Origin of the sequence: Bacillus infantis, from assembly GCF_008180445.1 — a bacterium.
Taxonomy (GTDB): Bacteria; Bacillota; Bacilli; order Bacillales; family Cytobacillaceae; genus Bacillus_AB; species Bacillus_AB infantis_B.
Map to the genome: position 1 here is coordinate 227,956 of NZ_VTER01000006.1, position 55,141 is coordinate 283,096.

The following is a 55,141-nucleotide window of genomic DNA, read 5'->3' on the forward strand; positions in this document are numbered from 1 at the left end:
TGCTGCCATTGCAAATGAATGTGCAGGCCGCTGCTTTTCTGCGATGGGATATAGCAGGATGGCAAGCTCCTTTTTCTCAGAAGCTTTTAAAGGATATCGTCTTTGGGGTGCAGAAGCCAAGGCAGATGATCTTCGGAAAAAGGCTAAAATTTCTTTACTGAAGGAACCGGAAACCAGTCATTCCTTTCAGTTCGATGAGTATGCCCTTGTTTCCGCCGCCCAGAGCATATCCAGGGAAGTAGTGCTTGAAAATCTGCTGGCCCGGCTTATGGAGGTTATCATGCATTACAGCGGAGCAGACAGGGGGATTCTGCTCTTTAAGCGGGATGGAATTTGGACGATCGGGGAGTATGCCGGTGCGGGTGAACGGCCAAAGCGCTTCGAGCCGGTCCAAGGAAGAGAAATGCTGTCCGAACAGGCAATAGAACTTGCAGAGCTTAGCAGAGAAGGAATCATTCTTGATCATGCCTGTGAAAACAGTCTGATTTCAGGGGATCCTTATGTCAAAAGGATGCTGCTGAAGTCGCTCATATGCCTGCCGATCCTGAATAAGGGTGAAGTAAAGGGTATGATGTACCTGGAAAACAATCAGATTTCGCATGCATTTACAAAAGAAAATCTCCGGGTCCTTGAATTGATTGCATCGCAGGCAGCCATATCATTGGAAAATGCAGATTTGTATGAGAGGATGGAAGCAAGGGTTGCCCGGCGGACCGAAGAGCTGAATGAAGCAAATATCCGCCTGGAGAGGGCCAATAAAGAACTCGACCGCTCACGGCAGGCAAAGAACACTATATTATCAGACATTTCTCATGATTTAAGGTCTCCGCTTGCTGCCGTCAAGGGCTATATAGAAGCTGTGCAGGAGGGTATTGCCGAATCAGAAGAGCAAAAAAGAGAATTTCTTCAGCGAAGTGTCAGCCGCCTGAATGAACTGAATGTCCTGATCCAAGACTTGTTTGATCTTTCCCGTATGGAGGCTGGACAAATGCGGTTTGAGATGGATTATCTGCCCCTTGGCCAGATGCTGGCCAATATTCAGAAGCAATTCAAATTTGAAGCTGAAAAGAAAGGACTTTCTTTTGTCCTGGATCTGGAAAACACGAATGTTGAAGATGTTCCGCTGGTGGAGGCAGATCCCGCCCGTCTGCTGCAGGCCTTCTCCAATCTGGTCTCAAACAGCATCAAGCATACAGAGACTGGCGGTTTGATCCTGAGTGCCAGGCTGGTATGCCAGGACCTTGTCAGAATATGCCTGTCAGATACTGGCAGCGGCATCCCGGCTGCAAGGCTTCCATTTATTTTTGACAGAAATTATACCAGGACAAGCAGTAACAGCAGGACAGGCGGAAATGGCATCGGCCTTTCGATTACAAGGGAAATCATTGCAAGGCATAACGGGAAAATTTGGGCCGAGAGCAATGAAGGAGAAGGGACTTCCGTTTTCATTGAACTGCCAGTCTACCATTTTTCCGCAGAAATGGTCTAGTAAATGATTATCGCTTTACGCCAGGCTCAAAAAAAGATACTATGTAATTGTCAATCTAATAAGCAACTACTGGGGGTGCCTGCGGAAAGCAGGCTGAGAGAAAAACTGGCCCGTTTTTTAACCCTTTGGACCTGATCTGGATGATGCCAGCGTAGGAAAGTAGCGAAGTGGAACTATTTGCTATATTTTTATGCACAATTGCCAGGTCCTTTTCAGGGCCTGGCTTTTTTGTTGCTGAAAGGAGAAAAGGGAATGAATTCATTAGAAATAGCCGGGATGCTGGAAAAGCTTAGGGCTGAAAAGCCGCTTGTACATAATATCACCAATATGGTTGTCACCAATTTTACCGCTAACGGCCTGCTGGCGCTGGGGGCCTCGCCTGTCATGGCTCATGCTGCAGAAGAAGCTGCCGATATGGCCGGCATTGCAGGAGCGCTGGTCCTGAACATCGGCACTCTTACTGCCCCTGTGGTGGAATCTATGAAACTTGCGGGAAAATCAGCGGGCAGAAACTCATTGCCGATCATCCTTGATCCGGTCGGGGCAGGTGCAACAGCTTACAGGACCGAAACAGGCAGAAACCTTCTCGAAGAGCTGCCGATCTCCATTTTACGCGGCAATGCTGCTGAAATATCCCACCTTGCCGGAAAAGGAGGAGAAATTAAAGGTGTTGACGGCGGGGAAGCCGGCAACCCGGAAGAGACATCCCTTCTTGCTGCAAAACTTTTCAACACCGTAACTGTTATTACAGGGAAGGAGGACATCATTTCTGATGGAATAACAGTTGTCCGCATCACTGGCGGAAGCAGTCTCCTTACGAAAGTTACAGGAACAGGCTGCCTGCTGTCATCTGTCATAGGCGCTTTCCATGCAATTGAATCAGACTCACTGAAAGCCGCGGCGGCTGCACTGGCTGTATACTCTGCAGCGGCAGAAATGGCTGCAGAAGCAGCGGGAAGCAAAGGCCCCGCAACATTTCAAATCGAGCTGCTTAACAGCCTTGCCCTGCTTAAGGGTGAGGATCTTGAAGCCAGGACGGACATTACTGTCCTGAAAGGAGAAATATAAAATGCATATTAAGAAAGCATTGACGATAGCGGGTTCGGACAGTGGAGGCGGAGCCGGAATCCAGGCTGACCTTAAGACCTTCCAGGAACTTGGTGTCTATGGCATGTCAGCACTGACAGCAATCACCGCTCAGAATACAACTGGCGTGCAGGCGGTCTTCCCAGTGACGGCAGAAGCTGTCGGTAAACAGATAGAGAGCATTGGAAGCGATATGGGGACGGACGCCTTGAAAACGGGCATGCTTTTTGATGCAGACATCATTAAAACTGTTTCTGCTGTAATCAGGCATTATCGATGGACAAAGGTGGTCGTCGACCCAGTGATGATTGCCAAGGGAGGGGCTAGCCTCCTGCAGGAAAGCGCCATGGCAGCCCTGAAGGAACATCTGCTCCCGCTCGCACTTATCATCACGCCTAATATTCCTGAAGCAGAAGCATTAACCGGCATGAAAATCTCTTCTTTAGCCGAACGGAAAGAAGCAGCCAGGAGATTATGTGCACTCGGCGCTGACAATGTGATTATTAAAGGGGGACATGATACAGAAAATCAAGAAGCTGCTGCTGATTTGCTTTTTGATGGAAACAGCTTTGATGTGTTTGAAGGCAGGAGGGTGGATACAGTCAATACCCATGGGACCGGCTGCACCTTTTCAGCAGCAATCACGGCAGGACTGGCGAAGGGGCTTTCTGTAAAGGACAGTGTCCGGCTTGGAAAAGACTTCATCCAGGCAGCCATCGAAGATGATCTTCTCCTTGGAAGCGGCCATGGCCCGACAAACCACTGGGCATATAACAATAGACAGAAAGCAGAGGGCTTGGCATATGGCGCGAATTGACAGTGAAAGAATGAAAGAGCTGTTAAAGGTCTATTTTATCATGGGAAGCACGAACTGCGTTAAGAATCCGGAAATGGTTATGAAAGAGGCGATTAAAGGCGGGATCTCCCTGTTTCAGTACAGGGAGAAAGGGGCAGGATGTCTTGACAGACAAGAAAAATACGTGCTTGCAGAGCAGCTTCAGCGGATATGCAGGACCGGCGGCATCCCTTTTATCATCAACGATGACATAGAACTGGCATGTGAAATCGGCGCAGACGGCGTCCATATTGGGCAGGAGGATGAGCCGGCCGAAGCAGTACGGGAGAAAATCGGTGATAAGATTTTAGGGGTATCTGTCCATACACTTGTGGAAGCTAAAGAAGCCGTCAGGGCTGGCGCAGATTATCTGGGTCTTGGCCCCATCTATCCGACGTCAACAAAAGCAGATGCCAAGGCGGTTCAGGGTATGGCCCTCATACAGGAATTGAGAGGGTCTGCCATCACAATGCCAGTTGTAGGAATAGGCGGAATCACTCCGCGCAATGCAAGTGATGTGATTAAGGCCGGGGCAGACGGAGTTTCTGTCATAACAAGCATCAGCCAGGCTGCAGATATAAAGGAAGCTGCTGCAAGACTTAAAAGAAGTGTGACGATATAGAAGATTCATAGCCTGCAAATGTGTGCAGGCTATGAATCTTTAGTCTATAATCAGGACAGTTTTCCCCATGCTCTGCCTGCTCTCTATCCGGGCATGGGCCTCCGCTGCCTCAGACAAGCTGAAAATTTCTCCAATCTTCATGCTGAGCCGGCCGGTTTCCAGCAAACCGATGATTTTTTCAGCTGAAGCTCTGACAAGAAGCGGCCTTTTTTTGCGCACCGTACCAAAGCTGAAGCCAAGGAGGGAGCGGCAGCTGCTGTGAAGATCATTTGTCTGTACAGTTCCGGCATTTCCGGATGCATTGCCGAAATTGACTAGCCTTCCAAAAGGTGCAAGGCAATCCACACTTTTTTCTGTCACTGTACCGGCAACAGAATCAAGGATCACATCAGCCCCTTTACCTTCTGTCCATTCCATTACTTTTGCAGGGAAATCTTCCAGTGTATAACACACTCCGTAATCGGCTCCTGCTTCCAAGGCATATGCTGTTTTTTCAGGGGAACCTGCCGATGTGATTACTTTTCCAGCGCCAAGTATCCTGGCAAGCTGAATGGCTGCAGTCCCTACTCCGCCAGCGCCGGCATGCACTAGGACGGTTTCTCCTTGCTGGATTCGTGCAATATCTTCAAGCAGCTTAAGCGATGTTATTCCGGCTATCGGGCATGCTGCAGCCTGTATATCTGAAATGCTTTCCGGTATGGGAAAGGTCAGCATGGCTGGGGCAAGGGCATATTCGGCATAAGATCCTTTAGAGGGAAACGCAATTACCCGCTGACCCGGAATAAGACCTTCCACACCGTTTCCTAAAGCTTCTATCGTGCCGGTACAGTCTATACCAGGAATATAAGGGAGTGGACCGCCTCCTTTTTTTCCGTATCTTGCCTTGATATCGGCAAAATTCACACTGGCCGCCTTCACTTTTATTAAAACTTCCCCTGCAGCAGGCACCGGCCTTTCAGCTTCTGTCAGAATCATATTCTCTGGGCCGCCATACGCTGTAACATGTATCGCCTTCATAATAAACCTCCTTATGAATGTATCAGCTAATCTCTATTTTAACTTTTTATAAAAATATTAAAATTATCAATAAATTATGAGCTGCTATAAGAAATCATTATAGAGTCATTAATCAAACAAGTAGAAAAAGGGTTCAGTCTATATAGGAGGCTGTTGATTTCCGTTCCAGGCACTTCGCTTTCCGCGGGGCGAAGTTGAGCCTCCTCACGCTGCGCGCTGTGGGGTCTCAACATTTCCGCTGCAATCCCGCAGGAGTCTGCGTGCTCTCCACTCAATCAACAGGGTTTATAAATATTAATGGCAACACTTCAGGGAAAGGCCCTAGAACATCCTAATTATTGATGAAAGCTATTTTACTAGTTTTTCTGTATAATTTTCTCTAAGAATACAGGAAAAGAGGATTAAGGATGAATTTCATACGCAGTAAATTCAGCTGGCGGTTTTTTATTTTTACAATAGTGGCTGTCCTTATCACAAGAATGCCTGTCATTGGCGACTATGCAAGCATCATCAATACGCTCATCCACGAGTCCGGCCATGCGCTTGTAGCCCTGTTCGGGGGAGAAGTCCATCATATCTCCCTTTTTGCCAATACTGAAGGTGTCACATACACAAGACATTCTAATTGGTTCGGGGGAGTGTTTACTGGAGCTGCCGGATATGTTTTTTCATCTTTTATGGCTTTTATCGCCTTTTGGCTGCTGGGGAAGAAAAAGGACAAAGTGCTGATTCTGATTCTGCTCGGTTTTATCATTCTTAACCTGGTTTTCTGGGTGCGGAATGCTTACGGGATCTTCTGGCTGATTTCTTTTGGTGCCGGCTTTGCTTTTCTATTAAAGAAAGGGAGCCCTTCGCTCATACAAAATGTCCTGCTCCTGATCGCATCGGTCATGCTCGTTGAATCAGTCACAAGTGCCTTTGAGATCATGCTGCTGAGCTTTATGTCTCCACTGGCAGCAGGAGATGCAGCCAATTTAGCAGCTTCAACACTTCTTCCTGCACAGCTGTTTGGCATCATTTTCGTTGTACAGGCCCTTTTATTCTGTTATTTATCGATTAAAAAAGGCGTATTTAAGTTAAATAGCCATTAAGGGTGAAATCTTATATGGACAGGAGGGTCACCCCTGTATTAACATATTCAGTAAAAGCCATGTTCCAAAATAAACCAGAACACCTTGTTATGCCAATGTTGATTAAGTGGAGGACCTATGAAACTCACTACTGTTATTAATCCAGCCATACTTGTAATATCAGGGCTGTCTGCTGATTATGCTTATGAAAAAATCCAGCCGCATTCACTCCGGACCTTCTCCATCTTCGTAACCATGGGGCTCATCCTGCTAGTAACAGACTTCGCTATGAAAAAGCTGTCTCTGGACAAAAAAGAAATACGCATGGAAACTGGTGTCTGGCTGATTATCGGCATTTTCCTCGGCCCGCTGGCACTCTCTTTAATTATGGATGTATTCGGAGCAGGAAGTTGACTAGATAAAAATTAAAGGGGGTCCTTATGAAACAAATCGTGCAATATTACGTGATCAATTCGGACTTGAAGATGTCAGCCGGGAAAGCTGCTGCCCAGGCCGCCCATGCTGCAGCAATCAGTGTGCTTACTTATATGGAAGAACCACTTTTCAAAGAATGGCTGATGAGCGGACAAACAAAAATTATGCTCTCCGGCCGTGAAGCAGAGCTCAAGAAACTTGAAGAGAAAGGCTATGTAACAATCAAAGATGCCGGAAGGACAGAGGTTGCTCCCGGAAGCCTCACTGCATCAGCCCTGCCGCCGATGGATAAAGAAGAAGCCAAAATGATCCTCGGGCATCTTCGGCTTTATAAATAAGCTTATATATAGGGAGGTTCTTATGAAAACCATCTTCAGGGCCTTAACTGTTCTTCTTGCCCTATTCATCTTAAAGGAAGGAGAAGAGGTTCTCTCTGCACCCGATCCAGCTGAAGTGGAAGAAATGAAGCTCCAGGCTCCATTGCATATCGTTGGCAAGGTGGAAAAAGATGAGTTCTTTCAGGATTTGCCAAACGAAAAATTTCTCCAGATCAGGAAAATGACCCTTTTACCCTCAGAAGTCATAAAAGCGCCCGGCAGCTTTGACCAGGAAGAAGCCTTAGAGGTTTATTATCATTATATTCCATCCTGGATGGCTGACCAGTTCACCGGTCCTGCACCTATGGATATCGCAAATGGGGACATAATAGAAATTTGGCTCGAAGAAGGCAAGGTTGGATGGGAGCCTGTCATGTCCGGCTCGACTGTCAAGCATGTCCAATATAGTGCTGAACGGGAGGAAGCCGTAAAAGAGCCTCTCATTCACAAAATAAAAAGGCTTGCTGAAAATATTTTCAGAAATAGCAGTATTTTAACGGCACTGGTGTTTGTTGGTCTGCTGCTCGCCATCACTTTTTTATCCAGAAAGGTCCCAGCAGGTAAATTAAAATAATGCTGAGGAACAAGCTGGTCAAAATGTGATTTTAGAGAAAACATCTTTCCTATATGAGGAAAGCGGTCATGGCGTTTTTCACGATTGAGCAGGAAAATTATAATATACAGTGGTTTGTTGGAAAATTCATTAATCTAAGAGCAAAGGAAAGCAGCGTCCGGAATCTTCCCGGGCGTTTTTTTTTATGCAGACTTAAGCAAATTTTAAGGGTAAAGATTTCTGCTGACTCCATTAAAATATATAGATTCCCAATTTAATTCCATTTTACTGTTATTTCTTTAAACGATTCGCGCATACTACTATTATCAAAGGAGGATCGGAAGATGGAATTACATCATGACCCAAGGCTGACCAGTGCTGAAATAGCTTACTTGTGGAACACTTATATGGACGACAGCGCAACCATCTGTTTGATATATCATTTTTTCCAGCGAGTGGACGACCAGGATATCAAGGCTTGCCTGGAGCATACCATCCAATTGGCGGAAAGCCATATGGAAAGAGTGGCACAGCTGTTTGCCAAGGAAAGTATTCCTGTGCCCCGTGCCTTTCCGGCTGACCAGCATGTTAACCTTAATGCTGCCCGCCTATATACCGATATGTTTTATTGTGATGTTATGCTTAATGCAGCAAGGTTTGCAGTCCTTTCCCATACCATGGGCCTGAACATTTCTTCAAGAGAAGATGTTTTCGTACTCTATTCTGAATTCTATGAGGAAGCTAACATAGTGCTGAAAGAGATACTTGATACAATGAAAGGGAAGGGTATATTTGTCCGCCCTCCTTATATCCCGTATCCTGACAAGCGTGATATCGTTGAAAAACAAAGCTTTGTCAGGGGATGGATGGGAAAAAGACGGCCGCTTCTTGCCATCGAAGCCGCCCAGCTGTTTGACAATGGCATCACCAACCAGATGGGCAAGGAGCTGCTGACAGGTTTTATCCAAACCGTAAGCGACCAGCAAATAAAGGATTATTTCATAAGGGGCAGAGGACTTGCTGCAGACTTTGTTTCAAAGGTGCAAAGCCTGCTTGAAGAGGACCTGGTTCCAAATGGGATGACTTGGGATTCCAAAGTGACAAAATCAACTGATTCTCCATATTCAGATCAATTGATGCTTTTCCTGGTTTCAACTCTCAATGCCTTGGGGGTGGCGCGCTATGGAAAGGCACTGTCCATGACACTGAGGAGAGATGTTGCGGCTTATTATATGAGATGCTTTGCAGACACAACCGCCTATTCAGAAGACGGCCTTGACCTTCTTATCCAAAACAAATGGTTTGAACAGCCGCCGCAATGTCCAGAAAGAGATGAACGTGCCGGGATATGATCTGCTGGTCCTAATTACATCTTTTAATTTTTTTGCGGTGACCTGCATAAAGTTTGCCTGCTGATAAAAGAGCACTCAAATATCGTGCTTCTTTATTGGCTGGCCAGGCAATCAGGAAACCCTAATATAATCATATTAAAACACCATACTTCTTATTAATTCTTCGCCATCAGCCGGCTGCTGCACTTGCAGATTATGCTGTGCTTCAATTGTTTCTCAGCTGTCTGGCATTTAGGGCAAATCTTCTTAATCATTAATTTCACCTTCTCATTCAGCATTGATTATTCTGTGGCAATTGCATCTGCACTTTCCTGGCCTATTCCGAAGAAGGGACGGTTCCATAGGGAGGTTCGTCCAAATCTGCAGCTTCACACACATTTCAAGATCATGATAGATTGTCGCCAGGCTCATTTCGCGGGTTTACTCTCGTGTGGATATTGTATTGCTTCAGCAGCTTGTACAAAGGGCCATTCATTGAGAAATAATTCTCATTCCGGTCTTTTATTGGAAAAAACTGCAAGCCTTAAAGTAAGGGGAGATTTCCATGGTAGGCTGCTGACTATGAAAAACATTTTTTAGTGTTTTTTGAGATTGGGGGGGAATTCTCCACTTATTTTTCAACCTGCTTCAATTTTCTTAATCAGGAATGAATGGCAAAGCAACAACAATTCATGCGTTGAGCCTTTTCATAAAACAATTACAGGCACCGGCCGGCGGCAGGTGCCTGTAATTGAGAATTTTGTCGATTATTGAGAATATAGAAGGGCAGATCCAGACAAGGGACTATGCTTTAACCGGCACCTGCAGGCCAAGTCCTTCTGCTACTTTTGTTCCATATTCAGGATCTGCTTTATAGAAATGCTCAATCTGGCGAAGCTTGATTTCTTCGCTCTCAACAGGCTTCATGGCACCGACGATATTTTCCACGAGGCGGGCACGCTCTTCTGCGCTCATAAGCCGGTAAAGATCACCTGCTTGTGTGTAATGGTCATCATGATCGTAAGAAACGCTGTCTGCAGCACCTGTTACGGCAAAAGGAGCAGGCTTATTTTCCGGTGTTTCTTTAGGCCCTCCGAAGCTGTTTGGCTCATAGTAGACTGATCCGCCGCCATTTGAGTCAAAACGCATCTGGCCGTCGCGCTGGTAATTATTCACTTCATTGCGGGCACGGTTGATCGGCAGTGCCTGATGATTCGCACCGACACGGTAGCGGTGTGCATCATGGTAAGCGAACAGGCGCCCCTGCAGCATTTTATCAGGAGAAACATCAATGCCCGGGACAAGTGTGCCAGGAGAGAAGGTTGCCTGCTCTACTTCCGCAAAATAGTTTTCTGGATTTTTGTTCAATACCATCCGGCCAACCTCTATAAGAGGGTAATCCTTCTGGGACCACACTTTCGTTACGTCAAACGGATCAAAACGGTATGTTTCAGCGTCTTTTTCCGGCATGATCTGCACGCAAAGCTTCCATGAAGGATAATCACCATTTTCAATCGCATTGAAGAGATCCTCAGTATGGTAGTCGGGGTTTTCCCCGGCTATTTTGCTGGCAGCTTCTGGCGCCAGGTTTTTTACACCCTGCTCAGTCTTGAAGTGGTATTTGATCCAGACACCTTCGCCTTCCTGGTTGACCCATTTGAAGGTATGGCTTCCAAAACCGTGCATATGCCGCAATGTGGCAGGGATGCCGCGGTCAGACATCAGGATGCTTACCTGATGAAGGGATTCTGGTGAAAGGGACCAGAAATCCCAGACAGCATTCGGATTCTTCAGATGTGTCTGCGGATGGCGCTTCTGTGTATGGATGAAATCAGGGAATTTAATCGCATCCCGAATGAAGAATACAGGTGTGTTGTTGCCTACGATGTCATAATTGCCTTCCTCTGTATAAAATTTCACAGCGAAGCCGCGCGGGTCGCGGACTGTATCAGCAGAGCCCAGCTCTCCGGCTACAGTGGAGAAGCGGATGAACAGCGGAGTGCGCTTGCCGACTTCAGAAAGGAATGCAGCCTTCGTATATGTAGTCAGGTCATTTGTGACTTCAAAATAGCCATGTGCACCTGCACCTTTAGCATGGACCACCCGCTCAGGGACGCGTTCACGGTTAAAATGGGCCAGCTTCTCAAGTAGATGGACGTCCTGGATAAGGGTTGGCCCTCGGGATCCAGCAGTCATGGAATTTTGATTGTCGCCAACTGGGGCGCCCCAGCTAGTAGTCAGTTTATTATTTGTCATCAAAAAATCACCTCTTAGTTTAATAGATTGCTTGTTCCATGTAATAAATGATATCACTTCTCAATAAAAAATCAATACTTTTTTATAATAATTATTAATAAATAAGAGATTTAAAGAGATAGACATTAAAATGTTTAACAAAATATCTTTTTCGCTTAAAATATCTTATGCCAAAATGGAAGAGCTCATTACTTTATGTGCTCTATACACCCGTTTCCTTCAATAGCACATGTGGATTACTATTGTGCATAAAGGGGTATTAGCCAGGAATATATGATAAATTTCCTGCCTTTCAGCCAATATTTTGATTGGGAAGTATTATTACATAACAAAACGATGATTTTATGGTAGGATTTAAGATAGATATTTCTATTATGAAGGGAACATTGGATATGAATGACACTGCCAAGCTACATGAAGAAGCCTATGAAATGCTGAAAGAGACAAGCCGGACCTTTTTGATCCCGATCAGTTATCTGTCCCCGGGCCTGAAGGAAACCGTTTCATCCGCTTATTTATGCATGAGGGCGATAGATGAGATTGAAGACCATCCCGAACTTGAAGCGGAGTCAAAGGACCACCTTTTGCGTTCAATCAGTGAATTGCTGAAGAAGCCTGTAAATGCCGAGGATATGAAATCCCTTTTCAAGCCTTATAAATCCACGCTGCCTGAAGTGACATTGCGCCTGTATGACTGGATAAGGCTTTGTCCGGCAAGCATCAAAGAAAAGGTGCTTGATTCTACCAGCACAATGGCAAAGGGCATGGCTGACTGGACGATGAAAGGCTGGAATATCAGGGACGAAAAAGATCTCGATGACTATACCTTTTATGTGGCGGGCCTTGTCGGCGTCATGCTTTCCGACATCTGGAAATGGCATGACAATACAGAAACGAAAAAGGACCTGGCGATCGCATTTGGCCGCGGTCTACAATCTGTCAATATCCTCCGCAACAAAATAGAAGATAAAGAGCGGGGCGTTAGCTTTTATCCCGATGGCTGGGACAATGACCAGATGTTCAGGTACGCCCGCAGGAATCTTGCACTAGCAGATGCATATATAAAAGATATCAAGTCTGCCCCGATCCTGAATTTCTGCAGGATACCGCTGGCACTTGCACATGGTACCCTCTCTGCCTTGTCAGAAGGCAAGGAAAAGATGAATCGCGATAGTGTAAATGCAACGGTAAAACAAGTGGTCGCAGAATAGACAATAAGAAAATCCGGCCGGCTTGGCCGGATTTTTTTGCTGTACTCTAATCTAAGTGCACCCAGGGAAAGGATGGAAGAGAATGAACGGGAAAAAGAATGCCATTGTAACAGGGGCATCCAGGGGGTTCGGGCTTCTAATTTCCATTGAGCTCGCAAAAAGGGGCTATAGCGTAACAGCTGCAATGAGGGACATGTCCAGCTCTGCAGAACTGCTGAAACAGGCAGAAAAGGCAGGGGCAGAGGATAAGATAACCTTGCATGAGCTCGACGTAGCCTCAGAGGAATCTATTCTCCGGTTCCGCACCTGCCTGAAGCGTCTTGGCTCAGTTGATCTCCTGGTAAATAATGCTGGATTCGCCGGTGCGGGGTTTGCAGAGGAAGTTGAACTTGCTGAATATAGGAGTCAGTTTGAAACCAATGTATTTGGCGTTTTTGCAATTACTCAGGCTGTCCTTCCTTATATGCGTGAACAAAAGAGGGGAAGGATCATCACCATCAGCAGCATCAGCGGAAAAATGGGTTTTCCGGGATTGTCTCCTTATGTCGCCTCCAAACATGCGGTAGAAGGGTGGGCTGAAAGCCTCCGCCTTGAAATGAAGCCTTTTAATGTTGATGTTGTTCTCATTGAACCTGGTTCATACAATACAGGAATCTGGTCAACTGGTAAAAAGGTTTCAAGTCGGTCTCTTCAGCCAGATTCTCCTTATTATGCATACTATTCACAGCTGGAAAATTATTTGAACAAAAGCTCTGAAAAATACGGAGATCCCGCAGAAGTGGCTGAGCTGTGCGGAAAAATTGCCGGGAAGAAGATTACACGGCTGAGGTACCCTGTAGGAAAGGGAACAGCTTTGACGCTGAAGCTGAAAGACAGGCTAGGATGGCGGAATTGGGAAAGGCTGTTCTGGCGAATTTTGTCAAATAAGAGATAAGTTAACCGGAAAATTATTATGTAAACTAATTATCCGGCCCAGCTTTTAGTCTAAGCTGGACCTGCTGTATTCCAATCATCTTGTATAGAAAGAATCACTTGGCTTTTGTGCTTTTCATTTAAATATTCATATAACTCAGTTTTATTCATCCAGGGATCATTTAGGGTGCACCAGCGGGTTTGCATGCTTTGCTCGGTTTTGATCTGAAGATCGACAATCTCAATGCCGATTTCTTTCTTCAGGCGTTTAAGCTCAGTTTCCAGATTGTATACCCCAAACCGGAGCACGCCGTTCTTTGAATCAGTCTGTCCCTGGACCAGCCGGAAACCGCAGCCGGGAGCAACAGACCATTCTGCAAAGCTGCCATCGTGCAGCAGATCCGGTTCTCTATTGAAAAAAGGACTGTACCAAACGATTCCATCATGAAGTTCGGGAATTTTAATCTCTGCTATCATTTCATAAATCATTCCAGCTTCCTCCTAATCTCCGGGATAAGAGCTGAGTGAAAAAGAAACGCAGGCTATCAGTATTATTTCATTTTTTTAACCTAATTAGAGTGTTAATATAATTCTATTCCCTGAAGGATCTGCAGTTAAAACCAGCTCTCCTTGAATTTCAGCATTTTGGCCCAGCTTCCTGATCCTTTCTGCTGCTGCTAAGATTGATTGTGTATCGGGATAGAGCAATTTAAAATCTTTCATTCCTGGAGCATTTTCCCTGGCCGGCGGAGCACCAATCCCATTCCATGTGTTAATGCCAATATGATGATGATAGTTCCCTGTGGATAGAAAGAGAGCCTGCCCGCCATATTCAGCGGCAATATTGAAGCCCAGCCCCTTAACATAAAACTCTTCAGCTGCTTTCAGATCCGACACATGCAGATGAATATGGCCCATGATGGTATCTCCCGGAATTCCTTTCCATATCATCTTTTCTTCCAGGGCAAGAAGCTGCCCGGCATGCAGTGCAGCAGTGTCCATCCTGACCATTCCGCCTTCCCAGCTCCAGGATTCTGAAGGCCTGTCCGCGTATATCTCAATCCCATTTCCGTCAGGGTCGGCCAGATAAATCGCTTCACTGACAAGATGGTCGGAAGCACCCTGCAATGGCCAGCCGGTCTGGATCAGATGTGCCAGTGCTGACCCGAGAGATGGACGGTCCGGGAGCAGGAGGGCGAAATGGTAGAGGCCTGCAGACCTGGCTGACGTTGGTTCAATAGCTGGCGGCTGCACCAGTACAATCAGAACGGTTTTACCGTCAGCAGTAAGTTCGGCACTTCCTGTATCCTCCCGCAGCACTTTTAACCCGATTATTTCTTTATAAAAATGAATCGATTTTTCAAGGTCACTGACCTTGAGTGTTATTTGGGAAGCATAAGTGAGTGGTGCTTCATGGAATTTCATAATAGTAGCTCCTTTTGTAATCTGCTTACTTTATGTAAGTTAGTGTATGAAAATAACTTCATTCAGTCAAGGAGAATGCCATACGAAAAGCAAAAATTTTATAATTGTTTTATTTTATGTATACTGTAGCTATAGGAGTGAATTCAGATGAACGCTTCAAAGATTTGCCCCAGGTTTGAAAAGGCAATGAGCATACTCAGCCAGAGGTGGACAGGTCTGATCATATATCAGCTTTCACAAGGTCCGCAAAGATTCTGCACTCTAGAATCTTCTATTTCTATAAGCGGCAGGGTGTTGTCTGAGCGGCTGAAGGATCTGGAGAAGCAAGGTGTAGTCCATCGGCAGGTATTTCCGGAAAAACCCGTCAGGATAGAATACTCGCTGACTAAAAAAGGGGAGGCGCTCAAGCCAGTACTCTATGAAATTGAACAATGGTCTCAGAATTGGATAGAGGAAACCGGGGGCGAATAAAAGCCATGCTTAACCGCATGGCTTTTATTGAATGGAGTATAAATCATAGAGATCTCAGCAATTGGCTGTTTTCTATTCTTCAGCAGAAGAGAGGAAAAGCATGGTCCAAGCATATCGATGCCTGTCCCAATTTCAGCTAGACCGCTAAAACTGCCTGTTTTCCTCCCAGGCTGAATAAAGCCCGCTTCCGCTGCAGCCAGGGCATTCAAGTGAATTGGTATAATACACATATTCATTTGCGTGGAACGCATTGAACCCGCGGCCAAAGCAGTCAGGGCATTTGTCGACCGCCCGCAGCCCGGCAATCCGGTTTTCTTCCCTTGCAGCCAGCCAGTCCTGGAAGGATTGTAGAAGACCCATGCTGTTCACCTCCTTTTCTTTACATATTGTTATAGCAGCTGCATGTTTTTATACCTTATTTTTCTATATTATATTCAGAATATTTAGATATGTTAAGGGATTTTTGTATTTTCATAAAAAATTACTCGTCAGCACATTCATTTTTGCCTCAATCCGAAAAAGGAGGTAGTATGCTGATAGGGATTGGATACCCAATCTTGATAATCCCTAATAGGAGGAGCTATTTACCCAGCATGGCTCCTCTTTTTAGGATTTCGGTTTCCTGAATACGTTAGATGCGGCAGCCTGTTACAGGTGCCGTTTTTCTTTGCTCTTGGCTTTGCTGAAATGCATATTAAACATAGTTTTGCAATAATGAGTCCAAAACAATCTCAAGCACTGATAGACCATGATCATAATGATTTTTGATTAGAAAAAAATTGTGGTAATCTTATATAGAGATTTTAAAGAGAAGGGAAACACCAAAAATGATAGTGAAAACTGAAGAAGATATTAATGGAATTAAGGAGATCGGCAGCATTGTTGCAAAAATCCGGGATGAACTGATTGAGAAGACAGTGCCTGGCATTACTACAAAAGAGCTTGATGAGCATGCCGGCAGGCTTTTCGAACAATACGGGGCCATATCCGGTCCAAAGGGAGAATATGACTTTCCCGGCTACACATGCATCAGTGTAAATGAAGAAGTTGCTCACGGGATACCGGGCAGCCGCATCATCAAGGACGGTGATCTGGTCAATATAGATGTCTCGGGATCAAAGAACGGCTATTTTGCCGATACAGGCCTTTCTTTTGTGGCAGGAGACAAAGCTGATGACACACTGAAAAAGCTTTGCAGGACTGCCCAGCTCGCATTTGATGCCGGTATTAAAAAAATCAGGCCGGGAAAAAAGCTGAACGGAATAGGAAAAGCTGTTCATCAGACAGCTGTCAATGAAGGATTTACAGTTATCATGAACCTTACTGGCCATGGAATCGGCCGTTCACTGCATGAAAAACCTGACCATGTCCTTAATTATTTTGATTCATGGGATACAGGGCTTCTCAGGGAGGGGATGGTCATTGCGTTTGAGCCGTTCATTTCAACAGCAGCTGAGGAAGTAGTGGAGCTTGGTGATGGATGGACATACGTTACCGAAGAAAAAAGCTTTGTCGCTCAAATCGAGCATACCCTTATAGTGACCAAAGAAGGCCCGGTCATTGTTACATTATAGAAGAATAGGAAAATCCCCCGGATCATCCGGGGGATTCTTCGCGCTTAATAGGTTTCTGTGTTTACAGTAACTTCTATATTGCCTCTTGTGGCTCTGGAATAAGGGCAGACACCATGTGCCTTTTCCGTCAGCTCCTTCGCTTCCTCAAGGGATACGCCGCTGACTGCTGCATTCAGAACCACCGCAAGAGCAAGACCGCCATCGTTTTCTTTCCCGATCGTCACTTCAGCTGTTACCTTTGATTCAATTTTCTTGCGGTCCTGCCGGGCTACTAAATTTAAGGCACCATCAAAGCAGGAGGCATATCCGGCTGCGAAAAGCTGCTCAGGATTGGTTCCATTTTCTGTTCCATTTCCGCCTAAAGACTTTGGCATGGATAAGTTAAAATCAAGATTGCCGTCATCAGTACGTACCTTCCCGCTGCGTCCGCCTTCAGCTGTTGCTTTTGCTGTGTACAATTTGTCCATGTTCCTCACTCCTGTCCATTTTCTTACACTATATTGTTCCCTATTCACGAAAAGCGAAACCGGGGAAACATATTGAGGTTCAAAAGTGCAGGCTGAGCCGGATCATGTCCCGGCAGACTATTCCATTTTCACAGATTTCATCAGGATAACGTCTGGTGAAATAATCAAAATCGATTCCTGTTATCCGGAAACCATGCTTCTGATAAAATCCAAGCTGCTGTACGCTTGAATTCCCTGTTCCAATTTCCAGGGTAAGGCATCCTGATGACTCTGTATATTTAATCGCATGCTTCAGCAGCTGTGTCCCAATTCCACGGCTCTGGGCATGTTCATATACGGCCAAATTGATGATCTCTGCTGTTTTTGGCCTGGTGAGAAGAAGGATGCAGCTTCCTGCCAGATCTTCCCCCTCGTACGCTCCCCAGCAAATTCCCTTAGCTGCATAGTCCCTGACAGCTTCAGCAGAAGGATCTGCCAGCAGCAGCAAGTCCAATGGAGGCTGTTCCAGCATTTTTATAATAGCAGCCATCTTATCACCTTTCTTTTCAGTTTATAAATGATTATAAATTCTGTTTAGCTTTCACTATTATTTGCCAAGATGATATCAGGCAGAAAGCAGGTGAGAAAGCATGGAAAAAACAGAAGTTTTTAAAATACTAATGTTAATAGAAAGCAGCTATCCATTATGCCGCTTTAGAAATGAAACGGTCGAACAGTGGTTCAGGCAAGGTAATGCCCTTATATATGAAGATGTTCTCCACCATGTTTGCCGGCATATTCGAAGTCGGCCATACCCGCCAAGTTTTCGGGATGCGGCTGGATTTGCTGCAGAAGGAAAGTCTGCTGATTGGATGGAAGAGTATATACTGCATAATGAAATCTGAATACATCTTAGCCGCTGTCATATCGAAATTATGTTCAGCTGCAGGAATCGCTGGTCCTTACTGTTTCCTTGAATTTGCGGCAAGCGGGGCTAGGATGACATGAAGGACAATATCTGCACAAAAATGGGACAGCATGGCCATTTCGATCCCATACTTCCAATATAAGTAGCCAAAAAGGATGCCGGGCACCATATTGAGGAGAATAGTCCGCAGCGTCACGATGAGTGATTTCCCGTATATCTGATAGCTTGCCGGTAGATGGCCTGCACCGAACAAGAAGGCAGCCAAAATTATTCCTGTCCAGTAGATCCAGCCTCCACTGGACAGGAATGAAAGCATATAGACAACCAATGTCATCAGAAACAGCCTCATCAGCACTTCTTCCGTTATTCCGCCGTAAAAGGAAGCAAGAAAAGCTTGTTTTCTTGTCGGTGTTTTTGCTTCCGCCTGAGGCATCTTTTTGCTGAATATCCGGTCCAGCAGCAGGATTGCCAAGGCGGATGCTGCACCGCCAAGGATACTAAGCAGCAACAGGCCATATTGAAAAAGATATCCTCGTGCCATATAAATAATAGTCCAGCAGCGGCCATTGCAAATCTGTCTTTGGAGCCAGATAGGTGCCAGTAAATGAGGCTGCCCCCAGGAGGACTCCAGTCTGCACTGCACCAATCAGTGCAAGCACCGGGAGGGGGGGCAGCTTCTTTTTCGGCTGCTTTTCTGCCGCTTCCTGGATGTGGCCATGCAATATTTTAGTATGATAAGGAATAACAAGTATGGCTCCAAATACCGAAGCCAGCCAAAAGATATAGAATTCTGTCATCATGAACACCTCTTAAAATTTATAAGTACAAAGATAAGACGGTTCAAAACTGAATTCGTTCATTTATTCTTAAAATACACAAAAAAATGAGGCTGTCCTGCCCGGGACACCCTCAATGAATATCCTGCTTCTTGAATCTTCCTCCCCGAACCTCGGCAATGTCTCCGACGGCAAGGAAAGCAGAAGGATCAAGCCCCTCTACTATTTCTTTCAGCTTTGCTTCTTCCAGCCTGTTAATGACACAAAATATCACTTTTTTATCATCTCCGGAATAGGCGCCTTCTCCAGAAAGATAAGTTACTCCACGTCCAAGGCGGCTGTTGATGGCATCCCCGATCTGCCTGTAGTTGTCGCTGATGACCCATACTGATTTGGATTCTTCCAGTCCCGTAATTGTAATATCAATGGTTTTGAAAGCAACAAAATAAGCAATGAGAGAATACATAGCCCGGTCCCATGTAAAGACAAACCCTGCACTTCCAAGTATGAACAGATTAATGAACATAATAATTTCCCCAACTGAAAATGGAAGTCTCTTATTGGCCAGTATGGCGAGAACCTCACTTCCATCAAGGGAGCCTCCGTACCGGATGACAATGCCGACACCGATTCCAAGCACGATTCCCCCAAATACAGATGCCAGGAGGATATCCTGAGTGAAAGCAGGCACTGGATGAAGGAGGGCAGTTGTAATAGAAAGGATGAAAATACCATAAAGTGTGGAAATTGCGAATGTTTTTCCGATTTGCTTGTAGCCGATAAAGAAAAAGGGGATATTGAGCAGGAAGATGATCAGTCCGAGCTTAACGCCTGTAAGATGGGACATCATGATTGAAATGCCGACTATTCCTCCGTCAATGACCTGGTTGGGAACAAGGAAAATCTCCAGCCCGACTCCCATAAGGATGGCCCCGATCGTAATGAGGAGAGCTCGTTTGAGAATTTTTCCTTTTGTCATTTTCCGGTGTGATTCCCTCAATAGAACTGCCTGCTGTCCAATTTCCAATTCCGTCACCCGCATCCCTCCTTTTCTTGCCTGGCAGCTGACAGTACTGCCGGCTGCAGGATTATACACTCATATCTTAAACAGTATATTCAATTGTGTTTAACCTAAAACCTTTCAGCAGAGTAATAAATAGAATTCTAATCGCCTGCATTTATTATATCGTCATTGGCGTAATATTCACACTATTTATCTTCTAGTCCAATCACAAAAATGCCCGGCTTTTTAGCCGGAAGGGAAAATCCTTAACAGAAGGATAAGGGAGGTATTCATTTGCTTGCCCGCCTCTATATCCCGTTAGCAAAGATAAAGAGTCCGGGCCTTATTAAAAAGGGGAAAAGCAGGCGGCCTGCAGCCGCATGATCATTGCTGCGGGAAGATATGCAAAAATTATGACCCTTTTAAGACCAAGCCAGGAATATGAAAAAATATAATCTTAACTGATCCAAATTCCTTTTCTTTTCGTTATTTTTTCATAAGCGGGCAGATTGGATTTACTTCCTGCACAGCACTTTCCGATATAATAATTGAGCTAACCTGAAAAGAAGGAGGAATACGATGAGCAGAAGCAATGACAGCTTGCTTTATGAAAAGATACTTCAAAAAGATAAGCAGGCACTAGAGGATCTGTATGACAAATACGAGAAAATCCTATTCTCTTTCTTATATAAAATGACAGAAGACAGAGATTTGTCAGAGGAAGCCCTTCAAGAAGTGTTCTTAAAGATCTGGCGAGGCAAGGGACATTATACCGAAGACAAAGGAAAATTCAGTTCATGGCTGTTTACAATGGCGCGCAATACAGCTATTGATATCATCCGGAAAAAGGAGAAGGGTCCTGTTCCTATTGACGAAATTCAGCCGGCCGCCAGCCTGGAAAGCTCGGCGGAAGAGCAGACAGAGTGGAAAGAAGAAAGAATGAAGGTACATAGTGCAGTCTCAAAATTGTCTGAAGACCAAAAAGGGATTATTGATCTTATTTATTTTAAAGGTTTCACACAGCAGAAAATTTCTGAATCCTGCAATATTCCACTTGGAACTGTCAAAAGCAGGGCAAGGCTGGCACTAAAGAATCTCCGAAAATTTCTTGATGCTGCTGAAGGGAGGGAGAAGGCATGAACAAAGATTATTGCGAACTATCAATTGACTACTTTAATGGCACACTCTCACAGGAAGAAAAACAGGCATTCGAACAGCATCTGCTGACTTGCGAAGAATGCAGGGCAGAAATGGAGGATCTGAAAATGCTATCCGGCCATCTTCCCTTCCTGTCAGAGGAAGTCCAGCCTCCAAAGGGCATGAAAGACCGTATATTTAAAGAAATTTTCCAAGGTGAAGAAAAGCAGGCAGCAGTTAAGGAAGATAAAGTTGATGAGCCGGCAGGGCTGACTGCAAAACAGAAGAGAAAATGGCAAATGCCAGCATTAGCTGCGGCACTCCTTCTATCTGTCATTGGAAATGGCTATGCATTAATAAAGCTCTCCGAGAAAGAGCCTGAACATAGGGCGGAAGAAAAAATCTCCTCTATTGCCCTTCAGCCTGGGGAAAACTTTGACGGCAATGCTGAAGCCTATCTCATACAGGAAAGTAATGGCTTAAAAGTCATAGTTAATGCAGTCGGGCTAGAACAGACTGAGGGAGAACAAGTATACCAGGTGTGGCTGATCAAAGGCGGCAATCCTGTACCAGCAGGTTCATTTAAACCAGACAGCACCAGTGAAGGTACGGCCTTCTATCAAGCAGCAGACAGCATGAGTGAAAACTGGGATACCATAGCAGTGACATTGGAGCCAAGAGCAGGCAACTCCCTGCCAGAGGGGCAGATCGTCTTAAGCTCTGAATTATAGCAATAAAAGGCCGGCTTTCCGAATAGGGAGCCGGCTTTCTTTATATGCCGGTGGGCAGGTTGAAGCATCCGGCTTCTTAGATAGAAATGAAGTGTAAATGGCTCTATAAAAACTTCCTGCATGTTTTCATATTGAGAAAATATGAAAAAATGTCTCTATAATGTGATCCAAAAGAAAATCCGCTGCGTTTAGTAGATGTAATCAAAAAAATAACTTATGAAAAGGAGAGTGCATCACATGAATTTGAAACAAAACCTGAAAAAAATGATTATTCCTGTACTGGGGCTTTCACTTTTATTCCCTTCTGCAGGATCTGCCGCAGAACAGACCCCAACGGTAAAAACACCAGCAGCCGATCTAAGGGCAACGCTTGATCAGCTTTTATCAGAGCATTATATCCTTGCCGTTTCGTCCATGACCAAATCATTTGAAGGTGCCAAGGATGCGGAAGCACTTACAAAAGCGCTTGACCAGAATGCACTCGACATGACACCGGCAATTGACTCCATATACGGTGAGGAAGGAGCTGCTGAGTTTGAAAGGATTTTCCGGGGACATAACGGCTATGCAGACACCTTCGTGCAAGCAGCTAAGAATAATGATGAAGCTGCCAGACAGGAAGCAGAAAAAGAAGTGGACGAATTTGTTGTAGAGTTTTCCACCTTCCTACGCAAGGCAACAGAAGGGAAGCTGCCGGCAGAAGCCGCTGCAAAAGCAGTCAGCCTCCACGAAGACCAAGTCATTCAAACCTTTGATCATTATGTTGAGGGTGAATACGAGGAAGCATACAAAAGCTTCCGTGAAGGGTACAAGCATATGTTCTCCATCAGCAAAGCACTTTCATCAGCCATCACAGCTCAAATGCCGGAAAAGTTTGCAAATTCTTCTTCTGACACGCCAGCGGCCGATTTGAGGTCAGCCCTTAATAGCCTCGCTTCCGAACACTTTGCATTGGCAGTCATGGGAATGGAAAAAGGATACGCTCAGTCAGAGGATTATGATTTCATCACTTGGGCAGAAAATGCCAACACTGCAGACTTCAAGGCGGCCATAGGCAGCATTTACGGTGAAGCTGGTGCACAGCAGTTTGAAAAAGTTTGGCAGACTGACCACATTAATGCCCAGGGCAAAATTGCAGCAGCAGAGCTTGAAGGAGATAAAGAAGCTGCCGAAGCTGCCAGGGCACTGCTTGACAAATTTGCAAAAGATTTCGGCGGATTCCTCGGTGCGGCAACAGACGGCAATCTTCCTGCAGCTGATGCTGAAGCGGCTGTAAAAGCCCATGAAAACCAGGTCCTCTTGGCTTTTGACCAATATAAAGCCGGCAATTATGAGGAGTCTGCAGGAACTTTCCGTGAAGGATTTGCTGCTATGTTCACGATCGGGGAAGTACTGGGAAATGCAATTGTCACACAGATGCCTGAGAAATTTGCAGGAACAGCCATGCCGGAATCAATGCCTAAAACAGGCTTCGGAGGAGCAAGCAGTCCTGTGGATTCAGCTTCGGTTCTGTGGATTGCACTTGGTGCGATGCTTGCAGCCGGAGGAGTATATTCTCTCAGAAAAAAGGCAGTAAAATAATTGCAGCAAAATTGGGAAGGGCTTTGGTCTCTTCCCGGTTTTGATTTAACAGCAGGGCAGGGAGGTGAAGCCATGAAAAAACCGGCCGTATTGCTTGCCGGCAGCCTGATCTGTTTTATCATCGGAGGCTTTAGCAATAAGGACAGCAATGAATTGGAGAATCCCCCGATTATTAAACAAAAGCAGGAGCAGTCTATAAAAAAGGCTGAGATTAAAGAAGAATTCCATATTGTCGAAAAGAAAGCTGAAACCAAGGAAATTAAGGATCTGAAAGGAATAGTACCCGTATCATTAAAAATCCCTTCTCTGGGAATCGAGGCACCGGTCGGCAAGGCAGGCGTCCTGGAGAATGGCGCAATGGGGGTTCCTGATGACAACGAATCCGCCGGATGGTTCGAACCGGGAATAAAACCTGGAGAAAAAGGAAGCAGTGTCATAGCTGGGCATGTAGACAGTAAAGCAGGACCCGCAGTTTTTTTCTATTTAAAAGATCTTGTAAAAGGGGATGCAGTGATTGTAACAGCACAGGATGGACTAAGCTATACGTTTGAGGTTCAGCAATTAAAAAGCTATCCTTATGACCGCGCACCCATCAGCGAAGTGTTTGGTCCTTCAGACGAACGGAGGCTTAACCTTATAACGTGCACAGGTACTTACAATCGTAAAACAAACACGCATGAAGAAAGGCTTGTTGTTTACACAGTACTTAAGTCAGGACAGGAAGACAAAGCAGAAACCTTGGTAGTACCGCCACCGCCTGAACATGTAAAAATAAGCGGGGGCCTGCTTACCTGGCATGCAGTCAGAAGCGGTGAGATTTCCGGATACCGCATTTACAGCAGCACAGAAAATGGATACTTCTTCCATACAGCCAGTATTTCGTCCCATGAAAGAAAGAGTTTGGTTATTGATAATGAAAAAGCAACATCCTTCTATATTACAGCAGTCAGCTCATCCGGCAATGAATCTAAACCTTCCGAGATTATCACAAAATAGTATCCATTCAGTGTATATCTTGATACTTTCTTATCAGATGTTAGTTTTTCAGCGAATCAGGGAATAAATGAACGAAAGATTTTATTCCTGGGAGAGATTATAATGGCAGAAACAGCAGAGAAAAACCTGTCTGAGCGCTTTGAAGCCGCGTTCAATCGTATTCACAAAGCATTAAAGCAATCAGTTAAAAACGCGCGCACCGACAAATTCCATAAGCTGGTCGATTTGGGGAAAAGCCATTCACTTGTAAGAAGTTACGAGGTTGATCTTTTCCAATTCGCCAAGCTGAGAAACGCAATCGTACATGAAAAAATAGATCTTGGCTATTATATTGCAGAGCCTCATCTGGAAACAGTTGAAAAGATCGAAAAAATTGCCGATTATTTTGAAAAGCCTAAAACTGCAATCTCGGTAGCAGCCAAGCCGGTCTTTTATTTTTATGAAGAAGGGAAGCTTTCAGATGTGCTTTCTGTCATCAATAGTTTCTCGCATTCACAATTCCCGATTTATAACGAAAAAGAAGAATACAGCTGGCTCCTTACCTCAGCTGAAATCGTCAAGTGGATGTCTGAGCACTTCTCTGAGGATACTGTCAGCCTAAAAGAAGTGAAAATCAAGGAACTCTATAACAAGAAATTCAAGCATCAAATCGCATTTGCTCCAGCAGATTCAGATATCTTTGAAATTGAAAATATGTTCGAGGATCATCATGCAAAGAATGAAAAGCTGGAAGGGATCATTGTTACAGAGCATGGCGGATATAATGAAAAACCGCAAGGCTTCATTACTTCCTGGGATCTCCTTGAAGTGGATTCATTTGAATGAGGAAAGAACGGGCTCCTAAATAGCCCGTTCTTTATTTTTGTAAAAATTAGTACCAGATACTAATAATTGGTGTTAAAATAATGATTAATCGTGTCATTAAGGGAGGGACAGCAGGATGTATAATTTTTTTGCCCGGCTGGCTATTACGGTTTTTAAATCAAGAGGGAAGTTTATTATAGAAGGCAAGGAAAATCTGCCGGATGAAAAAGGGTATGTGATTGCCTGTACACACAGGAGCTGGGTCGATGTAGTCGCACTGGGTGCAGGAGTTTTCCCGGAGCAGATTCACTTTATGGCCAAAAAAGAATTGTTTGAGAAGAATTTGGCAGGCAGGTTTCTAACCAGCATAAATGCTTTTCCTGTTAATAGGGAAAACCCTGGCACAAGCACCTTGAAGATCCCTCTCCAGCTCCTGAGAAAAGGGAAGACAGTCGGGATTTTCCCATCAGGCACAAGGTCGAGCGAAGAGGCATCCCTGAAAAGGGGGGCTGTCACAATTGCAAGCATGGCAAAGACGGTGATCGTGCCTGCTGCCTTTTATGGACCTGAAAGCGTCAAGGCACTGCTGTCAGGCAAGCCCATCCTGCTTAAAATCGGGCAGCCCATCGATCTGAGCAGCAGCAAAAAAGATAAAGATGAACTTTCAAAAATCACGGTGCAGCTTTCTGAAACGATGCTGGCTTTGGAAGAAGAGCTCAAATCTGATAAAATAAGCAGCCGGAAATGATTTCCGGCTGCAGATTCAATTTACAATTCCAAGCTCTCTCAGCCCGTTAAATATGCCAGAATCAGTCACAGCGGTCGTCTTTTTGTCTGCATACCCAAACAGGTCTGGATGTGAATTACCCATTGCGATTCCTATTCCGGCATATTTCAGCATTTCTTTATCATTCATCCCGTCGCCAAAAGCGATAGAGGCCTCCCGGGGGATGCCAAGCTCTTTCAAAATGACCTCCAGGGCATAACCTTTATTGACTGTATCGCGGATCACGTCATAACAGTCACGCATTCCATCAACATTAACCTGGGAAAGATGAATTCCATCCTTTTCATAAAGGTGCTGTTCACCTTCTTTGAGTGAGAGTACTGTCATTCCAAGGATCTGATTGAAGTGCTCAGGCTTAATCAGCGCGTTTTTGTTAAGATGAAACTTAGCGAGGAAGTCTTTCATCTTGCCGGCATCTTTATCGGTCAATAAGTTCTGTTCACTCGAATAAAGCACAGCCTCATGCTTATGCTCTTTTGCCGTTTGCAGATATTCTTTGATCACTTGCCGGTCCATCGGCTTATCCAGGACCGTTTTGCCTTTGTGGATGGCAAATGCCCCATTATATCCGATAAAAGATGAAATGTTCAGCTCTTTTCCGATTTCTGCTATTTCATGCAGGGGCCTGCCGGTGGCAAGGAACACTTCGATGCCTTTTTCTTTTGCCTGTGCGACTGCCTGCCTGGTCGATTCCTGTATGGTATCATCAGGACGCAGGATGGTGCCGTCAATATCCAAAAAGATAATCTGATAAGCTGTCATGTCAATACTCCTTGTGGCTGGTTATTTAATGGGGATTCTAGCACAAATAAGGGGAGAAATCCATTATTCCGGCAGACATCAAAAAGCGCAGGCTCCAGCCCGCGCTTTTTGCTCCTTACCGGATAATCATATAGCGCCCATAAAACTGCGGACCCTTAGACCGGTAAGCAAAATGGGTCTTTCCCTCAATGCCAAACGATAAACGTGAAGTCGCTGTTAACCGAATCATCGATACCAGTCCTCCTGATTAGTTTTGGCCTGGCCCCCATAGAATGGAGGCAGGGGAGTAAAAGATAAAATCAGCGGAAAAATGGCCGTTAACGAGAAAAAGCGCCAATTCCTTGAATAGGCGCTTTTTCTCAATCCTCCGAAAGGATCATGGAAACCAGATAACGGGGCCTAATCGATGTTTACGTATATCGATTCAGGACAAGTGTCCCAATTGACCTGTCTGTAAAGGTTTCCTCTTGTGCAGCGCCAAATACCAATCTTGAAGTCGCTGTTATGCGATACATCGCTTCCAGTCCCTCCTATAATATTTTGGCTTGCACTATTTATATACCACCTTGTGATGGCATCAAACATCTTATTGAAAAGACTGTTAGTGTACCTTGTTGATTTTGGGCTGCATTTCAGCACAGCTGAAATGCAGCCCAAAATCAACAACAATGTTTAACAAAGCCATTAAAAATAGAGAATCAAACTTTCATAGACACATATATTTGTGGTAGAATGAAATCTGTCATTTTCGACAACTGTATAAAATCCGTTCCTGAAACGGTAGAGGTTCTAGCTACCCTCTCAAAAAAACTAAGGAAAACAGCACCGCTTTCTTAGTGGTGCTGTTTTTCTGTTAAAGGAGATAAAAACGTGAAAAACGAAAAAGCAATCGTCGTATTCAGCGGCGGCCAGGACAGCACAACCTGCCTTTTTTGGGCAAAGAATAACTTTAAAGAGGTGGAGGCAGTCACCTTCGATTATGGACAAAGGCATATCGCCGAGCTGGATAGCGCCAGAAGAATTGCAGCTGACCTAGCTATAAAGCATCATGTCCTTGACATGAGCCTTTTAAATCAGCTGGCGCCAAACGCTTTGACAAGGAAGGATATCAAGGTAGAGGAGAAAGAAGGTGAGCTTCCATCAACCTTCGTCCCAGGCCGGAACCTGCTGTTTTTATCTTTTGCAGGTGTGCTTGCCAGCCAGGTTGCAGCGAAGCATATCATTACAGGAGTATGCGAAACGGATTTCAGCGGCTATCCCGACTGCCGCGACCAGTTTGTAAAATCGCTTAATGTCACATTGAATCTTTCAATGGACAGTCAATTTGTCATTCACACACCGCTCATGTGGCTGAATAAAGCGGAAACATGGAAGCTGGCTGACGAGCTGGGGGCGCTTGATTATGTAAGAGAGCAGACTCTGACTTGCTATGAAGGCATCATTGCGGACGGCTGCGGGGAATGTCCTGCCTGCAGGCTGCGCAAGCGGGGACTGGAAGACTATCTTGCTGAAAGGCAGGGAGTCTGATATGTATGGCTTCCGGATCGTCGACAAGCTTCAGAAGATAAATGAAGATATAAAGCAAAAACAGCTGAAATATCATACAAAAAGAGTATTAGTGAGCAAGGAGTTCACTTTTGATGCTGCCCACCATCTCCATTGCTATGAAGGCAAATGTAAAAACCTTCATGGACACACCTACAAGGTAATTTTCGGAATCAGCGGGTATGTGGATGAAATTGGCCTTTTGATAGACTTTGGAGATATTAAAGAAATATGGAAAACACAAATTGAAGTCCATCTTGATCATAAATATTTGAATGAAACGCTTCCTCCGATGAATACCACAGCCGAAAATATGGTTGTCTGGATTTATGAGCAAATGTCTGCCTGCCTAAAGGAAAAGGATTACTCGCCGCAGCAGGATGCAAGGGTAGAATTTGTGAGATTGTTTGAAACTCCGACCAGCTATGCAGAGGCGAAGAGGGAGTGGATGGAGAATGAGTAAGATTCCAGTCATGGAGATTTTCGGGCCTACCATCCAGGGTGAGGGGATGGTCATCGGCCAGAAGACAATGTTCGTCAGGACCGCCGGCTGTGACTATTCATGCTCATGGTGCGATTCTTCCTTCACTTGGGATGGAACAGGCAAGGAGCTGATCAGGCAAATGGATGCAGAAGAAATCTGGAATGAGCTTAAGGCAATCGGCGGAGAAGGCTTCTCATTCGTCACGATTTCAGGCGGCAATCCTGCTCTCCTTAAAAATCTCGACAAACTGATTAGCCTGCTAAAAAAAGAAAATATCAAACTCTGCCTGGAAACACAGGGCAGCCGCTGGCAGGACTGGTTCTATTCCATAGATCAGCTGACGATTTCACCAAAGCCGCCAAGCTCAGGCATGATAACAGACTTCGAAATTCTTGATGATATTTTCAAAAGACTGGCAGACCGCTTTACACACCAGGTGAGCTTTAAGGTGGTTATTTTTGACGAGAATGATTTTGAATACAGCAAAAAGGTAATGAAGCGATATCCAGGAATTCCACTTTACCTGCAGGCAGGCAACGAAAATTTGTCTGCTGCAAATAATGGCGAATTCCTGAGCGAACAGCTGAAGAAATACAGCTGGCTGATCGAAAAAGCTATGCTTGACGATGAAATGAAAGAAGTCCGGGTTCTGCCCCAGCTGCATACATTTGTGTGGGGGAATATGAGAGGGGTATGATTGGTGCGGTTATAGGACAGCCGTGATGGGCTAGAAGTAATGAGAAAAAATTATAGAGAACAGTTGATTGCAGTGCAAGGCACGTAGACTCCTGCGGGAGATAGCGGCAAGGCTGAGACCCCGCATGAGCGGAGCGAAGAGGAGGCTCAGCGCCGCCCCGCGGAAAGCGAAGTGCCTGGAACGGAAATCAACACTCCTATTACTGGTAAATTAAAATAGAAGCAGACTAAACTGGATTTTTTTACCAGGTATCTTATCTTCAACGTTCTATATCATTCCAATGTATTGATAAAGACTAAAGATTTTTTTTTCTAAATCTTATCTCAGACAAATATAAAAAGCCAAAAGCAGCAACCCTGCTTTTGGCATTCTTGCTTATACCTGCTTCAATGCTTCCTTAACCGGTGTTTCCCCGTTCAGGATCTCAAATGTTTTCTTATAAGTATTCTCAAGGTCAACCGCTTCTGCCAGCACAGCAGCGACATCTTCACGGGTTATCTCTCTTGAGCCGTATTCCTGTATCTTTTCTTCCAGCAGGATTTTTCCCGTCGCAGGCTCATTGAGAAGTCCGCCCGGACGGACGATTGTATAATTCAGCCCTGATGAGCGCAGATGATCGTCAGCAAGTTTCTTAGCCACAAAATAATGCTTCATCGATTCTATCCCTGCATCAGGCGTATCTGCATTCATGCTGCTGACAAGAAGAAAGCGGCTGATATTATGTTTTTTCGCCTGATCAATCGTCTTGATTGCACCCCAAAGGTCGATGAGGATGGTCTTATCTGCACCTGTGTGCCCGCCGGAACCCGCAGTGAATACAACACTGTCCACTCCTTCAAAAGCGTGCGAGAAATCTTTCTCCAGGTCGCCGATGACTACTTCATCAGCACCAAGCTCTCTCAGTTCGCCGGCCTGCTCTTCTTTGCGGACCATGGCAACTGACTTGTGTTCAGTCTCTGCCAGTTTTTTAATAAGATGTCTGCCTATTTGTCCATTTGCTCCAACAATCAGGATATTCATGTGAGATTCTCCTTTCCAAATACATAATTCTATAATAACAATCTACCCTGATAGATCTAAAACATTCCGCCTGCAGCATATCCCTTAACAGGAAATAAGGAATATTTCTTGGGAAAGCGCATAATCTGACATGCAGGCATTTTTTCTTACCGAAAAACTAAGCATGCTGGCGTATTTTGGCGCATCAGCTCGAAAGACGACTTATTGGGAGCAGTTTGTTATAATAGAACACAGAAGAAACTTCATTTTCTATCAAATGGTTTCGGTTTTGGAGGTGTAATATTCATGCTGCAAACAGCCAAAACACTTATAAATGCAGATGAAATAGAGGAAATGCTGAAAAAAATGGTGGAAAAAGCGTATTTGGACATTAAGGACGACCCTGTGCTGCTCTGCATCGACTGCAGTGATGTAGATCTGTATGTGGCCTCTTCAGGCAATCTGGAATTTGAAGAGCTGGTGATGGCTAATTTTAAGCTGGATGAATACGGTGACCCCATAGACAATAAAGAATACCAGACATTAATGTGTGAGCTTCATGACTGTTTTATAGAGCTTCATAAATCGAGCGGAATGTTCGATTATTTCCCTGAAGGTGAATATGAGGTAAAAGGAGAAAAAAGAGATTCAGAAACAGATATGCTGGGGCCGAAGGGAGTCTTTTTCGCTCCGTTTGAGGACGCGCTCAACTAAAAAGGAACGCTGCCTTTAACAGGCAGTGTTCCCTGGATTACAATGACTGATTGGACTGCCGTACGTTTAATTCTCTTTCAGCTGCAGGGAAAATCAGTATAAATTCAGTCCCTATATTCTTATCGCTGATAATTTTATAGTGCCCGTCAAGCCGTTTAATGATATCAAATGAAATAAGCAAACCCAGCCCGGTGCCTTTTGTTTTAGTTGAATAATAGGGGCTGCCAAGCTGCTTAAGCTGTCCAGGTGTAAGACCGGAGCCCTCATCTTTTATTTTTACGGATACTTCCTTCTGATCCTGCTCGGCGGTGACAAGAATGGTACCTCCGTCCTGCATGGATTCAACCCCGTTTTTTATAATATTGATCAGCAGCTGCTTAAATTCATTTGCATTCCCGTATATATATAAATCTTCCTGGGCGCGGCAGCTGATTTCTGTTTGGGATAAAAGGGCAAATGGCCTGATGAAATCGGCAATTTCCCTTACAAGATCTGTTACCGGCAGCTTTTCCTTTGAGGCTATCGAAGGTTTGGCAAGCGAGAGGAAATCTGAAATAATATGATTTGCCCTGTCAAGTTCTTCAAGTGACGTTGTTACATATGACCGCTGGCCGTCAGTCAGGTTTTGTTCATCTTTCATAAGCTGCAGGAACCCTCTGATTGTCGTCATGGGATTTCTGATTTCATGGGCGACCGAAGCTGCAAGCTGGCTGACCGCATTGGATTTGTCTGCTGTTTGAAGCTTTTCAGCCATCTCCGAGTGCAATCGGTACATTTCCATAATATAAATGGCAGCACATAGACTGATAAAAGATAAAAGAAAGAAAAGGCCAAGGTTCACTGCATTCTGAATATGCCCGGTCTGCAGGAAATAAATCAGCCTGGTAAGTGTGATAAAAAAATAAAAAGCAAAAGCAACGATAGTTTTACCCAGAATGTTCATTTTCTGATATTTTTTCCGTATAAACAGCATCGGCAACGATATAATAAAATAATTTATGAGAGTAACATAAAGATTATCTGCATTAAAAAGGGCCATGAATATGAGAAGGGCGGCGATTAACAAATACCCGCCCAGGGGTCCAAGATAGAAAAAGCAAAAAAATACAGGTATGAACTTCATATCAAATTCAAGGCCATTGGCCATTCTCACAGGAAATGCAAGTGTCAGCATCAAGGAGGCAGCAGCAGCAAAAAACATGAGCCAGGCTCTTTTTTCATGCTTCAAGCTTATGTTGTGCATAAGCGGGATAATCAACATGATAAAAAAATGAAGAAATAAATTCTCAGCAAACTCCCGCAACTTCATCAGCCTCCACTCTAAAAAGTCCTACCAAAAACATTATAGCAAATATTTTGAAAATGGATAGACAGCATTTTAAAGAGACTGCTAAGGACTTTACACATTACAAAACAAAGGAATGGTAGTTATGGACAATCAAGACAGGAAAATGATCAGAATGAAAGACATCGTTAGGGAAGGAGACCCTATTTTACGGCAAAAAACAGCTGAAGTGCCGGTCCCTCTCAATCAGGAAGACCATGATACCATGGAAATGATGATGGAATATCTAAAAAATAGCCAGGATCCTGAATCGGCTTCAAAATATCAGCTCCGGCCAGGAGTCGGCCTCTCTGCAAACCAGATCGGGAAGGATAGAAGAATGTTTGCTGCCTTCTTCAGGGATGAAAAAGGGGATGTAAAAGAGCTGAGGATTTTCAACCCAAAAATCATCAGCCATTCTGCTGCGATGGTCTATCTTCCGGAAGGTGAAGGCTGCCTTTCAGTTGACAGGGATGTTAAAGGCTATGTTCCCCGCTATGAAAGGATTAAGATTCGATATTCCGATGAAAAAGGGGAGCAGGTGGAGATGCGCCTAAAAGGGATTGCATCTGTCATCGTCCAGCATGAAATAGATCATCTGAACGGCATCATGTTTTATGACCGCATCAACAAAGACAATCCTTTCGAGCTGCCTGACGGTGCAGCAGCGGCTGAATTGTTTTAAGTGGAGAAAAAGGAGCGGAACCGCTCCTTTTTTTATAAGGGTCGTTTAAAGAACCCGTAGTTTTGTCTGTTCTTCAATGCTTTTTACAGAATAGCAGGCAAAGCCCTTTTGTCAAAAACAAAGAAAGCAGCCGAAGGCTGCTTTCTGCTGATTCTATACTGTCACAAGTTCTGCCCCATGCTGCTTCAATGGTTCGCCGACAATTGCCTGAACCTCTGCACCTTCCAGTGTTTCTTTCTTCAGAAGGGCTGCAACCAGGCATTCAAATTCATATTCGTTCGTTTTAATGAGCATTTCTGTTTTAACTAAAGCCTGCTGGAACAGCTCTTGCATCTTGGCTTCTTTTTCCGCTTTGACAAAGGTCAGCTTGAAACCGTCCTGGAATAAGCCGATTTCCACCATTTGCTCAAGGATATGCTTGGCCTGCTGGACATCGCCGCTGACACCAATGCTGTGTTCGCCGAGATACAGCCTTTCTGCCACTCCGCCAGCAAGAATCATGCTGACCTGGTCAAGCAGTTCACTGCTGGTGGACAGATGAAGCTCCTTTGGTATAGGTGCAACATATCCGAGCGCCTGTCCGCGAGGTATGATTGTTGCTTTTCTTACTGAACCAGGCTTGGTGATGGCTGCAATCAAGGCATGTCCAGCTTCATGGATGGCAACCCTCTTTTTCGTTTCGGGGTCCTGAAGCGGGCGTGTTGTGCTTCCAAGCACGGTCCGGTCAATGGCAAAATCAAGATCTTCTTTATCTATTTTTTCTTTTCCGCTGCGGATGGCCCTTCTGCTGGCTGTCTCAAAGAGAGAGCTGATGTCAGCCCCTGAGAAGCCGGAGGTGCTTTCGGCCAGTGCAGGCAGGGAAGCTGCTACATCTTCTGCCAGAAGCTTGCCTTTTGTGTGGATGCTGATGATTTCCTGCCTTCCTTTTGTATCCGGAAGCGGAACAAGGAAAGAGAAGTCAATCCTGCCTGGTCGGAGGAATGCGTCATCAAGCATATCCTTTCTGTTGGTAGCAGCAATGAATAAAATGCCATCATTTGAGTGGCCGCCGTCAAGCTGGACAAGCAGCTCAGTCAATGTTTTCTCGCTTTCGTCCCCGCCATGCTGCTTCCGCTTGCCGGCAAGAGCATCGACTTCGTCAATGAAGACGACTGCAGGGGAATGCTTTCTGGCATTCTGGAATAAGCTCCTGACCCTTGAGGCGCCTACGCCGACAAACATTTCATTAAATGAAGATCCGCTGGTTGAAAAGAATGAAGCGCCGATTTCCTTGGCAATCGCCTGGGCAAGCAGCGTCTTGCCTGTACCTGGAGGTCCGTAGAGCAGGATTCCTTTTGGCGGCTTCACACCAAGCTGGATGGATGCTTCCCGGTCTTTGATGATGGAAAGTGTCTGGAGGATTTCCTCCTTCATTTCATCCTGAAGGCCCCCGATATCATCCATGGTGATGGAAGGGAGGGGCTTTGCCTTGCTGGCGCTGTTTTTCATTGAATTGGCGGTAGATATTCCTTTACCGGATTTTTGGAGATAAAGGCCGATCCCTGCAAAAAGGATCAGCGTTCCACCCAAAATCCAGAACGTATATGGATTTGCGGAAGAATAGCTGTACTGGATATTATAATTTTCGATCAGTTTGGCAACCATCTGGCTGTTTGGAGGCACTTGAGACACATACTCAGCTGTACCTGCGGTCAAATGGAGGGTGCCGTTTTTCATTTCATTTAAAATGACAGTGTCACTTTGGTGATCCTGAATGATATTCTCTATCGAAGAAAAGGGAATGGTAACTTCTTTGCTGCCGGAAAGGCTGAACCAAAGCGCAGCAGCAGCTATTAGAATGGCCAATGAAATAAGGGGGACAGGTTTCGAAATTTTTTTGAAAGTGGATTTCAACAATTTCCCTCCTAAATGAATCTATCTCCATTATAGGAAAACTTGTTCGGACTGTATAGATTTATGCAAGGGAAAAAACATGTAATTTTTGGTAAAGGGTTTTAATCTCTATTTCACAGGGTATTTAAAAAGCTTCTTGACAAGGAAGTCGAGGACTGGCTTGTTAACGGCGGATACTCCCAAGATGATCAGAGCTCCGCCGATGCTGCTGTATAGCGGGATTTTCTCTCCGAGAATAAGGATCGCTGCCAGCAGTGTAAACAGCGGTTCCAGGTACATCATGACAGAAACCTGGGTCGCTTCGAGCACCTCGAGCGCCTTTCCCCAGTACCAGTAGCCCAGGGCCGATACAAAAATGCCTAGAAACAGCAGATGCAGCCACCCGTCCAAAGGGAGGGTATACAGTAATTCGTACCCGCGATTTCTCAAAAGAAATGGCAGAGTCGCCAAGCAGCCTATCAGGCTTGTCCAAAAGGTGACAGCAAGAGAAGAATAGGGAAGTGCAAATTTCTTGGACAAAATCGAATAAACAGCCCAATTAAAGGTACTGAATAGTAAGAGAAAATAACCAAGACCAGGGCTGAATTGAAGCGTACCCCCTGAATTTTCCGCAGAGATGGCCAGAACCCCTGTAATGGCGATGATCATTCCTACAATCTTAAGGAGCGAAAGCTTTTCAGATAAAAAAAGGAAGGAAAGCAAACTAGTAAAAACAGGTGTGAAAGAGATCATCCAGCCAGCAGCTGAGGCATCCAGGGTGAGCATGGCAGAAGCCTGTACCATTTGATGGATGAACACCCCAAGCACCGAAAGTATAAAAACATGGGCGAAATGTTCTTTTTTTATGTAAAAAGATCCTTTTAAAATTATGAGAAGGCAGCCCAGAAAGATGGCGGCAATCATAAATCTCATAGACACCAGGGCTCCGGGTGCTAAATAATCTACCAGCCATTTGACCGAAACAAAAGAAACACCCCAGAAAGCAATTGCCAGAAGGGCGTACCATAAAGATAGAATGCGATTGCCCTGCATCATTCCCACCTCTCATATACCTTCTGCTATTCTTATTCAAGAAGAAAAGAAAATAGACTGAAAGAAGTGATTGACTGTTGCTTTCGCTTCGGGGGTTTTGCCTTTGGATTTGATTGCTTCATCCAGGGGTTTATACGCCATATGGATGTAACTGAAAAAGAGTTTCATAGTTTCCGATGTTCCGGGGGGTGCAAGATATATACACTCATGCTGTCAACATCAGGACTTATGATTTGCATTTCACTTCAGGACAGGAAACCCATTGGCTATATCAGCTGAATGTAAAGCAGATTAGGAAAATGCATCAGTACATCTTGACAATCGAAAAAAATCAGCGTATATTTAATTCCAATAAAACTTATAGGAATACTCTTATCCAGAGAGGCGGAGGGAATTGGCCCTATGAAGCCTCGGCAGCAGACTCCTTGCGAGAACTGTGCCAAATCCAACAAGCGGAAGCTTGGAAGATGAGAGAAGCGGCAGCCATACGCGCATAAAGCCTCTTCTGCTTCCGGGCCACCGGGCAGAAGGGGCTTTTTTAATGAAGGAAAAAACTTTAATGATAAAAGAAGAAGAGAAAAAGGACCAGCTGATTTCAGAGCTGCTGTCCATGGGTATATACAAACAAGAAGGCCGGCAGCTGTTTCAGGTGCCGTACGAAGAACTGTTAAAACTTTATCAGGAAAACAGATCACATATTAATGAATAGAGGGAAGGGACTATATATGTCAGAAAGCATTCTAATACCCTGGAAGGATATGCACCTGTGCGGATCGCTGGATTTTCCTGCAGGTTTCAGCAAAAACCGCCGCTATCCCCTGGTCATCATCTGCCATGGGTTTACAGGCAGCCGTATTGGCGTTGACAGGCTATTTGTTAAGACTTCCAACCGTCTTACTGCAGATGGGTATCTTGTCCTCCGCTTTGATTATGAGGGGTGCGGGGAGAGTCCGGGTGAGTATGGTGAAACAGGTCTTCCCGATTTGCTGGAACAGACTTTATCTGCCGTCGATTTTGCAATGAAGCTTGAATATGCAGATCCTCATTCAATTTCACTCATTGGCCACAGCCTCGGAGGTGCAGTTGCCGTGCTGGCTGCAGCAAAAGATGACCGCATCCGGAAGCTTATTATATGGTCGGCTTCTGCAAAGCCATATCAGGATATCGTCAGCATTGTCGGCAGTGAAAAGATAAAGGCACTGGACAAGGGGGCTTCACTTGATTATTTGGGCTATCAGCTAACGGAAAAATACTTTTCTTCGCTGAAGAGATATGAACCTTTGGATGAGCTTGCGGCATACCGGAGCGATGTCCTGATTGTACATGGAACAGCAGACCAGGATATTCCGGTATCCCACTCTGGAAGATATGCGGAAGAATTCAGGAAGCGGAAGGAAGGATCTTGTTCCTTGCATTATGTTACAGGAGCCTGCCATACCTACTCAGCCGGCCGCTGTTTTGCGGAGCTGATCGAGTGCACATCAGAATGGCTCAATGCTTTCAGGGAGCAGCAGTCATATGCCTCTTCATGAACTGAATCCATGCAGAAAAGGACCGGATTTTGAAAGATCCGGCCCTTTTTGGTCATTTCAGGATTCTATCCAGATAGCGGCGGAGAGTTTTTTCTATCCTGTCCGGTTTCAGACGTTCAGGCTCGAGCATACTGTGCAGGGCAAGCCCATCAATGAAACTGTATAACATTTCAGTCTCAAGATCATGTTCCTGGCCATCCTTCAGCTCTCCATGGGACTTTAGGAAATCCATCATCTGAACAATCCCCGTATATATTCCCTGCCTCAGGATGCGAAATTCTTCCTTTTGCCTGCTGTATGCAACAAACGCAAACCACACCTCCATTTCTGCCATTTTCTCATCTGTGGTTGGAACAATTTCAAGCAGGACTTCATAAACCTTTTCCCTTGGGGACAGATCCTTCAATGCAATCTCCGAAACCCTGTTTATAACATTTTCATTTACCAGTTTCATTGCATAAACAAGCAGTTCATCTTGTGTGGAAAAATAGTGGCGCAGGGCGCCAAGAGAAACACCGGCTTCTGCTGCAATATTGCGGACAGACGCACCTTCCACCCCTTTATCCAGAATAACCTGCCAGGTGGCCTGAACGATTCTTTTTTTCCTTTGCTCATGATCAACAATTTTAGGCATAGTCTCAGTGTAGCAGACCGTAAAACAGGTTTCAATTTTTAATAATACACTTGTATCGCTAAAAGTGTGGTGTTATGATGAGTTTAAACAACAATGGTACTGGAAGGGGAAAGTATGAACTGGATATTGTGGTTTATCATATTGTGTGAAGTCGGCTTTTGGGTTTTAATCCTGGCCGGCCTTTGTATGCGTTATCTTTTCGGAAAAAAGAAAACCGGTCTCATCCTGCTCGCGATGACTCCTGCTGTAGATCTGCTCCTGCTGGCAGCAGCCGGAGCGGACTTATACAGAGGCTCAGAAGCAACACAGGCACATGCATTGGCTGCGGTATATATCGGTGTGTCGATAGCCTTTGGAAAAAGTATGATCCAGTGGGCGGATGAAAGATTTTTATATTACATTGCCAAAAAGGGGAAACGGCCGGAAAAAAGATATGGTATGAATCATGCAAGTCATAATTTAAAAGGCTTAGCGAGGCATGGGGCCGCATATATTATCGGAGCTGCCCTGCTAATGGGAACCGTGCTGATCATAGATGATCCGGGGAGAACGGAAGCACTGTCCGGTGCCGTGAAAATATGGTCGATTGTCCTTGCAGCAGATTTGGTTTATTGCATCAGTTATTTTATCTGGCCAAAGGCCCCTAAAAAAAGCAAAGAGATGAATATATGAAAAGAATATCCCTCCTCAATCAGCGAGGAGGGATATCCTTTTCATATTTTTTCTTTTTCCAGTTCTTCCTCAACAACCAAAATCGGCATTTCACGTTTCTCCAGCTCTTCAATGAATTCCTTCCGTTGTTTAAGGGCATTCATACTAATATTAAAAGGTGGAAAACCGGTTCCCTGATTGATCTTCACCAATCTTTTCTTTCTCGCAGGAAGCCTTTCAATGTATTTTTCTTCAACCTTCACGATAACCCCCAGAAAAGCATTCCCTTGAACCTCATATGGAAAGATACCCTCGAAATCTTCCCAGACAATGAGCCCGGGGCCGCCTGGACCATTGACTTCCAGCCCCTCTGTGCTGAAAGAAACCAAGGGGGCTTTGTCATAAATCATTCCTGCAAAAAGCAGGGCACATCCAAATAATAAAACAGCAAGCAGTGAATAGATAATCAGCATAAAAGTTTCCCTGTTTTCATCATGTAAAATCATGTCCGAAGCCAGCCAGGCAAAAAATACACCTGCAGCCAATACAATCAGCATAAAAAGAAAGAATTTTCCTTTAGCCGCATAAAATTGTTTTTCCATCTTGTCCCTTCTTTTTGATTGATTAGTAGATTCTAAATGGAAAATTCCCCCTTTTACAGAAACATAAACCAAAAACTTCCATGCTGAAGCAATAATTCGAAATTCGAAACGTATGAGTAGAATTAATGCATAAAAAGAGAAATAATAGAAGCAATCAAAATTGAAGGTGTGGTTTTTATGTCCCAGCAAGACTTTACACAAGGGAATATTCTAAAGCAGATGTTTATTTTTTCTACTCCCATCATGCTGACGAACCTGCTGCAGGTTTCTTACCAGTTTGTAGACAGCCTCTGGGTGGGGAATCTGCTTGGAGCTGCTTCACTCGGCAGCATAGCGGTTTCAAGCACCGTCATATTTACGGTGCTGTCATTTATTATCGGCATCAATAATGCAGCTTTGACAATCTTGTCGCAGCAAAAAGGAGGAGATGATAAAAAGGGGCTGAGACAATATCTAAATAGTTTTGTAATTATCCTCACCCTGCTTTCCCTTGTGCTGGGAGCGGCAGGCTATTTGGCTTCAAAGCCTATACTCCAGTGGCTCGATACCCCAGAGGCGATGATTGCTGAAGCAGACTCCTATTTGAAAATTAATTTCCTCGGCATCCTTTTTTTGTTCGGATACAATTTTATCGGGACGATTCTTCGTTCTCTGGGGGACAGCAGGACGCCGCTGATTTTTGTACTGGTCGCTGTGATCCTTAACAGCATATTGGACCCGGTGTTCATTTCTGTCCTGGGATGGGGCATCGATGGAGCTGCTTATGCCACACTTGCCGCCCAGGGGATAGCATTCATATCTGGCATGTATATAGTTTTAAAAAGAAAACTCGCACCTTTTTCAATACCGTTCATGCCCGGTAAAGAAGAAGTGTGGACGATACTTAAATTAGGCATACCATCAGGACTCCAGATGATGGTGATCTCAGCAGGTGTAATGGCCATTATGAGTGTGGTGAATTCCTTCGGGGCGGAAACGGTTGCAGGCTTTGGGGCAGCCCAGAGGATTGACAGCCTGATCATGCTGCCGGCTTCGGCGCTCGGCACAGCCGTCAACAGCATGGCAGGGCAGAATATCGGGGCAGGTCAATGGAAAAGGGTTCATAAAATAGCACTGTATGGATCACTATATAATTTAGTCATCATGCTTATGATTGCCGGAGCGGCTGTGCTATTGGCAAAAGCGGGGATATCACTGTTCATTTCCGATCCGGGAGCCGTTGAGTTTGGTACAGGCTATCTTGTATCAATCGCTTTCTTCTATCCGTTCCTCGGGCTCAATTTTGTACTGAATGGCATAGTAAGGGCTGCAGGTGCCATGTTCCAGGTGCTTGTGCTCAATATCATCTCATTTTGGGTGCTGAGGTACCCTTTGACCTACCTTTTCTCACAGTGGATGGGGGAAGAGGGGATTGCATACGGAATGGGAACAAGCTTTATGATCAGCAGCGTGATTGCTTTTTCGTACTATAAATACGGCAGATGGGACAAGAAAAAGCTGTTTTCAATTGAAAAATGACACGCCAAAAGACACTCCCTGTGCGGAGTGTCTTTTGGCGTGTGGAAAAAAGGAAAGTCATGTATCGATCAGGCTTCTGGAATACATGAGTGTGGAGAAAAAAAGGAAGTCATGTATCCCATCAGGCTCCGGGATACATGAGCATGGAGAAAAAAGGAAAGTCATGTATCCCATCAGGCTCCTGGGATACATGAGTGTGGAGAAAAAAAGGAAGTCATGTATCCCATCATGCTCCTGAGATACATGAGCAGGGAGAAAAAAGGATGGTCATGTATCCCATCAGGCTCCTGGAATACATGAGTGTGGAGAAAAAAAGGAAGTYATGTATCCCATCAKGCTCCTGAGATACATRAGTAGGGAGAAAAAAAGAAAGTCATGTATCCCATCAGGCTCCTGGGATACATGAGCAGGKAGAAAAAAGGATGGTTATGTATCCCATCATGCTCCTGAGATACATGAGTAGGGAGAAAAAAAGAAAGTCATGTATCCCATCAGGCTCCTGGRATACATGACTAGGAAGAATAAAAGAAATCATGTATCCATCGTGGGGATACATGACTCGGCTGCACGTTGATGTGTCTTTAACTTTTTTCAAGCATACCGTTTTTAGAAAGTCCTCTTCACTTTTTCCCAGAACGAGTTTTCCCCTTAAATTCCCAGTTTTAATTTTGCCGCTCAGTTTAGCTTCATTTTTTTTTAGATGCTGATACACTCCACCAAAGAGTGTCCTTTTTCAGCTCTCCGGTCTCTTCTCTCTCTCCCGCAAACTATACAAATATCGCTCCAGCTTTTCTTTAATTTCTTCGTTCTTAAGCGCAAACTCGATTGAAGCCTGAAGAAAGCCGAATTTATCCCCGGTATCATAGCGATTGCCTTCTATTAGACATGAATACATAGGTCCGTCTTTCAGAAGCTGCGAAAGAGCTTCAGTCAGCTGGATTTCTCCAGAAAAGTCAGGCTGAAGGGACTCCAGTACAGTAAATATCTCCGGTGTAAGAACATAACGCCCGATGATAGCCTGATTGGTCGGAGCAGAGTCCTTCGAAGGCTTTTCGACCAGCTGCTCAATTTTACAAAGATTGCCTGCTTTAAATGAATAATCGATGATCCCGTATTTAGAAACATCCTCCCAGGGAACTTCCTTCGCACCGATCATGCACGTACCAGTTTCTTTGAATTGGCTGATCATCTGCAAGAGGGCAGGGGTGCCGGAATCAACCAGGTCATCACCGAGGAGGACAGCAAAAGGCTCATTCCCGATGAATTGTTTTGCACAAAGAACTGCGTGACCGAGCCCTAAAGGCTCCTTTTGCCGTACATAATGGATGGAAGCAAGATTCGAAGCTGCTTCCACTTTTTTTAAGAGTTCGGTTTTGCCGGTTTTCTTCAGTATCAGTTCAAGTTCGATAGACTTATCGAAATGGTCTTCAATTGCACGTTTGTTTCTTCCCGTAATGATGATTATATCCTCAATGCCGGAAAGAATGGCTTCCTCCACGATGTATTGGATGGCAGGCTTGTCGGCAACCGGGAGCATTTCCTTTGGCTGGGCTTTAGTGGCGGGCAGGAAACGGGTGCCAAGGCCGGCCGCCGGAATGACCGCTTTTCTGATCATCATGATACCTCCCAGCAGAATTTTAGCTGAATTAAGTGCACTCAACTGAACATATGAACAGGGACAAACGGGATATGCACCTTTTAATCAGGAAAAAAAGGAATAGTTCTCCTGATGCCCGCACAATTTAATATCAATGCAAGAGTTGGCGGGGTGTATGAATTGACCGGAAATCTATTCCTGAAAGACCGAAAAAATATCATCATGGCGCTTGCTGCCATTGCCTTGTATGTAAGCCCCTTATTCATTCTCGGGGAAGATGCGCATATACGCGTCCATGACAACCTGGATTCTAACCTGGCATGGTATAAAGTCCTCAGAGAAAGCGGGCAGACTTATGGAACGGCAGAGGCTGTCATCCCGCAGGTCATCAACGGCCTGCCGCGCAATGCCTTTGGCACTGAACTCAGCGGCATCGTCTGGCTGTTTTCTATTTTTCCGACCATGACTGCCTATGCCCTCAATCAGCTTCTTACAAGATGTGCTGCATTCATGGGCATGTATCTTTTGCTGAAAACTCATTTAATCAGATCACCTGAATGGTCAGCCATCAGGGTGGGGGCAGCACTTGCATTCGCGCTGACTCCATTTTGGCCATCCGGAATGCTGAGCACTCTCGGTATGCCCCTTGCCTTATGGGCATTTTTGAATATACGGAAGGGGAAGTCAGGCTGGAAAAGCTATCTTGCGCTCGCGCTGCTTCCTTTTTACTCCAGCTTTGTTCTCGGATTTTTCTTCTTCCTTGCAGCAATGGGAGGATTATGGCTGTTTGATCTTTTGAGGGGAAAAGGCACGAATCTGCGATTTCTTGCGGCTATTGCCGGCATGACACTTTTATATATGCTGGTTGAATACCGCCTTGTCCACTCATTTCTTTTTCTGGAAGAAGACAACAGCCGTGATGAATATTTTCATGCACGGCTTACGTTCGCCCATTGCGTCAGGCTTGCCTTTAAAAACTTCGTTCTGGGCCATACCCATGTCATGACAGTTCACGGGCTCATTATCCTGCCTGTCACCATTTATGCTTTATTCCTTGTCTGGAAGAATAAAAGCTGGAGGCAGGAGAGAATGTACGTATTTTTGTTTGCTTTTAATTTTCTTCTGTCCTTCTGGTACGCTTTCTGGTTTTATGAAGGATGGCTTCCATTGACAGAGCGGTTTCATTTTATGGATACCTTCAATTTTGCCAGGTTTCACTTTTTGAGGCCGCTTGTCATTTATATAGGATTTGCGCTCGCTTTAAGGATCGTCTGGACATCGTCGAAAAGCAGAAAAAGCATCCTTGCCGTCATTATCGCTCAGATTCTTTTGCTTGGAGCTTTCAATGACGAAATTATTTACAGCAGGAAGCCCTCGGTGAAAGAATTCTACGCAGAAAGTTTATTCGAAGAAATAGGAAATTACATAGACAGGCCAAAGGAGGATTACCGGGTTGCAAGCATTGGCATCCATCCGGCGATTGCCCAGTATAACGGATTTTATACGCTGGACACGTATAATAATTTCTACCCGCTCACCTATAAGCACCAGTTCAGGAAAATAATTGCGGAGGAATTGGCAAAAAATAAGACCATTCGCCGCTATTTTGATGAATGGGGAGGAAGATGCTATATCTTTACAGCAGAACTGGGGAAGCATTATATGTTCAAAAAAAATTCTGATAAAAAGCTCAAAAATCTCAAATTGGATACTGCTGTTTTTAAGGAAATGGGAGGAGAATATTTTTTTTCTGCCGTGCCGATTATGAACAGCATGGAAAACGGTCTGGAGCTGGAGAGAGAATTCACATCCGGGGATGCTGCCTGGAGGATTTATTTGTATAAGGCACTATAGACATCTAGGAGGAAGCAGAATGACTGAAACCATATTGACTATCGTTGTACCCTGCTATAACGAAGAAGAGATGCTGGCATATACGATGGAGGAACTTGGGAGACTGCTGAAGGACCTTGAAACTGAAGGGCTGATCTCCAGCTCGAGCAAGCTTTTATTCGTTGATGATGGGAGCAGGGATAGGACATGGAATCTCATCCATAAAGAAACCCTGAGATCTGAACAGGTGACAGGGCTGAAGCTGTCAAGGAACTCAGGGCACCAAAATGCCCTTCTTGCAGGAATATTCACCAGCATGAAATCTTCGGACTGCATTGTCACGATCGATGCAGACCTTCAGGATGATCCCTGTGCCATAAGGGAATTCCTGGTGAAATATCATGAAGGCTGTGATATTGTCTACGGAGTGAGGAGCAAAAGGGAAAAGGATACTTTCTTCAAACGGGCTACTGCCCAGGGGTTTTATAAACTGATGGCAAAGCTTGGCGCCAGCCTGGTCTACAATCATGCTGATTTCCGCCTCTTAAGCAGGCGCGCTGCCGAGGAGCTGGCACAGTTTGGGGAGGCAAACATGTTCCTGAGAGGCATCATACCCCTTATCGGCTTCCGCTCGGACCAGGTCATGTATGAGCGTAAAGAGCGGATGGCCGGGGATACGAAATATCCGCTGAAAAAAATGCTATCCTTTGCCCTTGATGGATTGACTTCCTTTTCGGTGACACCAATCCGGCTCGTTCTAATGGCAGGTCTTGTATCTTCTGTCATCAGCATCCTTTTTGGGACTTATTTTCTTTTTCTTAAGTTTACCGGCAGCACTGAAGCCGGCTGGACATCTCTCATTTCTTCCATCTGGCTCATAGGCGGAGTGCAGCTTACCGCCATAGGTATGATCGGGGAATATATAGGAAAGATCTACAAAGAGACCAAAAGACGGCCTAAATTTATAGTCGAAATTGATACCTACACATTGCCTGCATCACTTCAGCTGAAAAACAGGGAGATGGAGCAGGATGAAGGATACAGCATCAAGTATCGCCAGCTTCCTGAAACCAACTGATACAATTATCAGGTTCCTGCTAGTAGGCCTAATCAATACGCTGATCGGGCTTGGGAGCATTTATATTCTATTGTGGGCAGGGGCAGGGTACTGGCTCTCCACACTCCTCGGAAATGCTGCTGGTGCTGTAACAAGCTATTTTCTTAATAAAGCTTATACTTTTAAAAGCTCACAGCCTTTCATAAAAAGCGGTCTGCTCTTTGCGGGCCTTGCCGCAAGCTGCTATTTTATTTCCTACAGCTTATCAAAGAAGCTGGTATTGATATTGGACAATCATCTGGCATTCTATCCCGAAACGGCTGCAGTCCTCTTGGGAACTGTATTATATACAGTGTTGAATTATTTGGGACAGAAACATATCGTATTTAAAAGGTAGGCAGCTTCCATTAAGTAAGCTGTCTATTTTTATTCCTTATAAAACTCCCTGAATGTTTTGATGATTATGGTAATATTGAGTGAGAGAAAGGAGGAATATATGAAACCATATTCGTTTATTATTTTTGACCTTGATGGGACCCTTTCAGATCCATACCCGGGAATAGCACGCTCGATCAGGTATGCTTTAGAAAAGATGGGCCGGCCTGTTCCGCCCGTGGAGGTTCTCAAACTTTTCATCGGCCCGCCTCTTCACCATTCCTTTCAGGAACATTGCCTTTTAAGCAGAGAGGAAGCAGACGAAGCGGTGCAGTTTTACAGGGAGAGATACACAGAAAAAGGATTGTATGAAAACGAATTATATCCCGGGATATCAGAATTGCTTTTATCATTGAAAGAAAAAGGCTTCAAGCTGTGCGTCGCCACCTCAAAGCCTGTAGAGTTTGCTGAAAAAATTTTATCTCATTTTCAAATCTCACATATTTTTGATTACATAGAAGGTGCTTCGCTTGATGGCAGCTATTCGGATAAACAGGATATCATATCATCCGTGCTTCTGAATTTCAGGGAATATGAAAAGAAAAGTTTTTTAATGATTGGTGACCGGAAATATGATGTGATTGGCGCAAAGCACTCAGGCATTGATTCAGCTGCGGTCCTTTACGGATATGGAACTGAGGATGAATTCTTTCAATCTCCTGATGCATCGCCGACTTATTTGATTCGGACGGTTGAAGAACTATACAGCAGATTCGGTGTTGAAAGAAATTAACATAAAGCAGAGGCGTGAAAGTGATGTTCATAGTAAATGTTGAAGGAGCAGTCCACAGAGATGGTAAATGGCTGATCGGAAAAAGAAGCAGCCAGGAAAGCCATGCAGGTGGAATGCTGGCTCTGATCGGAGGCAAGGCGGAGAGGGAAGGCCACTCAAAAGATATTTTAGAAAGAACAGTAAAAAGAGAAATCCATGAGGAAACAGGAGTACTGATAAAAGACGAAATGGAGTATGTATGCAGCAGTTCTTTCATATCGGATGATGGATATCATGTGATTGACATTGTTTTTCTGTGTGAATACGAAAGCGGGGATGCCAGTCCAGTCTGTCCTGATGAAAACGAAGAAGTGATGTGGATGAGCAGCAGAGAAATCCTTGGGCACCCGGATGCGCCTGTATGGCTGAAGGGGAGCATTACGGCAGCAGAAGATCTATTGCGGAAAAAAAGGAATGTCTGAAAGAGGCAGGAGGGTTTAGCAGTGAAAGAGAGCTATCCTCATAACAAAGGAGGTGAACCTGATGGAATTTAAAGTCTATGGTGAGAGTATAATTGAAAGCATCAGTGAGGCGGCAAGAATCGCAGGGGGAAGCCATGATGCTGCCGCCAAACTCGTTATGATAGAAGCACACAGCGGAGGCCTTTCTGTCTCTTCTGGAAACGGGGACCGGTCTGTGATCTTTGAGCACCCTTTGATAAACTGCAGGGATTCGGGCCTGGTTATATTGGAATATGGAAAGCTGGCAGCTGATGGAAGAATGCTTTCTGAAGTCATCAGAAAAATACCTGGCCGTTTAAGCATCAAAGCTTCCACTTCACATAAAATCCTGATTAATTCCATGGACAAGCAGATTTCCGCAGCGATTGCGGGTTTCCCGTTAGACCAGTCTCCTGATAGAGCACATACAGAGTTTCCTAATATATATACTTTGGAAGCATCTGATCTTGCAGCAGGATTGAGGAATACAGCTGCATCTGCGGCAAAAACAAGCTCAAGGCCAATCCTGGAAGGCATCAATCTGGCATTTGATGAAAGCGGGCTGACATTCACGGCGACAGATTCAAGCCGGCTTGCCATGTGGAAAGCTGCCGGATCTGCTGGATTCAGCCAGTCATTCACTCTGCCGGCAAGGAATGCAGCAGAATTGCTCAAATTGATAGGCAAGTCACCAAGCGGAGAAGCAGCCATTTATATATCCGATTCACAGGCCGTATTCGCCACATCAACATTCCGTTTCTGCTCTTCGTTTTTGACCGGCAGATTTCCCTCTTCTGAGAAGCTGACGCCGGAAGGGTGCAAAACAGAGTTAGTCATCAATAGGAAGCTCCTCCTCCAAGGAGTCGAGCGGACGATGATATTTGCAGGAGAAAAAAGAAGCTCTCTTGTTTCCATCCAAGCCAAGGATGAAAACTCCATCACTATATCTTCACCAATGTCTGAAATGGGCATGATCGAGGAGGTGCAGGAATTGCAGAGCATCAGCGGAGAAACAGAAGCTTCAGCAGTAATAAATGGGAGTTATCTGGCGGATGCCCTGAAAGGGACAGAGTCAGAATATATTAAAATCAGGCTTTATGGGACGATGAAGCCAATCCTTATCTCTTCCCCTGGGGAGGCAAACTATTATCACCTCATTTCTCCTGTCAGGACTGCATCAGGGATGTTCCTTGGCAAGGGACAGGGTAAAAATCAGGAATAATACTGAAAGGTGAGAAAATCAATCTGAAGGGGGATGTGAATACTGGCAGAGTATTATTAAAAGAGGGGGGGAGGGTGAAGCAGAGGTATTTCCTCCCATCCAGGCTTCTTAGCTGAAAGGAGGCATACCGCGGCCGATTTCCTTAATGATGCTGGTAATGGATTCAATATCCTGCGCTTCAAGCCCAAACGCATTTTTAATCTTTTTTTCTATATTGTCTGAAACATTGCGTTTCCCGATTTCAATCAAAGCAACCAGTGAAAAGCTGCAATTAATCATTTTGGCGAATTCACGCTGTGAAAGATTATAATTACTTCTGATAAACTTAATAATTTCTTTATCCAAGGTTAAATCTCCTTTTTTCTTTTATTTTCATATTATAAAAGAAAGTGAAGAACATCACTAGTGAAATATAAAAATAAAAGAAGGAAGGAGAAGAAAAAACCGGCTTTATAGTTAAAGCGGCTGCTTGGCTGGCTGATCTGCAAGAGGTATCCGGCTATAGACAAACCACCTGTTCAAAAACTCGACCTTGAGCTTCTCGCCGGGCTTCAATTTTTCACTTTCATTGACCACAACAAGCTTCTGACCCTCCAATTCCACTGTTTTCTCATCCACTGCGTCAGCGATATATACCTTGAAAATAACTTTATTGAACCAATATGGATTCAGCCTGCCTTTTATATCAAGGATATTCTTCATCTTAAAGCCTCCTTCCTGTATGCATGTAAAAATATATTACTTGAAAATTTAAACAATTAACAAAATACTTCATTTTATTAATTGATACCCGATTAGATCATATAAAAACCATTAAAACTGATGAATTGGATAGAACGTGCGTTCTGTAATATACTAAAGTAGTATGAAAGGGAAAGAATTTTTCCTGCGTGAAGCTTATTCTGTACTTAGAGGAAGGATCACATGAAAAAATGCCTTTACTGCCAGGCAGCGGGGGACCTGATCCCCCTCAAAGAGTGGAACAGGGACCGGACGATTTATTATTGCAGCAAGCATTATGATCAGGTGCTTAAGTTCCAGGAGAAAGAACAAAGGGAATTTGTCGATTATTTCAGACAGCATCCTAAGCTGCTGGAGTTTCTCAGCAGCAAAAGTCTTGAACTTTATGCAAGGCTCGAAAAAGAATACAAGAAAGGAGGACCGGCATGAACATACCGATTTTTCAGAATATCCTCTTTTCCTGCCTGATGGAATGAGATATAATGCATTATAGTATTAATTACATAACGTAACCACAAGGGGAGCTTAAAGCTGAGAGTGAACTTTTGTTCTGACCCTTTGAACCTGTTAGATAATTCTAGCGCAGGGATGTGGATGGATGGATGGGTGAAGGTATGCCCGCTTCCTGACCAGTTCTCCCTTGAGGTTTGCGTTAACTCGGACAAAAGGGGAGAATTTTTTTATGAAAAAATTAGGGCTGGTTGCCTTGATTGAAGCATCTTTTTTTGCGGCTTTTGCTGTCATTCTTGATTTGCTTCCTTCTATTAAACTGACGCCGGCAATATCCATTTCCATTGCAATGGTGCCCATCTTCATTCTTTCATTGCGATGGGGCTGGAAAGCGGGCTTCATTTCCGGATTCTTGTGGGGGATTCTCCAGATCGTCATGGGCGACGCCTGGATAGTGACGCCCCTGCAGACTTTCATTGAATATTTCGTTGCTTTTGCCTTTATCGGCTGTGCCGGATTCTTAGCTGCTGCCGTCCAAAAGAGCCTGGCTGAAGATAAGAAGGGTAAGGCGCTTGGATGGGCAGCAGCAGCCATTTTCCTTGGCAGTGCGGGCAGATATTTCTGGCACTTTCTTGCAGGCATGATTTTCTTTGGAAGCTATGCACCCGAAGGGATGTCTCCTTTTGTATATTCCCTCATGATTAATGGGATAACGATGCTCGGGTCAGCTGTCTTATGTACAGCCGTGTTGTGGCTCCTCCTTTATGCAGCACCGCGCCTGTTACAGCGGAAACAGGGGTATTCCGCAGCCGAAGAGCATAAAATGGCAAACTGATATCCATCTGCACAAAGCGGTCTCATCCGGCGAATCAGCGGGATGGGACCGCTTTTTTATTCTGGAAAGGGAAATTGAAGAGAATTGCTGAAAAATGCTTTCATTCGACAAATTATGGTATATAATAAGTTACGCTATTATACTAAAGTGATAAACTGGCCTATGAGGCATAACAAACTAGATCATATGTCGACTATAAATATAGTAAAGGAGATTGAAATGACAGATAAGTTTATAATCCGCTTTGAAGATGTTACAAAACAATACGACAGTGACAGTCCGGTCCTGGACGCCGTCAGCTTTGATATAGAAAGGGGAAAGTTCTATACGCTCCTTGGACCTTCAGGCTGCGGAAAAACGACGATCCTGCGCCTGATTGCAGGTTTCATCGAGCCGACAGAAGGATCTATTTTCTTCAATGGGCAAAAAATCAATAAAGTGCCTGCCAACAGGAGGCAGGTCAATACCGTTTTCCAGGATTATGCACTTTTCCCGCATTTGAATGTGTTTGAAAACGTGGCATTCGGATTGCGCATCAAAAAGATGAAAAACCAGGAAATCAATGAGCAGGTGAAAGAGGCGCTCAAGTTCGTTAACCTGGAAGGCTATGAACAGAGGGAAATCAAAGAAATGTCAGGCGGACAGAGGCAGCGTGTCGCGATTGCCAGGGCGATCGTCAATAAACCGGAAGTCATCCTGCTGGATGAGCCCCTTTCCGCACTGGATCTGAAGCTGCGTACAGAAATGCAGTACGAGCTGCGTGAGCTTCAGAGAAGGCTTGGCATTACCTTTATATTTGTCACCCATGACCAGGAAGAGGCGCTTGCTCTTTCTGATGAAATCTTTGTGCTGAACAAAGGCCGGATCGAGCAGAGCGGAACACCTACTGATATTTATGATGAGCCAGTCAACCGTTTTGTGGCCGATTTCATCGGTGAGTCCAACATCGTCGAGGGGACCATGCTTACCGATTATCAGGTTGAATTTACAGGCAGGAAATTTGAGTGTGTCGACGCCGGATTTGATCTGAATGAAAGGGTCGAAGTTGTCATCAGGCCGGAGGATATGGAAATTACGCCTAGCGAGCAGGGCAAACTGCAGGTCCGTGTAGATTCACAGCTTTTCCGCGGCGTCCATTATGAAATTTCCTGCTTTGATAAAGATGGAAATGAATGGCTTGTCCATTCTACACGAAAGGCAAAAGTAGGGGATGAAATAGGCCTTCATTTTGATCCGGAAGCCATCCATGTCATGAGGCCGGGAGAATCTGAGGAAGAGTTTGACCGCAGGCTGGAGGCTTATCAAGAGGAAAGCCATGAGAACTAATCAGACACGCAACCTGTACCTGATCCCCTATTTGCTGTGGATCGTTTTATTTGTCGTAACTCCTTTGTTTTTGGTGCTGTATTATTCATTCTTTGATATAGAAGGGCAGTTCACATTCGGGAACTACCAGAAATTCTTCACACCCGTTTACCTGAAAATGACTTTAAGTTCTTTCTGGTATGCGTTCCTGATTACAGCCTTTTCATTACTGATTGCCTATCCGACTGCCTACCTGCTTACAAAGACCAGGCATAAGCAGCTCTGGCTTCTGATGATCATCATTCCTTCCTGGATCAATCTGCTGCTCAAGGCTTATGCCTTTCTCGGCATTTTCGGGACTTACGGGGCAGCCAACAGCTTCCTTGAAGTGATCGGAATAGGCTCAAGGCAGATTTTGTTTACCGATTTCAGTTTTGTTTTTGTATCGGTATACATTTTCCTGCCATTCATGATATTGCCGATTTTCAATTCGCTGAATGAATTGAATTCGTCGCTCATTGATGCATCCAATGATCTGGGGGCATCTTCTTGGACAACCTTTACCCGGGTCATTTTCCCGCTGACGCTTGATGGCGTTAAATCCGGCTGCCAGGTTGTTTTCATCCCTGCGCTTTCCCTCTTCATGCTTACCCGCCTGATTGCAGGGAACAGGGTCATCACACTGGGTACTGCCATAGAACAGCATTTCCTTGTCACACAGGATTGGGGAATGGGCTCCACCATTGCCGTATTCCTGATCCTTACGATGGTGATCATCATGCTGCTGACCGGAAACCGCAGGAGGGGGGCATAGCATGGGGAAATTATCTAAATGGTCATCACTTTATCTGATCCTTGTATTTTTTGTTCTTTATGCGCCAATATTTTATCTCATGTTTTATTCTTTCAACAGCGGCGGGACAATGTCCCATTTTGAAGGCTTCACGCTGGACTGGTATAAAGAGCTTTTTGCTGATGCCAGGCTATTGATCATCGTGCTGAACACGATCATCATCGCCCTGCTGTCGGCTGCCATATCAACGATCATCGGAGTGGCCGGTGCACTGGCCATTTTTTATGTAAGAAAGCGGCAGGTCAAGAGCACACTTTTATCTCTGAACAATATTTTGATTGTCAGCCCTGATGTCATCATAGGTGCTTCCTTCCTGATTTTGTTTACGATGATCGGGATCAAGCTCGGATTCACATCTGTCCTGCTCTCTCACATCGCTTTCTGTGTACCTATCGTCGTTATCATGGTGCTGCCGAAAATCCAGGAAATGAGCCCTACACTTGTGGATGCGGCAAGAGATCTTGGGGCAAGCCGTTTCGATGTCCTGTCCAAGGTCGTTCTGCCTTATATAACACCAGGCATTTTTGCCGGCTTTTTCATGGCACTGACCTATTCACTTGATGATTTTGCGGTCACTTTCTTTGTAACGGGGAATGGTTTCACCACATTATCGGTTGAAATCTACTCACTTGCCCGGCGCGGGGTATCATTGAACATCAATGCATTGTCCACGCTGCTGTTCCTGTTCACACTTATACTCGTGATCGGCTATTATTTCATCACCCAGAAAAATGCGAAGCCGAATGGAATGGGGGTCAAAAAATGAAACAGCTCGGAAAAGCCCTGCTGGTCATTGCCGTCATTTCTGCACTTCTGCTGTATGGAGTCTCTAAACTAAATTCTTCACAAGGCTATTCCAGCGGGAATACGCTGACCGTCTTTAACTGGGGAGACTATATTGATGCAGAGCTCGTGGACCGTTTTGAACAAGAAACAGGCATCAAGGTAATCTATGAAACCTTTGACAGCAATGAAGCCATGATGACCAAGATTGAACAGGGAGGGACAGCCTATGATATTGCCGTTCCGTCTGAATATGCAATTGAAAAAATGAAAGAAGAAGATCTGCTTTTGCCGGTGGATCATTCAAAAATTCCAAACTTGCAATATATCGACCCGAGGTTCATGGACCTGGCATTCGATCCAAAAAATGAATACTCTATCCCTTATTTCTGGGGGACGGTCGGCATAGCCTATAACACAGATCTGCTCGGCGACAAAGAAATCACCAGCTGGAATGATCTATGGGATGAAGATCTGCGGAATCAGATCCTTCTTATCGATGGTGCAAGGGAAGTCATCGGAATGGGCTTGAATTCCCTCAATTATTCCCTTAATGATCAAAATAAGAAGCATCTGAGGGAAGCGAAGGAAAAGCTTGATACCCTTACTCCGAATATCAAAGCCATCGTTGGTGACGAAATCCGGATGCTGCTTGAAAACGATGAAGCAGCCATCGGTGTTGTCTGGTCAGGGACTGCATCAGAGCTGATGTGGAAAAAGGACAATATTGAGTATGTACTGCCGGAGGAAGGGACGAACCTGTGGTTTGATAATATGGTCATTCCAAAAACGGCGAAAAACGTGGATGCTGCCCACCAGTTCATGAACTTCATGCTTGATCCGGAAGTGGCTGCCCAGAATACCGAATATGTAGGCTATTCGACGCCAAATAAAGAGGCGCTGAATTACCTGCCGGAGGAAATTGTCAGTGACAAACGCTTTTATCCCGACCCGGAAATGACCGAAAAGCTGGAAGTGTACGAGAACCTTGGGAAAAAAATGCTCGCACATTATAATGAACTGTTTTTGGAATTCAAAATGCACAGTAAATGATGGCAGCGGCTGGAGGAGTCTCCGGCCGCTTTTCTGCATCCTGGCATGAATTCTGTCCTGTCAGGGGATCATAATCCTAAAAACAGGAGGAGCTAGTCATGTATTATATCAGCGGAAACATCGTTTCAGGGGAATATGATGATCAGGCAGAACAGTTTTCCATCAGCATGATCAAACACTTCAAGACTCAATCCATTTTGACCAAGAATCAGGCCATCCAGCTTCTTGACTATCTTTACAGGCATAAGGACGAAGAGGGAGGCCAGGTCATCACATTGAATGACCAGATGCCGCTGCGCGTCTCATCCGAGGAGATCAATGCCCTGATACTTGATCTTGAAAAGATTATATCCCACTTTTAATGTTCAGCCGAAATCTATATCCGATATTGATAGGATATGATATGATTTCTTTAATTGAATAAATGCTTTATGGTGCTTTGCAGCATGCTGCAAACTTAAAAGGGAAGCCGGTTGAATTCCGGCGCGGTCCCGCCACTGTGATGCTGAGGCTCCTCCCTCGATGCCACTGTTCCTTAGCGGACGGGAAGGCGGAAGGAGTCTATGATGCTTAGCCAGGAGACCTGCCATAAAGAAGTACACAACCTTCCTACGGGTGATAGGAGAGTGATGCGCTTTTAATATGGCAAAGTTTTATTATTTGTTAAATTTTGTAATGTGCAGGCATCCTCTATGAAGGATGCCTTTTATTTTTTCCAGACAATAAGCCTGAGGAGTGAAACCTATGGAAAAAGCTTATCCAGCAGACCGTTCCCGCACCATACAGACCAGGCTAGTTCTTCCGCCGGATACAAACCATCTTCAGACGATTTTCGGAGGC

Annotated in this window: 63 protein-coding genes and 5 riboswitches (2 of these 68 running past the window's edge); of the genes, 43 read left to right on the forward strand and 20 right to left on the reverse strand. The window is 44.8% G+C overall.

Features of this window, described 5'->3' with window-relative positions; genetic code table 11:
- From FZD51_RS12435 to thiE, 4 genes are all read left to right on the forward strand, one after another.
- Positions 1–1,489, forward strand: partial view of an ATP-binding sensor histidine kinase gene (locus FZD51_RS12435; RefSeq protein ID WP_148975069.1) — the 3' portion only. Its footprint begins 3,680 nt before the window's first position; only the last 1,489 of its 5,169 coding nucleotides appear in the window; the start codon falls outside the window, past its left edge; it ends in the stop codon at positions 1,487–1,489.
- A gap of 61 nt (positions 1,490–1,550) precedes the next feature.
- Positions 1,551–1,664, forward strand: a riboswitch (TPP riboswitch).
- Between the two features lie 77 nt (positions 1,665–1,741).
- Positions 1,742–2,557: a hydroxyethylthiazole kinase gene (gene thiM / locus FZD51_RS12440; protein ID WP_148975070.1), complete on the forward strand. Its 816-nt coding sequence runs from the start codon at positions 1,742–1,744 to the stop codon at positions 2,555–2,557.
- Position 2,558: 1 nt separating this feature from the next.
- The gene (thiD, locus tag FZD51_RS12445) at positions 2,559–3,392 is read left to right on the forward strand and encodes a bifunctional hydroxymethylpyrimidine kinase/phosphomethylpyrimidine kinase (protein WP_148975071.1); all 834 of its coding nucleotides are present in this window, start codon (positions 2,559–2,561) and stop codon (positions 3,390–3,392) included.
- A complete protein-coding gene (thiE, locus tag FZD51_RS12450; protein WP_148975072.1) occupies positions 3,379–4,032 on the forward strand; it encodes a thiamine phosphate synthase in 654 nt (217 codons plus the stop codon). Before thiD ends, thiE begins: the two co-directional genes overlap by 14 nt.
- A gap of 39 nt (positions 4,033–4,071) precedes the next feature.
- Here the strand turns inward: thiE and FZD51_RS12455 are convergent, their stop codons facing one another.
- Complete coding sequence (locus FZD51_RS12455) at positions 4,072–5,049, reverse strand: quinone oxidoreductase family protein (protein ID WP_148975073.1); 978 nt, start codon at positions 5,047–5,049, stop codon at positions 4,072–4,074.
- Positions 5,050–5,456: 407 nt separating this feature from the next.
- Between FZD51_RS12455 and FZD51_RS12460 the strand changes: the two genes are divergently transcribed.
- From FZD51_RS12460 to FZD51_RS12480, 5 genes are all read left to right on the forward strand, one after another.
- On the forward strand, positions 5,457–6,140 hold the full coding sequence (locus FZD51_RS12460) for a M50 family metallopeptidase (RefSeq protein ID WP_148975074.1): 684 nt from the start codon (positions 5,457–5,459) through the stop codon (positions 6,138–6,140).
- A gap of 117 nt (positions 6,141–6,257) precedes the next feature.
- Positions 6,258–6,533 (forward strand): hypothetical protein, encoded by a 276-nt coding sequence (locus FZD51_RS12465; RefSeq protein ID WP_148975075.1) that lies wholly within the window; start codon positions 6,258–6,260, stop codon positions 6,531–6,533.
- A gap of 26 nt (positions 6,534–6,559) precedes the next feature.
- Positions 6,560–6,892, forward strand: a complete 333-nt coding sequence (locus FZD51_RS12470; protein ID WP_148975076.1) for an aminoacyl-tRNA hydrolase — start codon at positions 6,560–6,562, stop codon at positions 6,890–6,892.
- Positions 6,893–6,914: 22 nt separating this feature from the next.
- Entirely contained in the window at positions 6,915–7,505 is a 591-nt protein-coding gene (locus FZD51_RS12475) for a hypothetical protein (RefSeq protein ID WP_148975077.1), read from the forward strand.
- A gap of 323 nt (positions 7,506–7,828) precedes the next feature.
- A complete protein-coding gene (locus FZD51_RS12480; protein ID WP_148975078.1) occupies positions 7,829–8,836 on the forward strand; it encodes a DUF3231 family protein in 1,008 nt (335 codons plus the stop codon).
- Between the two features lie 783 nt (positions 8,837–9,619).
- On the opposite strand, the gene katA is transcribed toward FZD51_RS12480, so the two are convergent.
- Positions 9,620–11,071: a catalase KatA gene (gene katA, locus FZD51_RS12485; RefSeq protein WP_148975079.1), complete on the reverse strand. Its 1,452-nt coding sequence runs from the start codon at positions 11,069–11,071 to the stop codon at positions 9,620–9,622.
- A 392-nt stretch (positions 11,072–11,463) separates the two neighbouring features.
- Here katA and FZD51_RS12490 point away from each other — a divergent pair, with 392 nt between their 5' ends.
- Positions 11,464–12,282, forward strand: a complete 819-nt coding sequence (locus FZD51_RS12490; RefSeq protein WP_148975080.1) for a squalene/phytoene synthase family protein — start codon at positions 11,464–11,466, stop codon at positions 12,280–12,282.
- Positions 12,283–12,364: 82 nt separating this feature from the next.
- Positions 12,365–13,216 (forward strand): SDR family oxidoreductase, encoded by an 852-nt coding sequence (locus FZD51_RS12495; RefSeq protein ID WP_148975081.1) that lies wholly within the window; start codon positions 12,365–12,367, stop codon positions 13,214–13,216.
- A 50-nt stretch (positions 13,217–13,266) separates the two neighbouring features.
- On the opposite strand, the gene FZD51_RS12500 is transcribed toward FZD51_RS12495, so the two are convergent.
- Both FZD51_RS12500 and FZD51_RS12505 read right to left on the reverse strand, forming a co-directional pair.
- A complete protein-coding gene (locus tag FZD51_RS12500; RefSeq protein WP_148975082.1) occupies positions 13,267–13,683 on the reverse strand; it encodes a hypothetical protein in 417 nt (138 codons plus the stop codon).
- Positions 13,684–13,767: 84 nt separating this feature from the next.
- Positions 13,768–14,619: a VOC family protein gene (locus tag FZD51_RS12505; protein ID WP_148975083.1), complete on the reverse strand. Its 852-nt coding sequence runs from the start codon at positions 14,617–14,619 to the stop codon at positions 13,768–13,770.
- 147 nt (positions 14,620–14,766) lie between these two features.
- Between FZD51_RS12505 and FZD51_RS12510 the strand changes: the two genes are divergently transcribed.
- On the forward strand, positions 14,767–15,090 hold the full coding sequence (locus FZD51_RS12510) for a winged helix-turn-helix transcriptional regulator (protein WP_148975084.1): 324 nt from the start codon (positions 14,767–14,769) through the stop codon (positions 15,088–15,090).
- A 144-nt stretch (positions 15,091–15,234) separates the two neighbouring features.
- Here the strand turns inward: FZD51_RS12510 and FZD51_RS12515 are convergent, their stop codons facing one another.
- On the reverse strand, positions 15,235–15,450 hold the full coding sequence (locus FZD51_RS12515) for a methionine aminopeptidase (RefSeq protein WP_148975085.1): 216 nt from the start codon (positions 15,448–15,450) through the stop codon (positions 15,235–15,237).
- 467 nt (positions 15,451–15,917) lie between these two features.
- Here FZD51_RS12515 and map point away from each other — a divergent pair, with 467 nt between their 5' ends.
- Positions 15,918–16,664 carry a type I methionyl aminopeptidase gene (gene map, locus FZD51_RS12520; protein ID WP_148975086.1) on the forward strand — a complete coding sequence of 249 codons (747 nt, stop codon included), beginning with the start codon at positions 15,918–15,920 and terminating at the stop codon, positions 16,662–16,664.
- Positions 16,665–16,708: 44 nt separating this feature from the next.
- Here the strand turns inward: map and FZD51_RS12525 are convergent, their stop codons facing one another.
- Both FZD51_RS12525 and FZD51_RS12530 read right to left on the reverse strand, forming a co-directional pair.
- Positions 16,709–17,131 (reverse strand): organic hydroperoxide resistance protein, encoded by a 423-nt coding sequence (locus FZD51_RS12525; protein WP_009793666.1) that lies wholly within the window; start codon positions 17,129–17,131, stop codon positions 16,709–16,711.
- A 79-nt stretch (positions 17,132–17,210) separates the two neighbouring features.
- On the reverse strand, positions 17,211–17,660 hold the full coding sequence (locus FZD51_RS12530) for a GNAT family N-acetyltransferase (protein ID WP_148975087.1): 450 nt from the start codon (positions 17,658–17,660) through the stop codon (positions 17,211–17,213).
- 100 nt (positions 17,661–17,760) lie between these two features.
- Between FZD51_RS12530 and FZD51_RS12535 the strand changes: the two genes are divergently transcribed.
- Positions 17,761–18,015: a hypothetical protein gene (locus tag FZD51_RS12535; RefSeq protein ID WP_148975088.1), complete on the forward strand. Its 255-nt coding sequence runs from the start codon at positions 17,761–17,763 to the stop codon at positions 18,013–18,015.
- A 57-nt stretch (positions 18,016–18,072) separates the two neighbouring features.
- On the opposite strand, the gene FZD51_RS12540 is transcribed toward FZD51_RS12535, so the two are convergent.
- The 3 genes from FZD51_RS12540 to FZD51_RS12545 all read right to left on the reverse strand — a co-directional run bounded on the left by FZD51_RS12540 (position 18,073) and on the right by FZD51_RS12545 (position 19,793).
- Positions 18,073–18,579, reverse strand: a complete 507-nt coding sequence (locus FZD51_RS12540) for a CPBP family intramembrane glutamic endopeptidase (protein WP_262380901.1) — start codon at positions 18,577–18,579, stop codon at positions 18,073–18,075.
- Positions 18,536–18,838, reverse strand: a complete 303-nt coding sequence (locus FZD51_RS26600; RefSeq protein WP_262380902.1) for a hypothetical protein — start codon at positions 18,836–18,838, stop codon at positions 18,536–18,538. Before FZD51_RS26600 ends, FZD51_RS12540 begins: the two co-directional genes overlap by 44 nt.
- Before the next feature lie 109 nt (positions 18,839–18,947).
- On the reverse strand, positions 18,948–19,793 hold the full coding sequence (locus tag FZD51_RS12545) for a YitT family protein (protein ID WP_420886250.1): 846 nt from the start codon (positions 19,791–19,793) through the stop codon (positions 18,948–18,950).
- Between the two features lie 603 nt (positions 19,794–20,396).
- On the opposite strand from FZD51_RS12545, the gene FZD51_RS12550 reads away from it, so the two are divergent.
- The 6 genes from FZD51_RS12550 to FZD51_RS12575 all read left to right on the forward strand — a co-directional run bounded on the left by FZD51_RS12550 (position 20,397) and on the right by FZD51_RS12575 (position 25,814).
- A complete protein-coding gene (locus FZD51_RS12550; RefSeq protein WP_148975090.1) occupies positions 20,397–20,957 on the forward strand; it encodes an RNA polymerase sigma factor in 561 nt (186 codons plus the stop codon).
- The gene (locus tag FZD51_RS12555) at positions 20,954–21,685 is read left to right on the forward strand and encodes an anti-sigma factor (protein ID WP_148975354.1); all 732 of its coding nucleotides are present in this window, start codon (positions 20,954–20,956) and stop codon (positions 21,683–21,685) included. Before FZD51_RS12550 ends, FZD51_RS12555 begins: the two co-directional genes overlap by 4 nt.
- Before the next feature lie 237 nt (positions 21,686–21,922).
- Positions 21,923–23,266, forward strand: coding sequence for a copper amine oxidase (locus tag FZD51_RS12560; protein ID WP_187445736.1), 1,344 nt, complete (start codon positions 21,923–21,925; stop codon positions 23,264–23,266).
- Positions 23,267–23,338: 72 nt separating this feature from the next.
- The gene (locus tag FZD51_RS12565; RefSeq protein ID WP_148975091.1) at positions 23,339–24,262 is read left to right on the forward strand and encodes a class F sortase; all 924 of its coding nucleotides are present in this window, start codon (positions 23,339–23,341) and stop codon (positions 24,260–24,262) included.
- Between the two features lie 102 nt (positions 24,263–24,364).
- A complete protein-coding gene (locus FZD51_RS12570; RefSeq protein WP_187445737.1) occupies positions 24,365–25,087 on the forward strand; it encodes a CBS domain-containing protein in 723 nt (240 codons plus the stop codon).
- Between the two features lie 115 nt (positions 25,088–25,202).
- Positions 25,203–25,814 carry a lysophospholipid acyltransferase family protein gene (locus FZD51_RS12575; RefSeq protein ID WP_148975093.1) on the forward strand — a complete coding sequence of 204 codons (612 nt, stop codon included), beginning with the start codon at positions 25,203–25,205 and terminating at the stop codon, positions 25,812–25,814.
- A 15-nt stretch (positions 25,815–25,829) separates the two neighbouring features.
- On the opposite strand, the gene FZD51_RS12580 is transcribed toward FZD51_RS12575, so the two are convergent.
- Positions 25,830–26,615, reverse strand: a complete 786-nt coding sequence (locus tag FZD51_RS12580; protein ID WP_148975094.1) for an HAD family hydrolase — start codon at positions 26,613–26,615, stop codon at positions 25,830–25,832.
- Between the two features lie 777 nt (positions 26,616–27,392).
- Positions 27,393–27,435: riboswitch (PreQ1 riboswitch) on the forward strand.
- Positions 27,436–27,485: 50 nt separating this feature from the next.
- Here FZD51_RS12580 and queC point away from each other — a divergent pair.
- The 3 genes from queC to queE are packed head-to-tail and all read left to right on the forward strand — an operon-like array spanning position 27,486 to position 29,341.
- A complete protein-coding gene (gene queC, locus FZD51_RS12585) occupies positions 27,486–28,142 on the forward strand; it encodes a 7-cyano-7-deazaguanine synthase QueC (RefSeq protein ID WP_148975095.1) in 657 nt (218 codons plus the stop codon).
- 1 nt (position 28,143) lies between these two features.
- On the forward strand, positions 28,144–28,623 hold the full coding sequence (gene queD, locus FZD51_RS12590) for a 6-carboxytetrahydropterin synthase QueD (RefSeq protein ID WP_148975356.1): 480 nt from the start codon (positions 28,144–28,146) through the stop codon (positions 28,621–28,623).
- A complete protein-coding gene (gene queE, locus FZD51_RS12595; protein ID WP_148975096.1) occupies positions 28,616–29,341 on the forward strand; it encodes a 7-carboxy-7-deazaguanine synthase QueE in 726 nt (241 codons plus the stop codon). The genes queD and queE overlap by 8 nt, the downstream gene beginning before the upstream one ends.
- Positions 29,342–29,716: 375 nt before the next feature.
- On the opposite strand, the gene FZD51_RS12605 is transcribed toward queE, so the two are convergent.
- Positions 29,717–30,361, reverse strand: a complete 645-nt coding sequence (locus FZD51_RS12605) for an SDR family oxidoreductase (protein ID WP_148975097.1) — start codon at positions 30,359–30,361, stop codon at positions 29,717–29,719.
- 285 nt (positions 30,362–30,646) lie between these two features.
- On the opposite strand from FZD51_RS12605, the gene FZD51_RS12610 reads away from it, so the two are divergent.
- On the forward strand, positions 30,647–31,054 hold the full coding sequence (locus FZD51_RS12610) for a hypothetical protein (RefSeq protein WP_148975098.1): 408 nt from the start codon (positions 30,647–30,649) through the stop codon (positions 31,052–31,054).
- A 37-nt stretch (positions 31,055–31,091) separates the two neighbouring features.
- Here the strand turns inward: FZD51_RS12610 and FZD51_RS12615 are convergent, their stop codons facing one another.
- Entirely contained in the window at positions 31,092–32,255 is a 1,164-nt protein-coding gene (locus FZD51_RS12615; RefSeq protein WP_187445738.1) for a histidine kinase dimerization/phospho-acceptor domain-containing protein, read from the reverse strand.
- Between the two features lie 229 nt (positions 32,256–32,484).
- On the opposite strand from FZD51_RS12615, the gene def reads away from it, so the two are divergent.
- Complete coding sequence (gene def, locus FZD51_RS12620; protein ID WP_148975100.1) at positions 32,485–33,063, forward strand: peptide deformylase; 579 nt, start codon at positions 32,485–32,487, stop codon at positions 33,061–33,063.
- Between the two features lie 153 nt (positions 33,064–33,216).
- Here def and FZD51_RS12625 read toward each other — a convergent pair whose 3' ends face one another.
- Both FZD51_RS12625 and FZD51_RS12630 read right to left on the reverse strand, forming a co-directional pair.
- The gene (locus tag FZD51_RS12625; RefSeq protein ID WP_148975101.1) at positions 33,217–34,956 is read right to left on the reverse strand and encodes an AAA family ATPase; all 1,740 of its coding nucleotides are present in this window, start codon (positions 34,954–34,956) and stop codon (positions 33,217–33,219) included.
- A gap of 108 nt (positions 34,957–35,064) precedes the next feature.
- Positions 35,065–35,991, reverse strand: coding sequence for a DMT family transporter (locus FZD51_RS12630; protein WP_148975102.1), 927 nt, complete (start codon positions 35,989–35,991; stop codon positions 35,065–35,067).
- A gap of 366 nt (positions 35,992–36,357) precedes the next feature.
- Positions 36,358–36,462: riboswitch (SAM riboswitch) on the forward strand.
- Positions 36,463–36,529: 67 nt separating this feature from the next.
- On the opposite strand from FZD51_RS12630, the gene FZD51_RS12635 reads away from it, so the two are divergent.
- Complete coding sequence (locus tag FZD51_RS12635; protein WP_148975103.1) at positions 36,530–36,697, forward strand: Fur-regulated basic protein FbpA; 168 nt, start codon at positions 36,530–36,532, stop codon at positions 36,695–36,697.
- A gap of 16 nt (positions 36,698–36,713) precedes the next feature.
- On the forward strand, positions 36,714–37,520 hold the full coding sequence (locus FZD51_RS12640; RefSeq protein WP_262380903.1) for an alpha/beta hydrolase: 807 nt from the start codon (positions 36,714–36,716) through the stop codon (positions 37,518–37,520).
- A 52-nt stretch (positions 37,521–37,572) separates the two neighbouring features.
- Here the strand turns inward: FZD51_RS12640 and FZD51_RS12645 are convergent, their stop codons facing one another.
- Positions 37,573–38,154: a TetR/AcrR family transcriptional regulator gene (locus FZD51_RS12645; protein ID WP_148975104.1), complete on the reverse strand. Its 582-nt coding sequence runs from the start codon at positions 38,152–38,154 to the stop codon at positions 37,573–37,575.
- Between the two features lie 114 nt (positions 38,155–38,268).
- On the opposite strand from FZD51_RS12645, the gene FZD51_RS12650 reads away from it, so the two are divergent.
- On the forward strand, positions 38,269–38,826 hold the full coding sequence (locus FZD51_RS12650; protein WP_148975105.1) for a hypothetical protein: 558 nt from the start codon (positions 38,269–38,271) through the stop codon (positions 38,824–38,826).
- A 41-nt stretch (positions 38,827–38,867) separates the two neighbouring features.
- Here the strand turns inward: FZD51_RS12650 and FZD51_RS12655 are convergent, their stop codons facing one another.
- Positions 38,868–39,407, reverse strand: a complete 540-nt coding sequence (locus FZD51_RS12655; RefSeq protein ID WP_148975106.1) for an STM3941 family protein — start codon at positions 39,405–39,407, stop codon at positions 38,868–38,870.
- A gap of 177 nt (positions 39,408–39,584) precedes the next feature.
- On the opposite strand from FZD51_RS12655, the gene FZD51_RS12660 reads away from it, so the two are divergent.
- Positions 39,585–40,925 carry an MATE family efflux transporter gene (locus FZD51_RS12660; protein ID WP_148975107.1) on the forward strand — a complete coding sequence of 447 codons (1,341 nt, stop codon included), beginning with the start codon at positions 39,585–39,587 and terminating at the stop codon, positions 40,923–40,925.
- Positions 40,926–41,658: 733 nt separating this feature from the next.
- Here the strand turns inward: FZD51_RS12660 and galU are convergent.
- Entirely contained in the window at positions 41,659–42,540 is an 882-nt protein-coding gene (gene galU / locus FZD51_RS12665; protein WP_276528729.1) for a UTP--glucose-1-phosphate uridylyltransferase GalU, read from the reverse strand.
- A gap of 204 nt (positions 42,541–42,744) precedes the next feature.
- Here galU and FZD51_RS12670 point away from each other — a divergent pair, with 204 nt between their 5' ends.
- The 6 genes from FZD51_RS12670 (at position 42,745) to dnaN (ending at position 48,281) form a co-directional block, all read left to right on the forward strand.
- Positions 42,745–44,376 (forward strand): DUF6044 family protein, encoded by a 1,632-nt coding sequence (locus FZD51_RS12670; protein ID WP_148975358.1) that lies wholly within the window; start codon positions 42,745–42,747, stop codon positions 44,374–44,376.
- Positions 44,377–44,395: 19 nt separating this feature from the next.
- Positions 44,396–45,433 carry a glycosyltransferase family 2 protein gene (locus FZD51_RS12675; RefSeq protein WP_148975109.1) on the forward strand — a complete coding sequence of 346 codons (1,038 nt, stop codon included), beginning with the start codon at positions 44,396–44,398 and terminating at the stop codon, positions 45,431–45,433.
- Positions 45,387–45,809, forward strand: a complete 423-nt coding sequence (locus FZD51_RS12680) for a GtrA family protein (protein ID WP_148975110.1) — start codon at positions 45,387–45,389, stop codon at positions 45,807–45,809. The genes FZD51_RS12675 and FZD51_RS12680 overlap by 47 nt, the downstream gene beginning before the upstream one ends.
- 99 nt (positions 45,810–45,908) lie before the next feature.
- Complete coding sequence (locus FZD51_RS12685) at positions 45,909–46,580, forward strand: HAD hydrolase-like protein (protein WP_148975111.1); 672 nt, start codon at positions 45,909–45,911, stop codon at positions 46,578–46,580.
- 23 nt (positions 46,581–46,603) lie between these two features.
- Entirely contained in the window at positions 46,604–47,041 is a 438-nt protein-coding gene (locus FZD51_RS12690; RefSeq protein ID WP_148975112.1) for an NUDIX hydrolase, read from the forward strand.
- A gap of 61 nt (positions 47,042–47,102) precedes the next feature.
- On the forward strand, positions 47,103–48,281 hold the full coding sequence (gene dnaN, locus FZD51_RS12695) for a DNA polymerase III subunit beta (protein ID WP_148975113.1): 1,179 nt from the start codon (positions 47,103–47,105) through the stop codon (positions 48,279–48,281).
- Positions 48,282–48,389: 108 nt separating this feature from the next.
- On the opposite strand, the gene FZD51_RS12700 is transcribed toward dnaN, so the two are convergent.
- A complete protein-coding gene (locus FZD51_RS12700) occupies positions 48,390–48,626 on the reverse strand; it encodes a helix-turn-helix transcriptional regulator (RefSeq protein WP_148975114.1) in 237 nt (78 codons plus the stop codon).
- A 111-nt stretch (positions 48,627–48,737) separates the two neighbouring features.
- On the reverse strand, positions 48,738–48,983 hold the full coding sequence (locus tag FZD51_RS12705; RefSeq protein WP_148975115.1) for a hypothetical protein: 246 nt from the start codon (positions 48,981–48,983) through the stop codon (positions 48,738–48,740).
- A gap of 222 nt (positions 48,984–49,205) precedes the next feature.
- On the opposite strand from FZD51_RS12705, the gene FZD51_RS12710 reads away from it, so the two are divergent.
- The 8 genes from FZD51_RS12710 to FZD51_RS12745 form a co-directional block, all read left to right on the forward strand.
- On the forward strand, positions 49,206–49,451 hold the full coding sequence (locus tag FZD51_RS12710; RefSeq protein ID WP_148975116.1) for a hypothetical protein: 246 nt from the start codon (positions 49,206–49,208) through the stop codon (positions 49,449–49,451).
- 78 nt (positions 49,452–49,529) lie between these two features.
- Positions 49,530–49,628, forward strand: a riboswitch (TPP riboswitch).
- A 76-nt stretch (positions 49,629–49,704) separates the two neighbouring features.
- Entirely contained in the window at positions 49,705–50,307 is a 603-nt protein-coding gene (gene thiT, locus FZD51_RS12715) for an energy-coupled thiamine transporter ThiT (RefSeq protein WP_148975117.1), read from the forward strand.
- Positions 50,308–50,526: 219 nt separating this feature from the next.
- Entirely contained in the window at positions 50,527–51,633 is a 1,107-nt protein-coding gene (locus FZD51_RS12720) for an ABC transporter ATP-binding protein (RefSeq protein ID WP_148975118.1), read from the forward strand.
- Entirely contained in the window at positions 51,623–52,426 is an 804-nt protein-coding gene (locus tag FZD51_RS12725) for an ABC transporter permease (protein ID WP_148975119.1), read from the forward strand. Before FZD51_RS12720 ends, FZD51_RS12725 begins: the two co-directional genes overlap by 11 nt.
- A 1-nt stretch (position 52,427) precedes the next feature.
- Positions 52,428–53,231 (forward strand): ABC transporter permease, encoded by an 804-nt coding sequence (locus tag FZD51_RS12730; RefSeq protein WP_148975120.1) that lies wholly within the window; start codon positions 52,428–52,430, stop codon positions 53,229–53,231.
- Positions 53,228–54,301: an ABC transporter substrate-binding protein gene (locus FZD51_RS12735; protein ID WP_148975121.1), complete on the forward strand. Its 1,074-nt coding sequence runs from the start codon at positions 53,228–53,230 to the stop codon at positions 54,299–54,301. Before FZD51_RS12730 ends, FZD51_RS12735 begins: the two co-directional genes overlap by 4 nt.
- Positions 54,302–54,399: 98 nt before the next feature.
- Positions 54,400–54,663, forward strand: coding sequence for a hypothetical protein (locus tag FZD51_RS12740; protein ID WP_148975122.1), 264 nt, complete (start codon positions 54,400–54,402; stop codon positions 54,661–54,663).
- A 53-nt stretch (positions 54,664–54,716) separates the two neighbouring features.
- A riboswitch (cobalamin riboswitch) is annotated at positions 54,717–54,906 on the forward strand.
- Between the two features lie 139 nt (positions 54,907–55,045).
- A protein-coding gene (locus FZD51_RS12745) for an acyl-CoA thioesterase (protein ID WP_148975123.1) crosses the window boundary here: on the forward strand, positions 55,046–55,141 show its 5' end (the start). The gene runs 378 nt beyond the window's last position; only the first 96 of its 474 coding nucleotides appear in the window; its start codon is at positions 55,046–55,048; its stop codon lies off the right edge, out of view.

Excerpts from the sequence above, each read along its gene's own strand:
- thiM (WP_148975070.1), top strand. The coding sequence starts at position 1,742 with ATGAATTCATTAGAAATAGCCGGGATGCTGGAAAAGCTTAGGGCTGAA.
- thiD (WP_148975071.1), top strand. The coding sequence starts at position 2,559 with ATGCATATTAAGAAAGCATTGACGATAGCGGGTTCGGACAGTGGAGGC.
- thiE (WP_148975072.1), top strand. The coding sequence starts at position 3,379 with ATGGCGCGAATTGACAGTGAAAGAATGAAAGAGCTGTTAAAGGTCTAT.
- FZD51_RS12455 (WP_148975073.1), bottom strand. The coding sequence starts at position 5,049 with ATGAAGGCGATACATGTTACAGCGTATGGCGGCCCAGAGAATATGATT.
- FZD51_RS12460 (WP_148975074.1), top strand. The coding sequence starts at position 5,457 with ATGAATTTCATACGCAGTAAATTCAGCTGGCGGTTTTTTATTTTTACA.
- FZD51_RS12465 (WP_148975075.1), top strand. The coding sequence starts at position 6,258 with ATGAAACTCACTACTGTTATTAATCCAGCCATACTTGTAATATCAGGG.
- FZD51_RS12470 (WP_148975076.1), top strand. The coding sequence starts at position 6,560 with ATGAAACAAATCGTGCAATATTACGTGATCAATTCGGACTTGAAGATG.
- FZD51_RS12475 (WP_148975077.1), top strand. The coding sequence starts at position 6,915 with ATGAAAACCATCTTCAGGGCCTTAACTGTTCTTCTTGCCCTATTCATC.
- FZD51_RS12480 (WP_148975078.1), top strand. The coding sequence starts at position 7,829 with ATGGAATTACATCATGACCCAAGGCTGACCAGTGCTGAAATAGCTTAC.
- katA (WP_148975079.1), bottom strand. The coding sequence starts at position 11,071 with ATGACAAATAATAAACTGACTACTAGCTGGGGCGCCCCAGTTGGCGAC.
- FZD51_RS12490 (WP_148975080.1), top strand. The coding sequence starts at position 11,464 with ATGAATGACACTGCCAAGCTACATGAAGAAGCCTATGAAATGCTGAAA.
- FZD51_RS12495 (WP_148975081.1), top strand. The coding sequence starts at position 12,365 with ATGAACGGGAAAAAGAATGCCATTGTAACAGGGGCATCCAGGGGGTTC.
- FZD51_RS12500 (WP_148975082.1), bottom strand. The coding sequence starts at position 13,683 with ATGATTTATGAAATGATAGCAGAGATTAAAATTCCCGAACTTCATGAT.
- FZD51_RS12505 (WP_148975083.1), bottom strand. The coding sequence starts at position 14,619 with ATGAAATTCCATGAAGCACCACTCACTTATGCTTCCCAAATAACACTC.
- FZD51_RS12510 (WP_148975084.1), top strand. The coding sequence starts at position 14,767 with ATGAACGCTTCAAAGATTTGCCCCAGGTTTGAAAAGGCAATGAGCATA.
- FZD51_RS12515 (WP_148975085.1), bottom strand. The coding sequence starts at position 15,450 with ATGGGTCTTCTACAATCCTTCCAGGACTGGCTGGCTGCAAGGGAAGAA.
- map (WP_148975086.1), top strand. The coding sequence starts at position 15,918 with ATGATAGTGAAAACTGAAGAAGATATTAATGGAATTAAGGAGATCGGC.
- FZD51_RS12525 (WP_009793666.1), bottom strand. The coding sequence starts at position 17,131 with ATGGACAAATTGTACACAGCAAAAGCAACAGCTGAAGGCGGACGCAGC.
- FZD51_RS12530 (WP_148975087.1), bottom strand. The coding sequence starts at position 17,660 with ATGGCTGCTATTATAAAAATGCTGGAACAGCCTCCATTGGACTTGCTG.
- FZD51_RS12535 (WP_148975088.1), top strand. The coding sequence starts at position 17,761 with ATGGAAAAAACAGAAGTTTTTAAAATACTAATGTTAATAGAAAGCAGC.
- FZD51_RS12540 (WP_262380901.1), bottom strand. The coding sequence starts at position 18,579 with ATGGCACGAGGATATCTTTTTCAATATGGCCTGTTGCTGCTTAGTATC.
- FZD51_RS26600 (WP_262380902.1), bottom strand. The coding sequence starts at position 18,838 with ATGATGACAGAATTCTATATCTTTTGGCTGGCTTCGGTATTTGGAGCC.
- FZD51_RS12545 (WP_420886250.1), bottom strand. The coding sequence starts at position 19,793 with ATGACAAAAGGAAAAATTCTCAAACGAGCTCTCCTCATTACGATCGGG.
- FZD51_RS12550 (WP_148975090.1), top strand. The coding sequence starts at position 20,397 with ATGAGCAGAAGCAATGACAGCTTGCTTTATGAAAAGATACTTCAAAAA.
- FZD51_RS12555 (WP_148975354.1), top strand. The coding sequence starts at position 20,954 with ATGAACAAAGATTATTGCGAACTATCAATTGACTACTTTAATGGCACA.
- FZD51_RS12560 (WP_187445736.1), top strand. The coding sequence starts at position 21,923 with ATGAATTTGAAACAAAACCTGAAAAAAATGATTATTCCTGTACTGGGG.
- FZD51_RS12565 (WP_148975091.1), top strand. The coding sequence starts at position 23,339 with ATGAAAAAACCGGCCGTATTGCTTGCCGGCAGCCTGATCTGTTTTATC.
- FZD51_RS12570 (WP_187445737.1), top strand. The coding sequence starts at position 24,365 with ATGGCAGAAACAGCAGAGAAAAACCTGTCTGAGCGCTTTGAAGCCGCG.
- FZD51_RS12575 (WP_148975093.1), top strand. The coding sequence starts at position 25,203 with ATGTATAATTTTTTTGCCCGGCTGGCTATTACGGTTTTTAAATCAAGA.
- FZD51_RS12580 (WP_148975094.1), bottom strand. The coding sequence starts at position 26,615 with ATGACAGCTTATCAGATTATCTTTTTGGATATTGACGGCACCATCCTG.
- queD (WP_148975356.1), top strand. The coding sequence starts at position 28,144 with ATGTATGGCTTCCGGATCGTCGACAAGCTTCAGAAGATAAATGAAGAT.
- queE (WP_148975096.1), top strand. The coding sequence starts at position 28,616 with ATGAGTAAGATTCCAGTCATGGAGATTTTCGGGCCTACCATCCAGGGT.
- FZD51_RS12605 (WP_148975097.1), bottom strand. The coding sequence starts at position 30,361 with ATGAATATCCTGATTGTTGGAGCAAATGGACAAATAGGCAGACATCTT.
- FZD51_RS12610 (WP_148975098.1), top strand. The coding sequence starts at position 30,647 with ATGCTGCAAACAGCCAAAACACTTATAAATGCAGATGAAATAGAGGAA.
- FZD51_RS12615 (WP_187445738.1), bottom strand. The coding sequence starts at position 32,255 with ATGTTTTTTGCTGCTGCTGCCTCCTTGATGCTGACACTTGCATTTCCT.
- def (WP_148975100.1), top strand. The coding sequence starts at position 32,485 with ATGGACAATCAAGACAGGAAAATGATCAGAATGAAAGACATCGTTAGG.
- FZD51_RS12630 (WP_148975102.1), bottom strand. The coding sequence starts at position 35,991 with ATGATGCAGGGCAATCGCATTCTATCTTTATGGTACGCCCTTCTGGCA.
- FZD51_RS12635 (WP_148975103.1), top strand. The coding sequence starts at position 36,530 with ATGAAGGAAAAAACTTTAATGATAAAAGAAGAAGAGAAAAAGGACCAG.
- FZD51_RS12640 (WP_262380903.1), top strand. The coding sequence starts at position 36,714 with ATGTCAGAAAGCATTCTAATACCCTGGAAGGATATGCACCTGTGCGGA.
- FZD51_RS12645 (WP_148975104.1), bottom strand. The coding sequence starts at position 38,154 with ATGCCTAAAATTGTTGATCATGAGCAAAGGAAAAAAAGAATCGTTCAG.
- FZD51_RS12650 (WP_148975105.1), top strand. The coding sequence starts at position 38,269 with ATGAACTGGATATTGTGGTTTATCATATTGTGTGAAGTCGGCTTTTGG.
- FZD51_RS12655 (WP_148975106.1), bottom strand. The coding sequence starts at position 39,407 with ATGGAAAAACAATTTTATGCGGCTAAAGGAAAATTCTTTCTTTTTATG.
- FZD51_RS12660 (WP_148975107.1), top strand. The coding sequence starts at position 39,585 with ATGTCCCAGCAAGACTTTACACAAGGGAATATTCTAAAGCAGATGTTT.
- galU (WP_276528729.1), bottom strand. The coding sequence starts at position 42,540 with ATGATCAGAAAAGCGGTCATTCCGGCGGCCGGCCTTGGCACCCGTTTC.
- FZD51_RS12670 (WP_148975358.1), top strand. The coding sequence starts at position 42,745 with ATGGCGCTTGCTGCCATTGCCTTGTATGTAAGCCCCTTATTCATTCTC.
- FZD51_RS12675 (WP_148975109.1), top strand. The coding sequence starts at position 44,396 with ATGACTGAAACCATATTGACTATCGTTGTACCCTGCTATAACGAAGAA.
- FZD51_RS12680 (WP_148975110.1), top strand. The coding sequence starts at position 45,387 with ATGAAGGATACAGCATCAAGTATCGCCAGCTTCCTGAAACCAACTGAT.
- FZD51_RS12685 (WP_148975111.1), top strand. The coding sequence starts at position 45,909 with ATGAAACCATATTCGTTTATTATTTTTGACCTTGATGGGACCCTTTCA.
- FZD51_RS12690 (WP_148975112.1), top strand. The coding sequence starts at position 46,604 with ATGTTCATAGTAAATGTTGAAGGAGCAGTCCACAGAGATGGTAAATGG.
- dnaN (WP_148975113.1), top strand. The coding sequence starts at position 47,103 with ATGGAATTTAAAGTCTATGGTGAGAGTATAATTGAAAGCATCAGTGAG.
- FZD51_RS12705 (WP_148975115.1), bottom strand. The coding sequence starts at position 48,983 with ATGAAGAATATCCTTGATATAAAAGGCAGGCTGAATCCATATTGGTTC.
- FZD51_RS12710 (WP_148975116.1), top strand. The coding sequence starts at position 49,206 with ATGAAAAAATGCCTTTACTGCCAGGCAGCGGGGGACCTGATCCCCCTC.
- thiT (WP_148975117.1), top strand. The coding sequence starts at position 49,705 with ATGAAAAAATTAGGGCTGGTTGCCTTGATTGAAGCATCTTTTTTTGCG.
- FZD51_RS12720 (WP_148975118.1), top strand. The coding sequence starts at position 50,527 with ATGACAGATAAGTTTATAATCCGCTTTGAAGATGTTACAAAACAATAC.
- FZD51_RS12725 (WP_148975119.1), top strand. The coding sequence starts at position 51,623 with ATGAGAACTAATCAGACACGCAACCTGTACCTGATCCCCTATTTGCTG.
- FZD51_RS12730 (WP_148975120.1), top strand. The coding sequence starts at position 52,428 with ATGGGGAAATTATCTAAATGGTCATCACTTTATCTGATCCTTGTATTT.
- FZD51_RS12735 (WP_148975121.1), top strand. The coding sequence starts at position 53,228 with ATGAAACAGCTCGGAAAAGCCCTGCTGGTCATTGCCGTCATTTCTGCA.
- FZD51_RS12740 (WP_148975122.1), top strand. The coding sequence starts at position 54,400 with ATGTATTATATCAGCGGAAACATCGTTTCAGGGGAATATGATGATCAG.